This window comes from uncultured Nitrosomonas sp. (assembly GCF_902826915.1).
In the GTDB taxonomy this organism is placed as follows: Bacteria; Pseudomonadota; Gammaproteobacteria; order Burkholderiales; family Nitrosomonadaceae; genus Nitrosomonas.
Genome location: NZ_CADEGP010000003.1, coordinates 1 through 57,671, shown reverse-complemented (window position 1 = coordinate 57,671; position 57,671 = coordinate 1). Strand labels below are relative to the sequence as shown.

Annotated in this window: 47 protein-coding genes, 2 pseudogenes and 1 riboswitch (1 of these 50 running past the window's edge); of the genes and pseudogenes, 32 read left to right on the top strand and 17 right to left on the bottom strand. The window is 47.2% G+C overall.

Annotation, left to right across the window (positions count from 1 at the left end; translation table 11 throughout):
- The 4 genes in view from uca to QZV86_RS01020 are tightly spaced (at most 4 nt apart) and all read right to left on the bottom strand, a layout consistent with a single transcriptional unit that may run on beyond the window.
- Positions 1-1,378, bottom strand: the 5' portion of a protein-coding gene (uca, locus tag QZV86_RS01035; RefSeq protein ID WP_295623426.1) for an urea carboxylase. The gene continues 2,246 nt to the left of window position 1, outside the view; only the first 1,378 of its 3,624 coding nucleotides appear in the window; its start codon is at positions 1,376-1,378; its stop codon lies off the left edge, out of view.
- A 4-nt stretch (positions 1,379-1,382) separates the two neighbouring features.
- Positions 1,383-2,042: an urea amidolyase associated protein UAAP2 gene (locus QZV86_RS01030; protein ID WP_295623425.1), complete on the bottom strand. Its 660-nt coding sequence runs from the start codon at positions 2,040-2,042 to the stop codon at positions 1,383-1,385.
- Positions 2,039-2,761, bottom strand: coding sequence for an urea amidolyase associated protein UAAP1 (locus QZV86_RS01025; protein ID WP_295623424.1), 723 nt, complete (start codon positions 2,759-2,761; stop codon positions 2,039-2,041). Before QZV86_RS01025 ends, QZV86_RS01030 begins: the two co-directional genes overlap by 4 nt.
- Positions 2,758-4,191: an APC family permease gene (locus tag QZV86_RS01020; protein ID WP_295623423.1), complete on the bottom strand. Its 1,434-nt coding sequence runs from the start codon at positions 4,189-4,191 to the stop codon at positions 2,758-2,760. Before QZV86_RS01020 ends, QZV86_RS01025 begins: the two co-directional genes overlap by 4 nt.
- A gap of 62 nt (positions 4,192-4,253) precedes the next feature.
- A riboswitch (guanidine-I (ykkC/yxkD leader) is annotated at positions 4,254-4,358 on the bottom strand.
- Between the two features lie 494 nt (positions 4,359-4,852).
- Between QZV86_RS01020 and QZV86_RS01015 the strand changes: the two genes are divergently transcribed.
- Genes QZV86_RS01015 through QZV86_RS01000 form a run of 4 tightly spaced genes read left to right on the top strand, consistent with a single transcriptional unit; the run spans position 4,853 to position 9,607 of the window.
- Positions 4,853-5,719, top strand: a complete 867-nt coding sequence (locus QZV86_RS01015) for a hypothetical protein (protein WP_295623422.1) — start codon at positions 4,853-4,855, stop codon at positions 5,717-5,719.
- A gap of 28 nt (positions 5,720-5,747) precedes the next feature.
- On the top strand, positions 5,748-6,803 hold the full coding sequence (locus QZV86_RS01010; RefSeq protein ID WP_295623421.1) for a DUF1611 domain-containing protein: 1,056 nt from the start codon (positions 5,748-5,750) through the stop codon (positions 6,801-6,803).
- The gene (locus QZV86_RS01005) at positions 6,800-8,350 is read left to right on the top strand and encodes an ABC transporter ATP-binding protein (protein ID WP_295623420.1); all 1,551 of its coding nucleotides are present in this window, start codon (positions 6,800-6,802) and stop codon (positions 8,348-8,350) included. Before QZV86_RS01010 ends, QZV86_RS01005 begins: the two co-directional genes overlap by 4 nt.
- A 39-nt stretch (positions 8,351-8,389) precedes the next feature.
- Positions 8,390-9,607 (top strand): porin, encoded by a 1,218-nt coding sequence (locus QZV86_RS01000; protein ID WP_295623419.1) that lies wholly within the window; start codon positions 8,390-8,392, stop codon positions 9,605-9,607.
- 23 nt (positions 9,608-9,630) lie between these two features.
- Here the strand turns inward: QZV86_RS01000 and QZV86_RS00995 are convergent, their stop codons facing one another.
- Positions 9,631-9,939: a hypothetical protein gene (locus QZV86_RS00995; protein WP_295623418.1), complete on the bottom strand. Its 309-nt coding sequence runs from the start codon at positions 9,937-9,939 to the stop codon at positions 9,631-9,633.
- 66 nt (positions 9,940-10,005) lie between these two features.
- The gene (locus tag QZV86_RS00990; RefSeq protein WP_295623417.1) at positions 10,006-10,641 is read right to left on the bottom strand and encodes an exopolysaccharide biosynthesis protein; all 636 of its coding nucleotides are present in this window, start codon (positions 10,639-10,641) and stop codon (positions 10,006-10,008) included.
- A 462-nt stretch (positions 10,642-11,103) separates the two neighbouring features.
- On the opposite strand from QZV86_RS00990, the gene QZV86_RS00985 reads away from it, so the two are divergent.
- Positions 11,104-11,925, top strand: coding sequence for a class I SAM-dependent methyltransferase (locus tag QZV86_RS00985; protein WP_295623416.1), 822 nt, complete (start codon positions 11,104-11,106; stop codon positions 11,923-11,925).
- A 55-nt stretch (positions 11,926-11,980) separates the two neighbouring features.
- On the opposite strand, the gene QZV86_RS00980 is transcribed toward QZV86_RS00985, so the two are convergent.
- Both QZV86_RS00980 and QZV86_RS00975 read right to left on the bottom strand, forming a co-directional pair.
- The gene (locus tag QZV86_RS00980; RefSeq protein ID WP_295623444.1) at positions 11,981-12,901 is read right to left on the bottom strand and encodes an alpha-E domain-containing protein; all 921 of its coding nucleotides are present in this window, start codon (positions 12,899-12,901) and stop codon (positions 11,981-11,983) included.
- A gap of 2 nt (positions 12,902-12,903) precedes the next feature.
- Complete coding sequence (locus QZV86_RS00975) at positions 12,904-14,358, bottom strand: circularly permuted type 2 ATP-grasp protein (protein WP_295623415.1); 1,455 nt, start codon at positions 14,356-14,358, stop codon at positions 12,904-12,906.
- A 762-nt stretch (positions 14,359-15,120) separates the two neighbouring features.
- On the opposite strand from QZV86_RS00975, the pseudogene QZV86_RS13750 reads away from it, so the two are divergent.
- The 3 genes and pseudogenes from QZV86_RS13750 to QZV86_RS00965 form a co-directional block, all read left to right on the top strand.
- Positions 15,121-15,351 (top strand): annotated as a pseudogene (locus tag QZV86_RS13750) (transglutaminase N-terminal domain-containing protein); the annotation flags it as partial.
- Positions 15,352-15,417: 66 nt separating this feature from the next.
- Positions 15,418-15,942: a transglutaminase family protein gene (locus QZV86_RS00970; RefSeq protein WP_295623414.1), complete on the top strand. Its 525-nt coding sequence runs from the start codon at positions 15,418-15,420 to the stop codon at positions 15,940-15,942.
- A 207-nt stretch (positions 15,943-16,149) separates the two neighbouring features.
- Entirely contained in the window at positions 16,150-16,905 is a 756-nt protein-coding gene (locus tag QZV86_RS00965) for a peptidase (protein ID WP_295623413.1), read from the top strand.
- Here the strand turns inward: QZV86_RS00965 and QZV86_RS00960 are convergent.
- The gene (locus QZV86_RS00960; RefSeq protein WP_295623412.1) at positions 16,902-17,993 is read right to left on the bottom strand and encodes a putative zinc-binding metallopeptidase; all 1,092 of its coding nucleotides are present in this window, start codon (positions 17,991-17,993) and stop codon (positions 16,902-16,904) included. The genes QZV86_RS00965 and QZV86_RS00960 overlap by 4 nt on opposite strands.
- Before the next feature lie 204 nt (positions 17,994-18,197).
- Here QZV86_RS00960 and QZV86_RS00955 point away from each other — a divergent pair, with 204 nt between their 5' ends.
- From QZV86_RS00955 to QZV86_RS00930, 6 genes are all read left to right on the top strand, one after another.
- Positions 18,198-19,796, top strand: coding sequence for a hypothetical protein (locus QZV86_RS00955; RefSeq protein WP_295623411.1), 1,599 nt, complete (start codon positions 18,198-18,200; stop codon positions 19,794-19,796).
- Between the two features lie 62 nt (positions 19,797-19,858).
- Positions 19,859-20,239: a hypothetical protein gene (locus QZV86_RS00950; protein WP_295623410.1), complete on the top strand. Its 381-nt coding sequence runs from the start codon at positions 19,859-19,861 to the stop codon at positions 20,237-20,239.
- A 208-nt stretch (positions 20,240-20,447) separates the two neighbouring features.
- The gene (locus QZV86_RS00945; RefSeq protein ID WP_295623409.1) at positions 20,448-21,794 is read left to right on the top strand and encodes a TolC family protein; all 1,347 of its coding nucleotides are present in this window, start codon (positions 20,448-20,450) and stop codon (positions 21,792-21,794) included.
- A gap of 20 nt (positions 21,795-21,814) precedes the next feature.
- Positions 21,815-23,389 (top strand): efflux RND transporter periplasmic adaptor subunit, encoded by a 1,575-nt coding sequence (locus tag QZV86_RS00940; protein ID WP_295623408.1) that lies wholly within the window; start codon positions 21,815-21,817, stop codon positions 23,387-23,389.
- 12 nt (positions 23,390-23,401) lie between these two features.
- Positions 23,402-26,533, top strand: coding sequence for a CusA/CzcA family heavy metal efflux RND transporter (locus tag QZV86_RS00935; RefSeq protein ID WP_295623407.1), 3,132 nt, complete (start codon positions 23,402-23,404; stop codon positions 26,531-26,533).
- Between the two features lie 701 nt (positions 26,534-27,234).
- Entirely contained in the window at positions 27,235-29,775 is a 2,541-nt protein-coding gene (locus QZV86_RS00930) for a S8 family serine peptidase (RefSeq protein ID WP_295623406.1), read from the top strand.
- A gap of 56 nt (positions 29,776-29,831) precedes the next feature.
- Here the strand turns inward: QZV86_RS00930 and QZV86_RS00925 are convergent, their stop codons facing one another.
- The 5 genes and pseudogenes from QZV86_RS00925 to hsdR form a co-directional block, all read right to left on the bottom strand.
- Positions 29,832-30,686, bottom strand: a complete 855-nt coding sequence (locus tag QZV86_RS00925) for a hypothetical protein (protein WP_295623405.1) — start codon at positions 30,684-30,686, stop codon at positions 29,832-29,834.
- An 8-nt stretch (positions 30,687-30,694) separates the two neighbouring features.
- A complete protein-coding gene (locus QZV86_RS00920; RefSeq protein WP_295623404.1) occupies positions 30,695-30,844 on the bottom strand; it encodes a hypothetical protein in 150 nt (49 codons plus the stop codon).
- 8 nt (positions 30,845-30,852) lie between these two features.
- Positions 30,853-32,721 (bottom strand): restriction endonuclease subunit S, encoded by a 1,869-nt coding sequence (locus QZV86_RS00915; protein ID WP_295623403.1) that lies wholly within the window; start codon positions 32,719-32,721, stop codon positions 30,853-30,855.
- Positions 32,722-32,739: 18 nt separating this feature from the next.
- Entirely contained in the window at positions 32,740-33,135 is a 396-nt protein-coding gene (locus QZV86_RS00910; RefSeq protein ID WP_295623402.1) for a DUF559 domain-containing protein, read from the bottom strand.
- 17 nt (positions 33,136-33,152) lie between these two features.
- A pseudogene (hsdR, locus tag QZV86_RS00905) lies at positions 33,153-34,940 on the bottom strand (EcoAI/FtnUII family type I restriction enzme subunit R); the annotation flags it as partial.
- 230 nt (positions 34,941-35,170) lie between these two features.
- Between hsdR and QZV86_RS00900 the strand changes: the two are divergent.
- A complete protein-coding gene (locus tag QZV86_RS00900) occupies positions 35,171-35,821 on the top strand; it encodes a class I SAM-dependent methyltransferase (protein WP_295623400.1) in 651 nt (216 codons plus the stop codon).
- A gap of 192 nt (positions 35,822-36,013) precedes the next feature.
- Positions 36,014-36,217 carry a hypothetical protein gene (locus QZV86_RS00895; RefSeq protein ID WP_295623399.1) on the top strand — a complete coding sequence of 68 codons (204 nt, stop codon included), beginning with the start codon at positions 36,014-36,016 and terminating at the stop codon, positions 36,215-36,217.
- Positions 36,218-36,352: 135 nt separating this feature from the next.
- On the opposite strand, the gene QZV86_RS00890 is transcribed toward QZV86_RS00895, so the two are convergent.
- Positions 36,353-36,970 (bottom strand): DNA-3-methyladenine glycosylase, encoded by a 618-nt coding sequence (locus QZV86_RS00890; protein WP_295623398.1) that lies wholly within the window; start codon positions 36,968-36,970, stop codon positions 36,353-36,355.
- Positions 36,971-37,294: 324 nt separating this feature from the next.
- Between QZV86_RS00890 and mraZ the strand changes: the two genes are divergently transcribed.
- The 16 genes from mraZ to ftsZ all read left to right on the top strand — a co-directional run bounded on the left by mraZ (position 37,295) and on the right by ftsZ (position 54,988).
- A complete protein-coding gene (gene mraZ / locus QZV86_RS00885) occupies positions 37,295-37,741 on the top strand; it encodes a division/cell wall cluster transcriptional repressor MraZ (protein ID WP_295623397.1) in 447 nt (148 codons plus the stop codon).
- Between the two features lie 21 nt (positions 37,742-37,762).
- The gene (gene rsmH / locus QZV86_RS00880; RefSeq protein ID WP_295623396.1) at positions 37,763-38,704 is read left to right on the top strand and encodes a 16S rRNA (cytosine(1402)-N(4))-methyltransferase RsmH; all 942 of its coding nucleotides are present in this window, start codon (positions 37,763-37,765) and stop codon (positions 38,702-38,704) included.
- Between the two features lie 5 nt (positions 38,705-38,709).
- Positions 38,710-39,012: a cell division protein FtsL gene (ftsL, locus tag QZV86_RS00875; RefSeq protein WP_295623395.1), complete on the top strand. Its 303-nt coding sequence runs from the start codon at positions 38,710-38,712 to the stop codon at positions 39,010-39,012.
- Positions 39,009-40,736, top strand: a complete 1,728-nt coding sequence (locus tag QZV86_RS00870; RefSeq protein WP_295623394.1) for a penicillin-binding protein 2 — start codon at positions 39,009-39,011, stop codon at positions 40,734-40,736. The genes ftsL and QZV86_RS00870 overlap by 4 nt, the downstream gene beginning before the upstream one ends.
- Before the next feature lie 5 nt (positions 40,737-40,741).
- Complete coding sequence (locus tag QZV86_RS00865; RefSeq protein ID WP_295623393.1) at positions 40,742-42,268, top strand: UDP-N-acetylmuramoyl-L-alanyl-D-glutamate--2,6-diaminopimelate ligase; 1,527 nt, start codon at positions 40,742-40,744, stop codon at positions 42,266-42,268.
- Entirely contained in the window at positions 42,265-43,665 is a 1,401-nt protein-coding gene (murF, locus tag QZV86_RS00860) for a UDP-N-acetylmuramoyl-tripeptide--D-alanyl-D-alanine ligase (protein WP_295623392.1), read from the top strand. The genes QZV86_RS00865 and murF overlap by 4 nt, the downstream gene beginning before the upstream one ends.
- Positions 43,656-44,741, top strand: a complete 1,086-nt coding sequence (gene mraY / locus QZV86_RS00855) for a phospho-N-acetylmuramoyl-pentapeptide-transferase (protein WP_295623391.1) — start codon at positions 43,656-43,658, stop codon at positions 44,739-44,741. The genes murF and mraY overlap by 10 nt, the downstream gene beginning before the upstream one ends.
- On the top strand, positions 44,738-46,153 hold the full coding sequence (gene murD, locus QZV86_RS00850; RefSeq protein WP_295623390.1) for a UDP-N-acetylmuramoyl-L-alanine--D-glutamate ligase: 1,416 nt from the start codon (positions 44,738-44,740) through the stop codon (positions 46,151-46,153). The genes mraY and murD overlap by 4 nt, the downstream gene beginning before the upstream one ends.
- Positions 46,154-46,159: 6 nt before the next feature.
- Entirely contained in the window at positions 46,160-47,320 is a 1,161-nt protein-coding gene (gene ftsW, locus QZV86_RS00845) for a putative lipid II flippase FtsW (protein WP_295623443.1), read from the top strand.
- Positions 47,317-48,408 (top strand): undecaprenyldiphospho-muramoylpentapeptide beta-N-acetylglucosaminyltransferase, encoded by a 1,092-nt coding sequence (gene murG / locus QZV86_RS00840; RefSeq protein ID WP_295623389.1) that lies wholly within the window; start codon positions 47,317-47,319, stop codon positions 48,406-48,408. Before ftsW ends, murG begins: the two co-directional genes overlap by 4 nt.
- Positions 48,398-49,825 carry a UDP-N-acetylmuramate--L-alanine ligase gene (murC, locus tag QZV86_RS00835; protein ID WP_295623388.1) on the top strand — a complete coding sequence of 476 codons (1,428 nt, stop codon included), beginning with the start codon at positions 48,398-48,400 and terminating at the stop codon, positions 49,823-49,825. Before murG ends, murC begins: the two co-directional genes overlap by 11 nt.
- A 13-nt stretch (positions 49,826-49,838) precedes the next feature.
- Entirely contained in the window at positions 49,839-50,831 is a 993-nt protein-coding gene (gene murB, locus QZV86_RS00830; protein WP_295623387.1) for a UDP-N-acetylmuramate dehydrogenase, read from the top strand.
- On the top strand, positions 50,831-51,748 hold the full coding sequence (locus QZV86_RS00825; protein WP_295623386.1) for a D-alanine--D-alanine ligase: 918 nt from the start codon (positions 50,831-50,833) through the stop codon (positions 51,746-51,748). The genes murB and QZV86_RS00825 overlap by 1 nt, the downstream gene beginning before the upstream one ends.
- Positions 51,738-52,517 carry a cell division protein FtsQ/DivIB gene (locus tag QZV86_RS00820; protein ID WP_295623385.1) on the top strand — a complete coding sequence of 260 codons (780 nt, stop codon included), beginning with the start codon at positions 51,738-51,740 and terminating at the stop codon, positions 52,515-52,517. Before QZV86_RS00825 ends, QZV86_RS00820 begins: the two co-directional genes overlap by 11 nt.
- A 12-nt stretch (positions 52,518-52,529) precedes the next feature.
- Entirely contained in the window at positions 52,530-53,768 is a 1,239-nt protein-coding gene (ftsA, locus tag QZV86_RS00815) for a cell division protein FtsA (RefSeq protein WP_295623384.1), read from the top strand.
- Between the two features lie 68 nt (positions 53,769-53,836).
- Positions 53,837-54,988 carry a cell division protein FtsZ gene (gene ftsZ / locus QZV86_RS00810; protein WP_295623383.1) on the top strand — a complete coding sequence of 384 codons (1,152 nt, stop codon included), beginning with the start codon at positions 53,837-53,839 and terminating at the stop codon, positions 54,986-54,988.
- Between the two features lie 265 nt (positions 54,989-55,253).
- Here the strand turns inward: ftsZ and QZV86_RS00805 are convergent, their stop codons facing one another.
- Positions 55,254-56,969: a PAS domain-containing methyl-accepting chemotaxis protein gene (locus QZV86_RS00805; RefSeq protein ID WP_295623382.1), complete on the bottom strand. Its 1,716-nt coding sequence runs from the start codon at positions 56,967-56,969 to the stop codon at positions 55,254-55,256.
- 447 nt (positions 56,970-57,416) lie between these two features.
- On the bottom strand, positions 57,417-57,590 hold the full coding sequence (locus QZV86_RS00800; protein WP_295623381.1) for a class II fructose-bisphosphate aldolase: 174 nt from the start codon (positions 57,588-57,590) through the stop codon (positions 57,417-57,419).
- Positions 57,591-57,671: the final 81 nt, after the last annotated feature.

Genomic DNA, 57,671 nt, shown 5'->3' with positions numbered 1-57,671 from the left:
TCATAGTCTGTACACCGGGACTCAAAACATCGATACTGTGCGGCAGATAATGAAATCCGTTGAGAAATTGCGTGTTCGACTGCCCATTACGGAACACCGCACTACGCAGTATTTGTTCAAGATATGCGAGATTGGTTTCAATCCCATATAGTGATGTGCTCTCCAGTGCATCCAATAGTTTGGCTATAGCCTCTCCTCTTTCCGGTGCATGGACGATGATTTTCGCCAGCATCGGATCGTAAAACGCGGAAACTTCTATGCCGCGCTCGACCCAGGTTTCAACACGCGCAGCAGCAGAAAATTCCACTGCAGTCAGTGTGCCGCTGGAAGGTTGGAACTCTTTCGCAGGATTCTCGGCATACACTCTTGTTTGAATAGAAACTCCGCGAGGCTGGATGGTGAAGGAGTCAAGCGGCGGCATATCACCGGCGGCTTGTCGCACCATCCATTCCACCAGATCAAAACCGGTGACTTCTTCGGTCACGCCATGTTCAACCTGTAGGCGCGTGTTAACCTCGAGAAAATAAAATTGGCCCGTAGTATCATCAAAAATATATTCCACTGTACCAGCGGATTGATAATTGACGGCCTTGCCGAGGCGTACCGCTGTATCCAACAATGCTTGCCGCAGATGTGACTCAAGATTGGGCGCGGGTGTTTCCTCGATGACTTTTTGGTTGCGCCGCTGCATGGAGCAGTCGCGTTCACCCAACGCGACAACTTGGCCCCTGCCGTCGCCGAAAATCTGTACTTCGATATGACGCGCTTGGTCGACATATTTCTCCAAAAATAAACCAGCATCCTTGAAATTGTTTTGTGCAAGGGTTTTGACGGACTCGTAGGCACCAATCAATTCATCCTGATTCCAACACAAGCGCATGCCGATACCGCCACCTCCAGCAGTACTTTTTAGCATAACGGGATAACCAATATGGTTGGCCTGATGGCAAGCGACTTCCAGATTTTCCAGCAAGCCGGTTCCGGGCAGCAGCGGCACCTGATTTTCCATCGCCAAAGCCCGTGCCGTGTGCTTCAGACCAAAAGCACGCATTTGCTGCGGTGTGGGACCAATAAAGCTAATGTTCTGCGTAGCGCATTGCGCAGCAAATTCAGCATTCTCGCTTAAAAACCCGTAGCCTGGATGAATCGCTTGAGCACCAGATTGCTTGGCAACCCTAAGGATCTTATCCGGACGCAAATAGCTTTCCGCCGCAGCGCCATCACCAATACAGTACGCTTCATCTGCTTCGGTAACATGACGTGACAACGCATCAGCTTCAGTATAAACGGCCACGCTGGTTATTTGCATGCGGCGCAGTGTGCGGATAATACGGCACGCAATTGCACCACGGTTGGCGATAAGTATTTTGCTAAACATAATATTAATCCCAAATCAACAGCCGGATTGGCGTCGGGTTATATGCGTTACACGGATTGTTAAGCTGAGGACAGTTGGAGATCAGTACGACGATATCCATTTCCGCGCACATTTCGACGTATTTTCCTGGTGCAGAGACGCCATCCGCAAACTCCAGGCCGCCAACTTCCGTCACTGGAACGTTCATGAAAAAATTGATGTTGCTGGGCAAATCGCGCTTGCTCATATCTAATTGCTGGCACAACGGATCGTGCGCCAATGCGTGCAAAAAATTGTCGCGGCAACTGTGCATCGGAAGTTTCTCCAGCGCATAGCGCACGGTATTACTCTCCGCCGAGCAGGCACCGCCTAGCGTATCATGCTGCCCACAAGTATCCGCGATGATGCTGAGCATGACATGGCCAAGATTGGAATAAAGTTTGCTGCCAGTCGACAGGTACACTTTATTTTGCCGGTTAATGGTGTCGGTTGCGCTATAACGTTCTTGTGCGTTATGGGCGTTGTAGAACAGAGTGTCGACCGCTTGGTTGCCTTCCAGATCCACAATGCGAAAAGTTTGTCCCTGTTTAACTTGTTTTACCCAGGGTTCTCCGGCGGCACAAATTTCATCGATCACGGCATGTTTGGGATCGAGCAGACTGGTATGCAGATAAGAAGTATTCATTTCGCACCTTCACAATAAAAGTTTTGCACGTTCTGTAACGCACGGATATTTTCACTGATATGTAGGCATTCCTTGATGGCCTGCGGTGGTGTATTAAACAGTTCCAAATTGACTGTGCCAGGTTGATATGGTTTCTTGGGATCCAGCGGGTGTGGCGCCGTGGATAGCGCAACAAGAGTATCCATTACAAAACTCAAATCTACGTAATCGCCCGCCTTACTATGATTGGCTTGATAAGCTAATTCGCCCGAAGCAACAGCTGTGACTTTACTGAAGAAATTGATGTTGGCTACGATGTCACGCATACCCAAACCCCATTTACCTAGCTCGATCAATAGGCCATCCAGACCACTGCGAAACATTTGATTACGATGCTCCTGAAAGCGCGCAGTACCATATTTTTGTTGGATCAAATTAGCATCACTTAAGCCGCACACAGTATCATGCCAGCCGCAGGTATCCGCTGTGATGCAACAGAAAATGCGCCCCATGTCTGAATGACAGGCATGACCCTTGGTTAAGCGAAAGGTGTGCTGCGATTTCAGGGTGTCCGCCATGTTGTAGCGCTCAAGTTTTTCTTCCTGATTAAAAAACAATACTGCTGCATTCGCGCCTCCGTCGACATCGATTAAACGCAATGTAGCTCCCCGACGAATAATGCCTGACCAATGGCATCCGCCTGGTATAACTTGTTTCCAGATGATTGTTGGCTGATTCATGACCGTCTCCTCAATAATTTACCCAAAAGCAGATAGATTGTAGTAACACCCAGAATGCTGCCCAGCACCAGCGGCGTGGCCCATAACTGCCACCACGGTGCGTCGGCTGCAATGGCATAAGGACGTGGCCAGGCAATATTGATCAGCTCGAATAACGCCCAGGTAAATGCTAAGCTATTAATGACTAACCCCCATTTTCCCAGCTTTAGTTGCCCCAAATCTGGATTCCATCGACCAGTCAATCTAGCAAACAACGCGATTCCGGTGGTGAATGCGAACATGGCGTAAAGACCGCCCGTACCAAACGCGATAATGGTAGCTACCGCGTCGTCGTTAAGTCCAAATATTAATCCGCAACTTGCCATCAGGACAGTGAAGAGAATGGCATTACGCGGTGTATCGGCAGGTGTGACTCGATTGAGTATGCTGGGTAAATTACCTTCACGTGCCATTGAGAAAACAATACGTGACGTGTATTTGACTACCGATGCGCCGCAAGCAAGAAATGCGATCATGACAATCGCCAGAAACGGTTTTTCAATCCATGTTCCGAAATGGCTGGCGATTAACGGTGTAATCGGATCGGCAGTCACACTGCTGTTAATCAAAATATCATGATCAAAAGCTAATACCAATGAGGCTGAATTGAAAATCACCACCGTACCGACCGCACATAGCGAAAAAAATATTGCCCGTGGTACCGCGTGCTCTGGTTGATGCGTTTCTTCCGCAGTAGTCGAGCAAGCATCAAAACCAATGAATGCCCAACCGGCGATAGCAAGTGCCGCGAGAAAAGCAGCGATACTACTGGGCGCAGTACCGGTACCTAAATGCTGAAACAATTCCATGAAAGAGTGCTGGCGGAAAAACAAGAATAACAGCACCGTAATACCCAGTGATCCGACCACCTCGGCATACACTCCGAGTTTGATAACGAGCTTAAAAACACTGACATGCGCCAGATTCAGCAGAGTACATAAGGCCAGAAAAATTATTGCCCATAGAACTTTCTCACCACCACTTTCGCCTTCTGATCCGAAAAAACCGGCAAACCAAATGCCGCCTGCATATGCTGTAGTGGTCAGCATAGCAATAGTGGAACTGACATAAATGACCCCGGCATAATGACCCGCAGTGGCGCCATAAAGCTGCCTTGCCCATTTGTACGCACCGCCGGCAATCGGAAATTGCGATGACAATTCCGCATAAACGGTTGCCACCAGCAATTGCATCAACAAACAAATCACCAGTGCAGCAAACCAACCTCCACCTGTCACAGTAGTTTGTACGCCGATGATGGCATAGAGTCCCACGATTGGGGACACCACCGCAAAGCCCAGCGTAAAGCTGTGCCAGATGTTCATGCTGGGACGCATCGAATGTACCGCCGACGTTGCTAACTCACGAGTTGGTTTTGGAGTTCTGAACATAATAAGTCTCCTTGATTGAGAATTAATACCGAAAAACCCATGTATCAGTGATACATGACCAGATCTCCCGGGCTTTTATCCCTCCGTGGAGCCTCATTATCATGAGACCGGAAACTCTTGGACCAGTCACCTTGCTTACATTGGCCGGAACCCTAGTTTCCATATTGACGTACTGTGCTTTTTAAAGGCTACACCAGCAATCGCTGATGCTGATATGCAAATGACATAAAAACACGTAACGAGTGTCAATTCTAAGTTCGAATTCAAGAGAAAGCAATAGTGGTGATATAGCCTTGTGGTAATACAGCCTGATCTTGGATCAGGTTAAAGTGGGCATAAATCCAATGAAATTACGCAATTCCCACGTAGTGACAAATGCTGGCGAAAGCGTTGAATCAATTAGATGAAAAATTACTCACTGACAAAATAATAACGAGAATTTTGAATTCTAATAATCCCTAGTGTGCGTGGGAAATATTCCCTCATAATATTGACATGGGATATTTTCCCACGTATTATGCGCCTTATGTGATTAAATTTTCACACAGAATAAGTGCTTTTAGGTGGCCAGCTGTGTTAATACCGGAACCATTCATAAAGGAAATTGAATTCTGGAGCTAACTCGGCTAGCGCAATAAAAATCAATTTTACAAAGGCAAACATGCTTACCATCCACTCTTCAGACAAGAAAGTGCATCTGATCCCAGAGTTTACGTACCTTAGCCCGACGGGCGCGGAGCGCGAGGAAAAACTGTGGTTGACTACTACATCTGGCGCCAAGATTATGGCACGAGTGCTGGTGCCGAGTTTCGTTAATCCGGCCTTGCCGCCTTTGATTGCGCTGCATGGCATTTCACGTAATGCTGATGCTATTTACGCGGCATTTGCCGCATCTGCAATTGATACCGGGCGTGTATTGATCGTGCCACGTTTTTCTCGTGCACAATGGCCGATTTTTCAGCGCATTGGCCGTGTCAGACCTGACAAGGCGATTTTGACGCTGATCACTATGCTACGCAGCAATGGCACGATCGAAGCAGAATCCTTTGAATTATTCGGATTCTCCGGAGGCGCACAGCTCGCCCACAGGTTTGCATTACTTTATCCAAATCTGGTGTCATGCTTACATTTAGCGTCCTCTGGCTGGTACTGTCTACCGGACATGACACTTTCCTATCCGGCGGGTCTGGGTCAACCAGCAAGATCGCTGCAAAGTAGTGAAAACGATTTGCTAGCAAGAATGAGAGCACAGCTGACTGATTATCTGCGCCTGCCATTGAGCGTTTATGTTGGCACCGCTGATACGATTCAGAATTCGACATTACGCAGCAAGCCCCGCCTCAATGCTGTGCAGGGGCCACATCGTCTAGCGCGTGCCAAAAGCTATGTGGCACATTTTACCGAGGCTGCCAAGACACATGGTATTAAGCCCAATGCGCGATTGATCCTGCTTGACGGTTGCGGTCATGAGTTTTCGCAGTGCGCAGTACTGGGTGGACTCACTCAACAAATTTTTTATAACACCTAATTCTTTCAGTAAAAATGGAGACATCATCATGCCTACTCAGCTTCAGGATATGTTCAAAAAAGCAAAATGGTCTTTTTCCACGCGGCGAGTGGATCATGCGCAAGCGCAAGCGCTGGATGCCGATTTTTCCGTAACGCACCCCGGTGATCTGATTCTCGGCCGAGTCCTGTCGATTGGCCAGCATCAACGGATTCAATTATTAGCTGGCAGACCTTCAACGTTATATCCAGGTGATCTTGTTGTGCTGCCTTGTGGTGCGCGCTATGCATCGGATCAATTCGAAGGAATTGCCAAGATAGATCCCGAGGGTTGCGATATGCTGGCAGGTGGCGGGTGTCTCGGTCGGATGCTGAGACGTAATGCACGTATCAAGGCTCCGACGCGTATAAAACCGCTGGGGAGAATCATGAATGTGGATGGACAGGCACTGAATGTTGCCGATTTTGCCTTGCCGCGCGCGGCAGGTCGATCCACACTTCCAGTCATCGCTGTGCTTGGTACCGCCATGAATTCTGGCAAAACCACGGCAACAGTTGCCTTGTCACATGGTTTGACGCGAGCAGGATATCGGGTGGCTACGATTAAGGCGACAGGTACGGGCGCTTTTGGTGACTATAACAACTATGTTGATGCCGGTGCCCATGTCGTAGCTGATTTTACCGATGCTGGAATGGTTACGACCTATCTGGAGCCGTTAGAGCGAATCAAACGGGGAATTAACGATCTGTTATGGCACGGACAGCAGAGCGGAGCCGGAATTGCCGTAATGGAAATTGCCGATGGGCTTTTCCAGAAAGAAACTGCTGCCTTGATCGCCGATGAGGTGTTCCACAAGCGCGTTACAGGAGTGATGTTTGCATGTGGTGATGCATTGGCAGCCGCAGGAGGGGTGGCGGAACTGGCGCGGCTGGGTCTGAAACCCGTTGCCCTGACGGGGATGCTGAGTTGCTCACCCATGGCTAGCGCTGAGGCGCAGGCTGCAACAGGGATCGAAGTAGTTACCCGAAATCAGCTTCTGGATCCAGTCAAGGCGAGTCAGCTAGCAGCAATGCTTGGTGCAATATATGAGGTGTCGGCGGCGTGACCCCTCCTCGTATCATGGCGCAGGGCCGCCGTTATCTGATCGCAATCCTGATCGGGTTGGCGCTAATCCAGGCGCTGTCAACGGCCGCCGCTGTATTTTCCACCCGTTGGCTGTTTATGGCGATACACGACACTTGGCAAGCTGGCGTCACATCAGATAGTTACGCAACAGAATCACTCCCGCTGATAGCGCTTCTGTTACTTGGCGGATCGGGACTGGTGATCGCGGTGGTGCGGGTGTTGTTCCGTCGCTATGGGGAAACCCTTGGTCAAAACTATGTCAGAGATGTACGTATAGCGTTGTTTGACCATGCTAGCCAAATGTGGCCGCGTGACTTGGCTGCACGGCGTGCGGGCTACGTTTCTCTGCGCTTTGTTGGTGATTTGACCGCTCTCAAGGATTGGCTGGCGCGCGGGCTTCCGTTGCTGGTCGAAGGTGTTGTGATGCTGCCAGCAGCAGTTATCATTCTGTTAGTGATCGATCCCGGATTTGGTGTCATCGGCCTTTGCCTGGCATGCCTGGCATTGCTCTCACTGGCAACGATGGCGAGAGGATTGTTGCAGGCACATCAGCGGCTACGGGCGCAGCGTGGCTTGCTGGCAGCTGACCTTGCCGAGCGCTTGCCAATCGCACCTGAATTAGCGGCGCTTGGTCGACGTCATACTGAAACGAATCTAATCGCCCGACGTTCAGCGGAATTGACACAGGCAGCTGTCACGCGGATAACCCGTAGCGAGGCATTGCATGCGTTCCCCGATGCACTGACCGGTGTAGCTGCCGCATTACTGATCTGGTGGGGAGCGGCTTCCGGCTTAACGATTGGAAGCATTGCTGCGGGATTGGCGGTGTTGGGCTTGACCGCCCGCCCGCTACGAGACCTGATGGGTGTGACAGACCGAGCCAGCGCCTTTCGTGCTGCGCATGACAAATTGCGCACCGCACTCGCTCGTCCGGTAGCGCCTGCTCGCAGGAAGAGCTCTGTCAAATTGCCCGTCGGGCCGGTCACGCTCGATTTGGTGCAAGCATGTGTGGCAAAGGAAGAACCGCTAACGCTGTCGCTAGAACCCGGGGAATGCGGTATGTTACCTCCCAGTGCAGATACCGAAGCCTTTTTTCGCGCGATTGCCGGGCTTGAATCCGTTGTGTCAGGAAAAATTTATTTGAATGGTCGTCCAGTCGAACGCCTGGCATCTAGCAGTTTGCGCCGAAGTGTCATGCGTATTTCGGAAGCACCGTGCATCCTGAAAGGAACGATGAGCAGAGTGCTGACACTGGGGTTGCCGGAGCGGCCAACTGATGCTGCGATTCTTTCCAGGCTGGAAGAGGCCGGTTTAGCAGAATTGCTGGCAAAGCTGGGTGGGCTTGATCAACGTTTGCCCGAAGGCGGTCGCACCCTGTCACGTGCTGACCGGATAGCGCTATCACTATTGCGTGCAGCGCTCGGCAACCCTGGATTGCTGCTGATTACGGGCAGTTTTCGCGATCTTGGCGAAGCCGGCGCGCGATGGGTCAATGCTCATGAGGCAACCAAGCTTCTTGCTTCATGAGATTGCCAACTTAATTTACCTGCTTATTCTATTAAATTCATGAAATTTATTTTTAGTTTCTTCATCGCCGTCGCTCTCTTTATCGGTTCTGGAGAAAAATCATTTGCCATTGATTTCAATGAAGGTCAGTTTCGCGCTCGGATGGGTAAGGGGTTAACTTATAGAACGCAGGATAGGGATTTTAAAGCCAGTCTAAAGGGTGTGTCGCAAGTGGATGGCATCTGGCTCAACACCAATGAGACATTGAGCTCCACTGATTCCGGTATTCGCCGTGGGCGACTGACATTCGGCATGCAGCTTTATCGTGACTGGGATGTGCGTGCCACCTATGATTTTACAGCGAATCCGTTGGATGAACGTGGTTTTCAGGATCTTTACCTGAGATATTCTGGCATTCGCCGCACCCGGATTTATCTGGGCAATATGCGGGAACCGATCGGACTGGATTGGCTGACCAGCTCCAGGAATACCCTGTTCATGGAACGTGCACAGATGACAGCATTGATTCCACCACTGCATCTGGGAATGGCTGCAAACACCTACGGCCGCAAATGGGCGGTCTTCACCGGCATTTTTGGCGAGCGACTGCAGGACGGCATCAATGAGGGAAATGGTTGGGGTGTCAGTGGTCGTGTGGTGTATACACCTTTCCAGACCCGACAGAATATTTTGCATGTCGGTTTGTCTGGATCGCACCGTGAACCCGCAGAAAATATCAGGGCATTTACCAACGACCATCAGGTATTCGACGCCGAAATTACACGCTTCAGCTCAATTGGCCGTGTGCGTAATTTCAGTCAGATTTTTGTGACTGAATTGGCGGCAAGTCATGGTTCCGCGTCGATGCAATTTGAATATCTACGAACGTTTACCGACAGGCAACAATTGCTAAAGCCGCCGGAATTCGATTCCTGGTATATCCAAGCTGGCTGGATTATGACCGGAGAAAAGCGCCATTACAGTAGAATCAGCCGTACTTTCGATGGTATCAAACCAAACAGCAAGTTCAATCTGAACAGCGGTATAGGGGCTTGGGAAGTGGGAGTGCGCTACGGTGAACTTAGTTCTGTCGGGCAAAAACACTTTGGCGATAAAGAAAACAATCTGACGTTGGGTGTTAACTGGTACCCGACCGACTATATGCGCGTCATGGCAAATTACATCCGGGTGCAGTCCGATCTGGACTTTTCCCGAATACCTTCACCCCGGAACAAGCACGCCAATATTTTCGCTATGCGCGTGCAGATCGAGTTTTAGAGGCGCTATTCAGCAAATGCGATTTATTGCAGTGATTTACTATTCGAGACCCTTGCAAAATTCAAGAATCCCAAACCGCGCAGTTGTTTGATAGTCAATGGATAAAACTGGCTCCGCCGGCCTCTTGGAATCTTAATTTCAAAGCGCCCTTGCAGGTGATTGATAAAGCGACTGTAAAACCCATTGCCTTTATTATCCAGCGATTCAGTCAGAAATACTGCTCGCTCAGATTCCATCAGACTTTCAAATGCTTGACAGAGTATTGTTTGCACATCCAGTCTTTGTCCTTGATGCAAATTCCTTATCGTTTCATCTCCTTTGTTTGCCGTCAATTTCACGGCTTGGGTTGAGCAAGATTACCACTTAACGGACTGTCCGAATTTGCGACGCCACTTCTCTTAATAAAATGTTGGCAGAGACATACCCATCCAAAGCAGCGCGAGGATTATCATGGTAATACCAACCCCTATCGTACCGACGATCATGCCAATGAGTATGGTGATGCCATCCTTGCTGAGCAAACCCAATGACATAATCAGAATTCCCCAGCCAGGCGGAAAATTGGTCAGAGGAATAGGGAGCGCTATGGATAAAGCAAAAACGAATGTAAAAATGCCAATAATTCTTTCCCAGGTGTGCACGCTGATATACGTCAGCCGCGGTTGCAAGCGTTTTTCAATTTTTTTGAGCCAGGGGTTAGCCTTGACGATCAATTTTTCCATAGTGGAACGTTTGATCTCTTTATTTTCGATCCAGACCGGCAGCCAAGGTGCCCGCATGCCAAGCATCATTTGTACCGAAAATATGAATAGCGGAATGGAAAAAAATGTTGTGTAACCCGGGGGCACAGGTACGGGAAGACAAAGCGGCAGTGCGGCGATAGCCAGCAGAACGCCAAAACCGCGTTCATGCAGGGTGTTCTTGATCTCCCCTACTTTCAGAGTGTCGCTGCGATACACAACGACCACGTTTTCCAGCAATTCAGATGTCGAGCGTCCGCCAATGTTATTGCTGTTATGGTTGTTATCGCTCATAGATGGTTTCCTTGAGTTTCCATATCTTGTCACATAATTGCATCAGTTATATTAACAATAAGTGGCGCACAAAACATTTTTCTAAAATTTTCTGGAGATCTGTAGTACGAATTCAATGACTAAGTGCACCAGCCTACGGAGAGTATATCGATTATTAATCGATAAACACGAGGGCACAATGCTTCTTGGTTAGTTTCTTTGCGCTATTGTACATATCTCCGACCCTCGAACCAGATCCAATGTCATGCTGCCGACTGGTTTAGGGTGTAACACAACAAATAGTCCATAGTGCATTAAGATGGATAACTTCTGCGCTGGATTCAGGCGGAACCCGAGGTTGATTTTTGGGAATAACCGTAAGGATGTTATGATTTGCCTTGTTGTTTGGTTTTGTAAACGGTAAAATGCCGTCCACACTAGCGCTGACTCCATCAGTGCTTATATCGTTGAATTAGCTGAGCTATGCTTACCAACAAATTGACCATTGATTATCCGGTAGGAAGGCCTCCAAGATATCCCCTGTTGGACAAGCCTCACCCCTTATTGGCAGCCAAGCTAAATAGAAATCGCCATACCTACGAAACCACACTCCAGGTATGTCTGGAATATGTCAATGATTTAAAAACAATCGCATGCAGTGATGACCCCGAAGGGATGAATCCTTATTGGGTCAACGGCTTCATCCCAGGGATGGACGGTGTAACTCTCTATAGCATGACTGCGAACCTTAAACCAAAGACATTTCTGGAAATTGGGTCAGGCAATTCTACGCGCTTTATCGCGAAAGCCATGCGGGAACATAGCCCAGCAACAAGATTGATTTCAATCGATCCAGCTCCACGAGCCATGTGTGACAACCTATGTAATGAAATACACCGCAAACCACTGGAGGAAGTGGATCTATCCCTATTTGATCAGATCAAAGCGGGTGACATCATCTTTATGGATGGCTCACATCGTTGTTTTATGCATACTGACACAACTGTATTTTTTCTCGACATATTACCGCAGCTGCCACACGACGTGTGGGTAGGTATTCATGATATCTGCTTGCCTTTTGATTACCCGGAAAGTACTGTGAACTGGTTTTGGTCAGAGCAATATTTGCTCGCTTGTTATCTGCTGGGAGATTGTTCTTGGCTGGAGGTCATTCTACCAAGCGTTTTTGCTTCTGTGGATCCTGAGTTATCAGGCATTCTCAAGCCCCTTTGGTCAAACTGGCCTCCAGGAGCAATCGAACAGCATGGCAGTATTTTCTGGATGCGTATTTGCCGAAACCACTAAGTTAAGCAAACACTTGCCTTGAACTTGTCACCAATTGGACGATACATCTAATCTATCAGAAATAGGTTTTATCAATACTGTCGTGTATCTTAATCACGCCAAGCTGGAGCTCATCAATAAATTCATGCAGTTTCTCCTGATCAAATGTTCCCAGTTTGGAATGCTGCACTTTTTGTTGCAATTTGGTGATTAACAGTAACGTTTTCTCGTTGCGCGGCAAACTCTCCAAACAATTATGCACTTGGCATATAGCGTGATAAAAAGCACGTGGGAAGCGCTCCTCTTGCAATAAGAATTTTAGAACATCCGAACGACTTATGCGCAAACGCATTTCACGACGGTACATCTGGTAAGCGCTGAGTGATTTGAGCACACTGACCCATTGCAAATTCTCAAATGGAGATAAGGCTTCCGACATATCCGGCAGTAGTGTAGCGGAGCGGACATCAATAATACGTGTTGTCATATCAGCACGCTCTAGGTTACGCCCCATACGCAAGAAATCATACCCTGCATCATGCGTCATAGTGCCGGCTAGCATTCCGCTAATGGTTTGTACACCCAGAATGATAGAACGCAAGTAATCATAGCGGTGCCGCTGTGTCTGCACACTCCTTGCATTTGTTTTTGCAGTCAAATGAAGTGTATTCATTTGCTCCCAAACCTCTCGTGGAATAATGTCACGAATGTTACGAGTATTCTCACGCGCCATGTTAAGCGCACAGAGAATGGAGCCTGGATTGCGAAGATCGGTGACCATGAAGCGTATCACGCTGCGCTCATCCGCTTCTTCATATAGGCTGTAAAAATAGTCTTTACGGCTTGTAATATCGACAATGGGCTCCCATCCCAATCTCACTCGTTTCGGCAAATCAAGCAACAGGTGTGTATTGACGTTAATCAAACGCGCAGTGTTTTCTGTACGCTCTAGGTAGCGTGCCATCCAGTAGATTTTGTTAGCAACGCGAGAAAGCATAGTCAAACTACCTCCATATCAACGATCCAGGTATCTTTACTACCCCCACCTTGCGAGGAATTAACAATGGTCGAACCCTTGCGCAATGCCACACGTGTCAGGCCGCCGGTTGTGACTATGGTTTGCTTTCCACTCAAAATAAAAGGACGCAAATCCAGATGACGTGGCTCCACGCGATTGCCTATCAAGGTGGGTGCGGTAGAAAGTGTTAGCATCGGTTGTGCAACATAATTGCGCGGATCTCGACGGATCAGATTTACAAATTTCTCACGCTCTTCCTTGCTTGCTTGCGGTCCGATGAGCATGCCATAACCACCCGATTCATTGGCTGGCTTAACAACCATTTCATGAATATGCTCAACAACATGTTCGCGTTCCTGTTTATCGATGCATTTATAAGTTGGCACATTCGGCAAAATGGCGTCTTGATCCAGATAATATTTAATCATATCTGGCACAAAAGCGTAGACCACCTTATCGTCGGCCACCCCGGCTCCGGGTGCATTGGCTAAAGCAACTTTACCCGCTTTCCAGGCGCGCATGATTCCGGGCACGCCCAACACGGAATCGGGCTGAAACGCTTCCGGATCAAGGAACAAGTCATCAATGCGACGATAGATCACATCGACCCGCGTAAGTCCTTCGATGGTACGCATGTACACAACGTCATTCTTGTCCACAATCAGATCACTGCCCTCGACCAATTCTGCCCCCATTTGCTGCGCTAAATAGGCGTGTTCAAAATAAGCAGAGTTGAAAATACCTGGTGTCAGTACAGCAATTTCAGGCTGATCTCCGGGCCGTGGTGATAAAGCGGCTAATGTGTCATATAACTGCGAGGGATAATCATCGACAGGCAGGATATTGCATTGGTCAAACATTTCAGGAAACAATCGCTTCATTACCAGGCGATTTTCCAACATGTACGAAACGCCTGAAGGGACACGCAGATTGTCCTCCAGCACATAAAATGTGCCGTCTTTGTCACGCACCAAATCTGAACCGCAAATATGCGCCCAGATATTCAAGGGTGGATTTACGCCCACACATTCCGGGCGAAAGTTTTTAGAATCTTTAAGCAATTCAGCAGGAAAAATATTATCCTTAACAATGTCTTGTTTATGGTACAAATCATCAATAAAAAGATTCAAAGCCTGGACACGTTGTTTAAGGCCAGCTTCCACTTGCTGCCATTCTTTTTTATCGATAATGCGTGGAATGATATCAAACGGCCAAGCACGATCTATAGAGCCTTCCTCTTCCGTATAAACCGTGAATGTGACGCCCATGACATGGATGGCGGATTCTGCTGCTAATTTATGTTCTTCAATATCTTCGTCTTTTAAAGCACGTAAATAACTACATAAAGTCTGCGCAGCAGGGCGCGGTCTTCCACTGGCCCGCAGCATTTCGTCATACAGATTTTTTACCTTGTAACTTCCCCAACGAATGGTCATTATGTTCTCATCATGTAAAATCGAAAAAATAAAAAATATTTCTTCGTATATATAGTTTTAAAGTAACATGCATCTAAAGCAAAATACAAATGCGCGCATTATCTATTTTTCTTTCTTCCATATATTTTGACATTCAGAATAGAGTGTAACTCTCTAATAATTAAACATTCTCCGGCACTCGATAAGCGCTGAGAGTTTATCAATCCCGATTCATTCATAGCATCTTTTAATGAAAATTATAGTTTCTTACTTTCTCATCAATATGCTGTTGTTTAGTTCTGATTCAAAGGTCAATGTTGTTAAACACCATGCGACAATCAGCAGCTGAGTACAGCTTATTCAGAAAAATGGAATTAGTAAAAACAATCAACGATTACTTCTTCAGCATTCAATTACTGGTATGACCTTCCGGTTTTCTCCAACACCTTAACCTCTATCAGTGGCTACGGTTGACTATTAAGCCCGGCCTCTTTTAAGTTTGCTCTTATAATCAGCTTTCCTTTTGGTGCTACACCATCCTTGCTAAGGATGTAAACTATCAAGTACACACGGCAATACCGAGATACACTAATTTAAGGTACTGAAAAAATAGATTTTCAAGCAATGCACTATTCGTTGCAAAAACATGTAACGATAAGATGGAAGATTTTAGTCAATGTGGATTAATCGGTAGTTTCCACCACCAACAGATCAAATGTCATATCCACGAAGTCTTGAACAAAGCCTTCGCAATTTCCAGAACTCTGGGTTAAAGGTTACTTCATGCGGTTACATATACACCACATAACTCGATACTACTATGATGATTCGGTTTTTCTTGAACCGCATTATCTTAATTTTTACCCTCAACATCGATCTTACTTGCAAGTTGAAGCCTTCGATCTCAAGGTAGATCCCATCTCAGACGGACTCTTCCCCTTATTGAATATTGAGAATTCATTACAATATCAATGTTGGTTTAATAAAACTGTGAAGCATCTTGAGATTAACGCATCCATAAAGGTGCACTCTACTCAATTTAACCCTTTTGGTTTCTTCATCGATATGAATGCCCTCGAAATGAACAGCCAAGAACACTTTGGATATTTGAGTATCAATCAATCTATTTCATCTGAAATGCAAGCCATGTTGTTACCCTATAGGTCGTTGCCGCCTAATCAATTACTGATACCGGTAAATGAAATTTTGCAATTGATCAATCAACATTGGGATCATACGGTAAGATATGCTGAAGACATACACGACCCCTCCGATTGCTTTCAAAGAAAAAATGGATCGTGTCGTGACCTATCATGGATGATGATTACCATGCTTAGATATTTGGGGATACCCGCGCGCTTTGTGAGCGGATACGCCTTCAATCCTGAATTGGGGGAGGGACATGAGCTACATGCCTGGGTGGAATTCATAGCGCCAGGAGCGGGATGGGTCGGCGTAGACCCAAGCGCTGGTATTTTTACTAATGAAGCGTATATACCCGTTGCTGCCAGTAAAGATCCAAAGAAAACTTTACCCGTGTATGGTTCCTATCGGGGTAGTGTAAGTTCAAGATTGGAAACGGAAGTAAAGATAATAGAACTCTAGAAAATTAAATTATTTTCCCTTCGATCTCAGTAACAAACAAATTATCTAGAATAATGTTCGGCCTCAGGCCAAGCAATTGTAACTTAGCCCGCAGATTTGCTACTTTTCAAGCTGTTATCAAAGCAGGTGGAAATTTTCTAGTAAACAACGCGGAACTTAGTCGTAGAGAGTTTTTTATTAACCGTAATTTCTTTTTATATAAAAAATATGACTTATTGCCTCGCAATCAGTGTTAATAAAGGACTGGTGTTTGCCTCTGATTCAAGAACTAACGCTGGCGTTGATTATGTAACGACTTATAGCAAAATGAGTACGTTTGTCTGGCCTGACGAGCGCATCTGTGTTGTGTTGACGGCTGGTAACCTAGCTACATCACAAGCGGTGCTCAACAACATTCGAACTGATTTGGAAAAACCAAATTCCAAAATGAATTTACGTAAAGGCCCTCATTTATATGAAGTGGCACATTATATTGGCCAGCTCAGCCAAAAAGAGCAACGCCAACATGCTGATGCAATGAAAAAAAGCGCTAATGGCGGCGCTGAGGCCAGTTTTATTTTAGGTGGGCAAATTGCTGGGCAACCATCAGAGATTTTCTTGATTTATCCGCAGGGGAATTATATCAGTGCCTCACCGGAAACCCCTTATCTGCAAATCGGTGAGAATAAATACGGCAAACCGATTCTGGATCGTATCATTACGCCTACCACTTCAATCGAAGATGCTGCACGTTGTGCGTTGGTATCTGTGGAATCCACTATCCGCAGCAATATCTCTGTAGGCCCGCCCATCGAACTGGCAATGCACACCAGTGATACTATTCAAGAACCCAATCGTTTAAAGTTAACACTCAACTCCCCAATGTACAAATCAATGCAGAAACAATGGAATGAAGGGATGCGCAGGGCTTGCGCCCGCTTACCCCGCTTTGAGTGGGAAAACGCACAAGTAAAAAGTGATTAATGACTGATCTCGGTTACGACTTGGTGAATGTATCGAAGTTTATTCAACGAAGTATTGGAAATCACGAAGGGATAGGCATCGTCCATGCCCATACTGCGGTTAAGCGCATTCAATGCAACCGATAAACGACACCAATCATCGAACAGCTCATCAAACGAAGCAGGGGTACAATAACCGCTGCTCATTTGAGTGTTATCGATTATCACAGGTGGAGAAACATCATGTCCATGGATTCTAAATCCAAAATCATGTGCGGTTTCGACCGTATCCACCATATGCAAATAATGCGCCCATGTCTCCGCCCAGTCTTCCCAAGCATGCGTACTGGCATAGGCACTAATCCAAATATCCCGCCAAAATGTTGGCGGGCCTTGGTCATAGTAAGATTTTAACGATTGTTGATAATCTAATCGTTCATCACCGAATAATTCACGAAAACTGTTGATCCTGTCTGTTCCTTTTATCAGGAAATCCCAATAGTAGTGCCCGGATTCATGCCTGAAATGGCCCAACAAAGTACGATAGCGCTCATTCATTTTGTCCCGCATCTCTATGCGGGAACCATGTTCGGCTTCAAGCAGGTTAATCGTGATCATGCCTGAATTATGGCCTGTTGCAATACTATGACCGACCGTCAATTCATTGCTGAATTCTCCTCCTACAGCTTCATCCTGCAGGAATTCAAAACCCATTCCTCTAGATGGATCTTGCTCTCGACTTACTACCGGCAATTTCAGGCTATACAAGGTATACAGTAAGCGCCGCTTCGCAAGTTCAACGCGATACCATAAGGTAAGATTTTGCGCCTCACTGAGATTTGGAATAATATGGTTAAGACGGCATGAAACGCATAAGGGATGTTGATTATCAACTGACACCATCCAATTACAAACATTATAATCCACATTATTCTTACACAAGCGGTAGGTTTGGTTATTAAGTAAAGCCAACCAATTACCATCAGCAGATGGCTCCAAAGCGCTGAGTTGGCTTTCATCGGGTAAATAACCCACCATCCGACTGCAGGAGAAACACTGATTATTCTCAAAATGCAGATTATTTCCACAATGACACTGGAAAGTTTTCAAACGAAAATCCTATATCGAGCTAAATTCCAAGACTATAGATTACAGCAAAACTCTGATGGTGGTATTTTTTGTACCGCGGATTCAAATATGGAATGCAACGATTGGTTCGTGATTTGGTGCAAAACGCCCACATATTCGATCAAACCTTCCATTGACAGAATGCTATTTTCCTAAATACATTGAGACCTCACAAAGAGGTGTTACATGAAAACATTCATAACCATGATTACCATCACAGTCACTTTATTTGCTGGTTCGCTACAAGCGGACGAGGGTCATCATCATTCAGGCGCTTTCGATCAGGAGAAATTGGGCCAGGTAAATTTCCCGGTTTCATGTACATCGTTGGCGCAAGCACAATTTAATCAGGCCGTGGCAATGTTGCATTCATTCTGGTATGAGGAGGCGGAAAAGGCATTTCGTCAAGTGACCACAACTGATCCGGACTGCGTCATGGGTTACTGGGGCGTTGCGATGAGTCTTTATCATCAGTTATGGGCAACGCCTCCGGTTGCAGCAGAATTGCAAAAAGGGCAAGAGGCATTACAACAAATAAGAAAGCAAGCGATTAAAACGAAAAGGGAAGCTGCTTATCTTGAAGCCGTTGAGCTTTTGTATCAAGTCGACGAAAAAGCAAATTACGGTGCCAGGAAACTGGCATATCAAAACGCAATGAAGCGGGTTATGACGCAAAATCCGGATGATTGCGAAGCGACCGTGTTTTATGCCTTGGCGTTGATTTCTACGGCTGCTCCCAGTGACAAGACTTTTGTCAATCAGAAAAAAGCATTGAATCTACTGCAAAAGGTACTAGAGCATGAACCGAATCATCCGGGTGTGATTCATTACATTATCCACAGTAGCGACTATCCCGAACTGGCCGAGCTTGGACTGAATGCAGCGCGGGCGTATGCGCGTATTGCACCAGCAGTGCCGCATGCGTTGCACATGCCATCGCACATCTTCATTCGATTAGGCCACTGGCAGGATGCAATACAATCCAACCTGGCAGCTCATCATGCAGCAAAAGAATATGCACGAGAAAACGCATTGACCGCAACCTGGGATCAGCAATTTCACTTCATGGATTACACGATCTACGCTTATCTCCAGACCGGAGAGACGGAAAAGGCTCAAAAAATCTTGCAAGAGTTGCAATCGATTAAAAAAGTGCAGCCGGAAAATACCACAACTGCTTATGCCTACGCAGCCATTCCAGCGCGCTATGCGATAGAACGTGCCCAATGGCACGAGGCCGCTGAACTCAACGTCGACCCAAGCGATTTCCCGTGGCAACAATTTGGCTGGTGCGAAGCCATCACGCACTTTGCTCGTGGCTTGGGAGCGGCAAGAGCTGGAAAAATGGCTGTCGCCCAAATCAGTCTGCAGCGATTGGAAACATTACGTGATGCCGATCGAACTGCGAATAAAGACTATAACGCTGATCAAATCGAAATCCAGCGTCTGACAGTTGCAGCATGGGTAGCACACGCGAAAGGCGAAACAGAAGATGCTGTTAAACTTATGCGTGCTGCGGCTGAATTGGAAGACTCAACCGAAAAAGACAATGTCACGCCAGGTGCAATCGTTCCCACCAGAGAGTTACTGGGAGAAATGCTGCTTGAACTGAAGCGGCCCAGTGAAGCACTGCAGGAACTCGAAGCTTCTTTAATACGCACACCCAATCGCCGCAATGGAATTTATCGTGCAGCACAGGCAGCAAAGCTTGCGGGGGATCAGCTGAAAGCCGATCGGTATCAGCAGCAGTATCAGCAATTGGCGGCATCCAATCAACAGCTTTGATAGGGACAGGAATGCACTGAAGATTTTCTTTGCCAAACTCGGAAACTGTTTATAATAAAAACATGAAAGCATACGACTGCAAATGGTTATTGGTTTTTTTTATGCTGTGGCTGCCTCTGCAAGGTGCTGCAGCAGCTGTTTTGTCCGTGTGCGTGCAGGAGAAAAATATTCACAATCAAGCCGACAAGTCAGCGATAACCATCGACAGCCATCATCATGACGGCTGTCATAAGCAAACGGCTGATGGCACCACTCATCACGTGTTATCCAGTCTGCCATGCGACGACACTTCTTGTAATGTTTATAGCAGCACGCCGATTCTGTCGGGTTATGCAGTGCCGATGCTGATCGGAATCACCTCTACTGTTATTTCTTTGAATTCCGGATTCACGTCGTTTGATCCGGAACAACCACAACGCCCTCCACTACTCAATCTCCTGTAATCCCGCCGGTTGCTCCGGCAAACGAGCGATTTTTGCATAGCTTCTGTGCATTGATACGTATTGCGTAGCAAGTGCAATATCGCAAGCTATTTGCAGTGTCTGCTCATTTTCAATCGAACAGACGAAATTACCTGCCAGGAGGTTAAATGTTAATTTTATTCGATATTCATACGCACCAACAGTATCAAAACTTCATCTGGAGGCTACCATGAATCGCGCTGGGATGATTGTTATTGCGTTGACAGTGACTGCAGCAATAACTCACGCACAGGCAGAGGGAAAAGCAAACGACAACGGATCAACCGTGTTTACTCACTCCGTCGCGCAAAAAACCGCAACCACATCGCACTTGAGCAATAGCACATTATTACCCGGACTGATTCGGGAAACACTGGAAAACAATCCAGAAATCCGAGCGGCACAACAGGAACGCACAGCAGCACAGCAAAGAATTGTGCCGGCTGAGGCACTGGATGATCCCATACTCGAAGCAGGCGTGATCAATGCGCCGTTGGCGTCGTCGCCATTTAACCGTGAAGATATGACGATGAAAATGATCGGCCTGTCTCAGCGTCTGCCTTTTCCGGGAAAACGCGGTTTGCGCAAGGAAGTTGCCAGCAAGGATGCACAGGCGATTGAATATGGCTATCAAGAAACAATTAACCGCGTGGTGCACGACCTGAAGACGGCTTATTTTGGTCTGGGCCTTACGTTCGAGATGATTCAATTGGTTGAAAAAAACCGGCAAACGCTGGAATATTTTTTGCGCATTGCTGAAGAACGTTATCAAGTAGGACAAGGCAGTCAGGCGGATGTACTGAAGGCGCAGACACAAGTTTCAAGAATGCTGGACCGATTGCTGGGACTGGAGCGTGAGCAGCCTGTATTTGAAGCGGAACTGATTCGCGCATTGGGACGCAGCACTCAGATCGAAGCGCTGGTTCCAACACTGCTGCACCTTCAGGAAACGCCCTTGATTATAGAGGTGCTGCAGCAAGAGGCCATGACACAGCGCCCGCAACTGCTAGCACTGCAAAGCCTGATTGCGCGCAATGAAAAATCCGTTGATTTGGCGCGCCGAGCTTATTACCCGGATCTCGATGTGCGTTTTTCGTATGGCCAGCGCGACAGTATGCTGGATGGCAGCCGACGTGACGATATGGTCAGCATGACGGTGGCTGTCAATCTGCCGGTATGGCGCGGCAATAAAATCGAGCCGCGTATCCTGGAAGCGCAAGCGCTACGTGACCAGATAGCTAGTCTGTATCAGGCGCAAAGCAACGAGGTGACAGCAAGACTGCGGCAACAAATTGCCATGGCCGAACAAAGCCTGAAATCAGTCAAACTTTATCACACTACCATTCTGCCGCAAGCACGGTTGACGGTTGAATCCGCTTTGGCTGCCTATCAGGTAGGCCGGGTTGATTTTCTGACGCTGCTGGATAATCAGATGACGGTATTTGATTATGAAACCAATCACATCACCGCAATTGCCAATTACAACAAAGCACTGGCGGAGATTGATTGGTTGGTGGGTAAGAAACATGCGCACTGATAACTATCCAGGAGCTTCCCATGCCATCCATGATTAAGCAGGTCTTATCCGTAATCGCGCTATTAGCCATGCTGGCCGCAGGCTATTGGTGGGGTTATACCCAATCACAAACTGCCGAAACAACAACTGCAGCTGTAGCAACTAAAGGAGATCGTAAGATTCTGTATTACCGCAACCCAATGGGATTACCCGATACCTCTCCAGTACCCAAAAAAGATCCGATGGGAATGGATTATCTGCCGGTTTACGATGGCGAAGAAAAGCCATCGGATCAGAACATTGTGGCCATTAGTACTGAAAAAGTACAAAAACTCGGTGTGCGCACCGAAAAGGCGGAGTTGCGCGAACTGATACGCACTGTGCGCGCGGTGGCTACAGTGCAGACCGATGAACGCAAGCAATACACCGTAGTGACCAAGTTCGAGGGCTGGATACAACGGTTATACGTTAATACCACGGGACAAGCGGTCAGAAAAGGCGATGCGCTGATGGATGTCTACAGTCCTGATTTGATTGCCGCGCAGCAGGAATATTTGATTGCCGCGCGCGGCTTGCAATCGGTCGCTGACGGTGACCCGGACGTGCGCGCCGCAATGCAACGGCTGGTTACCAGCGCCTTACAAAAACTGCGCAACTGGGATGTCGCGGAAACTGAATTACAACGTTTGCAGCAGACCGGCGAAGTCCGCCAGTACTTAACATTGCGTGCGCAAGCCGATGGCGTGGTGCTGGAAAAGAAAGCCATAGAAGGGCAACGTTTCATGCCGGGAGAAACGCTGTACCAAATCGCCGATTTGTCGAGCGTGTGGATGCTGGCCGATGTATTCGAACAGGATCTGAGCATGATTCATCCTGACCAGCGCGTGACCATCCGCGTGGATGCTTATCCCGACAAGGTTTTTAACGGCGAAGTGGCGTTTATTTATCCGGCGGTAACGCCAGAGACACGCACCGCCATCGTACGCATCGTGCTGCCCAATCCTGATGGCCTACTGAAGCCTGCCATGTATGCACGCGCCGAATTTGCATCGTTTCATAGTAAAAATAAAGTGCTGACCGTACCGGATTCGGCCGTGCTGGATACTGGAACCCGTCGCGTGGTCTTGGTAGATTTGGGAGCCGGCCGCTATGAACCGCGCACGGTAAAGCTGGGCATGCATGCCGATGGCTATGCCGAAGTGCTGGGTGGGCTTCGAGCTGGCGAGGCCGTGGTGGTCAAGGCGAATTTTCTGATTGACGCGGAAAGCAACTTTAAAAGCGCGCTCAACAGTTTTGGCCATACTTCGTATTATCCAGTGTCCGGTGAACAGGAAATTGCATCCAGCTCAGCGGTTTTGTCTGCTTCACAAGTGCGATATCGTGGTGAAGGCAGCATTGAGGCGATTGATTTTGCGCATACGACGGTCACACTTGCGCACGGCCCGATAGCAAGCCTCCAGTGGCCCGCTATGGTAATGGATTTTCGCGTTCAAGAACCGGCGCTATTACAAGCGTTCAAGCCAGGGCAGAAAGTCATTTTTGAAATCGCCGAGGAATCCGCTGGTGAATTTGTGATTGTGCGCATTCAACCAGCCGATACTTTTCACGATCACTAGGAGGGTATCGACATGCTCAAGCACGTGATTGAATGGTCGATCCGTAATGTTTTCCTGGTATTGCTCAGTACCGTGTTCATCATCGGTTGGGGTATCTACTCACTATGGAAAATGCCGATTGACGCGATTCCCGATTTGTCCGATGTGCAAGTCATCATCTATACCGAATACCCTGGACAGGCGCCACAGGTGGTCGAGGATCAGGTCACTTATCCGCTCACCACCGCCATGCTGGCTGTGCCACGCGCAAAGGTCGTGCGTGGTCAATCGGCTTTTGGGGTTTCGTTCATTTACGTCATTTTTGAAGATGGCACCGATATTTACTGGGCGCGATCGCGCGTGCTGGAGTATTTGAGTTTTGCAGCCAATCAACTGCCGCAGGATGTGCGCCCTGCGCTGGGTCCGGACGCCACCGGCGTCGGTTGGATTTATCAGTATATCGTAACTGCCAAAGACCGTACGCTGGACGAATTGCGCACCATTCAGGACTGGTTTCTGCGCTATCAACTCACCACCACGCATGGCATATCCGAAATTGCCAGTGTCGGCGGCTTTGTCAAAACCTATCAGATCACGGTCGATCCGCGCCGCCTGCAAGCGTATGATATCCCATTGAAACGCATCACTGAAGTGATCGCCGCCAGCAACCGCGATGTCGGCGGGCGCGTGATCGAATTGGCGGAAACCGAATACATGGTGCGTGGCCGGGGCTATCTGCAAAGTATCAGCGATCTGGAGAATCTGGTGGTGCGGGCGCATGTCGGCATGCCTGTGTTGTTGCGGGATATTGCCCGCGTGGAACTGGTACCCAGCGAACGGCGCGGCATCACCGAGCTGAACGGTGAAGGGGAGGCGGTTTCCGGCATCGCGGTGGCACGTTATGGCGAGAATGCACTGGATGTCATTCACGATCTCGAAGCAAAAATTGACCAGATCAAATCCGGTTTGCCGCAGGATGTTTCGGTCGAATCGGTATACAACCGTTCGGAACTGATCCACCGCGCCATTGCGACACTGCAGGAAGTATTCATCGAGCAGATCATCATCGTGGCATTGGTGTGCGCGGTATTTCTGATGCACGTGCGCAGCGCGCTGGTGGCGATCATCATGTTGCCCATCGGCGTGCTGATTGCGTTTATTGCCATGGCGCAACTAGGCATTAACTCCAATATCATGAGCCTGGCCGGAATAGCCTTAGCGATTGCGGAAATGACGGACGCCGCCATTGTCATGGTGGAAAATGCGCATAAGCATCTGGCGCGGCTTAAACCGGGAGAATCGCGCACCGATGCGGTTATCGCCGCGTGCAAGGAAGTCGGGCCGTCATTGTTTTTCAGCTTGTTAATCATCACGGTGTCGTTTCTGCCGGTGTTCGCGCTGGAAGCGCAGGAAGGGCGCATGTTCCAGCCGCTCGCGTATACCAAAACCTTTGCCATGGCCGGTGCAGCCGTTCTATCGATTACGCTGGTTCCGGTGCTGATACTGCTGTTGATCCGTGGCCGCATTCCGCGTGAGCAAGACAATCTACTGGGCCGCTTGATGATTCGCGGCTATCAACCGGTTGTCGCTGGCGTGATGCGCTGGAAAAAATCCATCCTGGTGATTGCATTGGGCGTGCTGGCTGTGACGGTTTATCCGGCCATGCGGCTGGGCACCGAATTCATGCCGACATTAAACGAGGGTACGTTGCTGTACATGCCCGTCACGTTGCCGGGCATTTCAGTGACCAAGGCGGCGGAAACGATGCAGACACAAAACAAAATCATCATGAATTTTCCGGAAGTGGCCTCGGTATTCGGCAAAGCGGGACGCGCTGATACAGCGACCGATCCGGCGCCACTGGAAATGACTGAAACCATCATCAATCTGAAACCGGAGCGTGAATGGCGTCCCGGCATGACCATCGACCAACTAATTGCTGAACTCGATCAAGCGCTGCAAATCCCTGGTGTCGCGAATGCCTGGACCATGCCGATCAAAAATCGCATCGACATGCTCGCCACCGGCATCCGCACCCCGGTCGGGATCAAGGTATTCGGCAATGATTTAACTGAAATCGAAGCCATCGCACGGCAAATCGAAGCCGTGGTGAAAACCGTACCCGGCACTACCAGCGCTTACGCCGAGCGCATCACCGGCGGTTATTATCTGGATATCGAGCCGGACCGGCTGGCATTGGCGCGCTACGGCCTGGCGGTGGGTGATCTGCTCGAAGTGATTTCCGTGGCATTGGGCGGGGAAGTGATTACCACCACGGTGGAAGGCCGCGAGCGCTTTGACGTGGCGATCCGCTATCCGCGCGAACTGCGCAGCGACCCGCAAGCCATTGCCACGCAAGTGCTGGTGCCCGCGATGGGCGGCACCATGATTCCATTGGGTCAATTGGCGCAAGTCAAGCTGGTGCAAGGGCCGCCCAGTATCCGTACCGAAAACGCGCTGCTCTCGGCTTACATCTTCATCGACATCCGCGACCGTGACATCGGCGGTTATATCGCCGATGCGCAACAAGCCGTGCAACAGCAGGTACAATTCCCGCCGGGATACTATGCAACCTGGAGCGGTCAGTTTGAATACATGCAGCGTGCCACCGAAAAATTGAAACTAGTGATTCCGCTGACCCTATCGCTGGTGTTTCTGCTGGTTTACCTGAATTTCGGCCGCTTGACCGAAACGCTGATCGTGATGCTGTCGATACCGTTCTCGTTGGTCGGTGGCATCTGGCTGATGTACTGGCTCGATTACAACCTGAGCATTGCCGCCGCGGTCGGTTTCATCGGCCTGATCGGCATCGCCGCGGAATCCGGCATGGTGATGCTGACCTTCATCGATCAAGCGTTCGCCACCATTGTCCGGCAACGTAAAGCGATTGCTGAACAGATAACCCTCAACGATTTGTACGACGCCGTGGTGCAAGGTGCTGTTTACCGCATCCGTCCGGTGATGATGACCATCGCCGGCAGCGTGGTCGGCCTGCTGCCGGTCATGCTCAGCACCGGCACCGGCTCCGAAGTGATGCGCCGCATCGCGGCGCCGATGGTCGGGGGCATGGTTTCCGCGATGATCCTGACATTGATCATTTTTCCGGCAGTGTATGCGGTGGTCAAGGAAGTTCCATTGCGGCGTGCGGAGTGTAAAAGCAGATAGAAGGTTATTAAGCGTAGCGCAATGCACCGAATGATATATGCGCAGATGCCAATTAACGGATTACGCTACGTTTTGAGTACGCTGTATATTTCAGTCAGTGTTCTTCATGTGGTTAAACCGATTACCAAATTAGGTCTAGTTCAAGCTGAATAAGCAACTTTTTTGCAACAGTATTCACGTTTTTGTTTAAAAGATCTTCGTTAAAAATTGATAAATAGAACTATTTGATCAACCATGTGAGAAAAATCACAGTTCAACTACACGAAAAGATGTTTTCATATCCACTATAGGCAAACAAGAATAATTTTTGCGAATTCTCTATGAATTGCCAACCTTTAGTTATCATCAATAATGAGAATATTTAGTTAATGCGTTAATTATTAAATAGAATATCTTGTTTACCCAAAATTATATAAAGTCTTACGAAGTTCTGCGAGTATGTTCCATTGAGACTCAGCAGTGTGAGTTCATTGTCAAATCATTTTATTCTACAAAGATGGTTTTTACATTTCTAACTCCAAAAATTAACGGCAACGAAATGCGTTCAGCTTAATTTCATCAACTGCATAAAGGGAGAAAGGATCGAGACATCAACTACTTGTTGGCTGTAAAAAAGCTTTTGTATCTTTTGTTAATTTTATTGCAAGTAATTCAAGTTGAATGGCTTATTTGCACCGATGCTATCTTTCGAAGGGAGTTTTATGAATCTGATAAAAATGCTGGCTTTTATTACGCTGGTCGGTAGTATTCATGCTTTGACTTATGCTCAAAGTATATCTTTGCCATCGCAAAACAGTGTACCTAATTTCACGGCTCAGGCCATAGATCAGTCATCAGGTGCTCCTACAAAAAGCAAGATCGAGTTTGCTGAGCACAGAATTCTTGTTAAATTCAAGAGCCAGACGACTGTCAATGCCAATGCCTCTCAAGTATCGACCGATGCTGTAGAGAGTCTGAGTCAAGGTGAATTATCGGCACTCAATAGTGTTCAGGGCAAAGTTATAAAAAGCTTTGCCAATATGGGTGTGCATGTTGTTCAAACACCGCTGGCGGTTGGCAAAGCAATTGAAATGCTATATCGCAATAATAATGTGCAATATGCCGAACCGGATTACAAGGTGCGTGCGATTGCGACACCCAATGATCCCAATTTCTCCGATTTGTGGGGATTAAACAATACCGGCCAGGCATTCGGTATACCGGATGCTGACATTGATGCGCCGGAAGCTTGGAATACCCGGACAGATGCCAGTAAAGTCATTATAGGGGTAGTCGATACCGGGGTAGATTATACGCATGCGGATTTAATTCCCAATATGTGGAAAAACCCAAAGGAAATTCCCGGAAATGGCATTGACGATGACGGAAACGGCTGGATCGATGATGTTCACGGAATAGATACTTGCAATGGCGATGCTGACCCTATGGACGATCATTTTCACGGTACCCATGTCAGTGGAACCATCGGCGCTAAGGGCAATAATGGAATCGGTGTAGCAGGAGTAGCCTGGAAAACCAATATTATGGCCCTCAAGTTTCTTTGTTCGGGCGGTTTTGGTTTCGTATCAGGTGCAATCGAAGTTATTAACTATGCATTGGTTACCAAAATAAATAATAACTATCCTCGCATGATTCTGAGCAATAGCTGGGGTGGCGGTGAATATTCGCAAGCGCTTTTCGATACCATTACACTGGCTAAAGGTTTAGGAGTGCTATTTATTGCGGCGGCGGGCAATGAAGGAATGGATACCGACAATATTACTGTCTATCCTGCCGGTTATAAAGTGGATAATGTTATTTCGGTGGGAGCTTCCAATTCGAACGACGATCCGTCTTTCTTTTCCAATTACGGCTGTAGTAGTGTTGACGTGTTTGCGCCGGGTGAAGATATTCTAAGCACGATGCCCGATAACAATTATAATTACCTCTCGGGAACGTCAATGGCAACGCCGCATATTAGCGGCATGGCTGCTATGATCTGGTCCCAGAATCCTGGTAAAAATTGGCGATCGGTTAAAAGTGCGTTGATGAATAGCGTCGATCAACCTGCTGCAATGAGCAGACGCAGCGTAAGCCAGGGCCGGGCCAACTTGTTTAAAGCCCTAAAACCAGAAGCCATGAACGAACCCACAATCTGGAGTACTTCGCCTCCTTCAGCTGCGCCGGGTGATACCATTACCATAACGGGTCATAATTTTGGCGCAACTTCCGGTAGTGTTGATTTTAATGGCACATCCCTGACAGTCTTGAGCTGGTCGAATACAACCATCAGGGCTAAGTTAGGCCTAAACAGCTTGGGTATAGGAAAGCTGAAAGTAATCAGAGCAGATAGCAACATTAGCGATAGTGGCGCATGCTTTAGTGTGTCGTTCAAACCGAGTCTGGTTGGGCAAACAATAATACCGCGTGCTTGGGCAAGTGGTGCCCGCGTGGGCAGTAAGTATTGGATTGTTGGTGGAGAGGCGCCTTGGGGCATTACCGGTATTGTTGAATCGGTGAATCTGCCTACGTTTACTTCAACGATAAATTCTCAATGGTCGATGCCAATACCTCTGAGCAACACAGGTTCTGCAGCTATTGCTTCCAAAGTTTATGTTGTCGGGGGATATAATCCGTCTTTGGGGATTATTTCCAATAGCCTGCAAATATTCGATACAGTCAGCAAAACCTGGCAAGCGGGCGCTTCGCTGCCTGAACCATTGATGCAGTCTGCAGTTGTAGCCGTAAATGGCAAACTGTATGTTTTTGGCGGTCTTAATGGTTTTTTTGGAACGACAAATACAACTTATATCTATGATCCTGCAAACAATCAATGGTCATCCGGCGCGGGAAAAGGAACGCCTACTGCTTATGCCGCTGCAACCTCGGCACCGGGTAGTAGTACAGTAACGGTTGCTGGTGGTTTTGCCTGTTCATTTTTTGGTTGTGAGCAGAGCATTGTCGAGGTTTACGATACGGTATCCGATACTTGGCAGCTCGTATCTAATCTGAACCGTTCTCGCGCAGGCTCTGCGCATGCTTTTTTCAAAGGTAAGGATCACGTTTTATTTGGTTCAAACCAGAATACAACGGGTGAATACTTTAACGGCAGTACCTGGAAAGAAGCTATTAACGGACCTATGTTGTATACGGCTACAGGAACAGTTTGTAATGTATGCAAAGCGATGGTCATTATGAGTGGTTTTGATCAATCATTCTTTTTTGGCTCCTTTAACCAGAATATCTGGCTTTTGAAGGAATAGTCTAGGAAGCCGGTTTTTTTCAGTCCGGTAGTGAGAATAGGTGCTACCGGACTGTATTAACTGGTCATGAGCCGATTCACTTCGGTGAACCAGCTGCAATCACGATAGGGCTGATTCTGCAGCAGCGTTTTATAACGCTCGGGCAAATTGCGCGCAATTGCCTGGAATTCCTGTTTATCCTGCTGCGTGACGAGGGTCGGGCCGATAAACGGGGTTTGGTTGCGGCGCAGGTTCATTTTAAAGGTCGGTTGATGCGGCAAATCAAAAAATCGGATCATATCTTTTAACACCGCTTCCCGCTTCAAATCCACATCGACATCGATAAAAAACACCCGGTCTTGCCAGTGATGGTCTTGAATCAATTGCATCGCCCGATGCTCGATCTCCAGCCACTGTAATGCATAAAACTGCAAGCGGGTGAGCGATGGCGGATAGTGCCGGAACACCTCTTCTTGCCCGGTCAATGCCCAGCGGAACAAGCGTTCGCCGGTATCGTCCGTATAATCGGCAAACGGAACACGCAGCTGGCGTATCATCCGCTCGCGCACATATTCGCTTTTCGCCACCCGCAATGGATCGCGCACCAGATGGATAAAACCCGGATTGTTCAGCAGCGTTCCGGCATGGCGGTTAAACGTTTTCAGGAAAGCATGATTGGATTCAAAATAAAACGGTTCTTTGCGGCTGGCGATAAAACGGCATTTGCGCTCCAGCACCGGCAATAGGGCGCCGTCGTTATGCTGCGTATTCCACGCGATGGGCTGGCCAAACAGCGTCGGATTGCCGAACGTGAAATAAGGCTCGTGGGTGCTGTAGCAGTGCGTGATGTTCTTGGTGAAGAAATCAGCCAGATAACTCGTGCCGGATCGACCGCTGGCGAGTGTGAACAGGGCAAGTTGAGTGCTGCGCATACATTGGCTCAGGATGAAACTGCCTGTTCGACAATCACATCGGCCAGTTTTTGCTTCAACCCACGGGCTTGTGTGATGGTGGATTTGAGTTGATCGCACAGGGTCATGAGTTCGTCGACTTTGGCGACGATGCGGTGTTGTTCGGGGAGAGGGGGCAAAGCAATTATCAAATTAAAATCTGCTCTCTTGTAACATTTTTCATTGAGCTACTTGTTCCACCTGCAAATCGTGAATAGTAGTTGCGAGCAAATGATGCTGAATTTGCGATATTGATAAATCGACTATCACAAAACAATGAAAGCCGTAGCCTAACAATCTTATCTGATAGCATTAAATTCGGAGGACAATCTTCTACTACAACACTTCTTGCCACTAGCTCAGCGGTATTGGCGCGAGACACAAGAAAATCGCCAGTTTCAACTACGCAATCCAATCGAGCATCTAGTAATTTTGGAAGTGCCTTATTCTCATCCGGCAGAAACTTTCCCCAAGACACTGCACTAACTTTTAATACTCCCCAGTCATTCTCGTAACGAGGGTGATCTTCACAGTTTGGACTCCAACCTGCTCCACTTTTTTTAACCAATTCACCAAGTCTGATTATCTCCCATCCAATCGGCAATTCAAACGGCTTTTCTTCCTCGGAAATTCCTCGTTGAATCCCCCCCGGCCCCCCTTTTTCAAAGGGGGGATTAGGATTAGGATTAGGATTAGGATTAGGATTAGGATTAGGGATAGGGTTAAGGGTGGAATTAGAAAGAGGGGGGTTAGAAAGTGTAGTCGTAGTGGGATTGATTGATGTTGCTGCAACTGAGCCTGTTTCCCCCCTTGGTAAAAGGGGGGGTAGGGGGGATTTGCCTTTCTTGATCTTCCTCTCAGCGATCAACCTGGCTTTTTCCGCTTGGATGCGCTTGAGCAATTCGCTGGCGGGTTCATCGTTCGGATCTTGCGGAACGAGTTTGCCCATTACCGCCAGTTGCAGCAGGGTTTGTTTGAGCGCGTCGATGCTGGTTTCGGTGATGAACAGCGACTCGAAATGCACAGCAATGCGTTGCCAGTTGGCGCTGAAGTCATCTGCGCTGTGCGATTGGGTCAATGTGCCGAGCAGGTGATTCACCAGTTTCTTGTGGGCTTCGGCAGCGTTGTTGTGCTGCGTTCCCAGTTGATCACATAACGCCATCAGCTCATCGACTTTGGCGACGATGCGGTGTTGTTCGGAGAGAGGTGGCATTGGTACAAAATAACCCAACAATTCATCTTGCCTGATACCGGAAACTGTCATTCCACTACCAATAATATTTAGCGTATTGTAAAAATTGATGAAATAGTCAACATTAAGAAACGAAGTAATTTTTAGTGCTTTCAGGTCTTGATTTATTGCTACATCAATTGCGGCAATTGCTATCTTGCCCAAACCCATTCGGGTACAAATTAACAAATCCCCTTTATTTGCAAGTTTACTACCAGACTCAAGGCCTTCTGGTGTTATGTGATCTTGCGTTTTTTTAAGAAACTTCTCGACATTCAAATCCTTTACACTCGCCCAGGGAATATCACCATTCCAGAATTCAAGTTTATTTTTACTTGGCGTTCCACCACTCAGGATGCTTAAAACAAGATCACCAAACTGCACCCACTCCCACCCCTGCGGCAATTCAAACAGCTTTTCCTCATTGCTTATCGGCGGCAATGGCTTATCTTTTTTGATTTTCCCCTCAGCGATCAACCTAGTCTTTTCCGCGTGTATGCGCTTGAGCAATTCACCAGCCGGTTCATCATTTGGATCTTGCGGCACCAATTGGCCGCGAACGGCTAGTTCCAGAATCAGCTCGCGCAATTTCCGGATGCCGTACACGCTGATGCCATTTCCGCCGCTGCGGCCACGGCCAGATTTCTTTTCTGTTTCGGCGCTGGCCCAGATGTCGAGGTGGTGAATCCCCCTAATCCCCCCTAGCCCCCCTTTTTCTAAGGGGGGGGATGGTGGTTGAGGGGCGCGTGGGGGGTGTTTTAGTGTCCCGATTTTTGTCAGAAGCAATTCCCGGAGTTTCAGCGCTCATACTCCACCCCCCTTTGAGAAAGGGGGGCTAGGGGGGATTTTCTTCTCCATCGCCTCAAAAATCACCTGCATCACCGCATCCAATTCCTGCATAACTTGCCGGTTATCAAAGCGCAATACTATCAAACCGATGGATTCCAGCGCACGATCTCGCTCCGCATCGCTGGCTTGGTGGTCCGGTTCAAAATGCTGCGAGCCGTCCAGTTCGATAACGAGATTAGCTGCTGCGCAATAGAAATCGACGATGTAGTTGGCCAGGGGCTTCTGGCGATAGAATTGCACGCCCAGAATTTGCTTGCGGCGTAATTTTGACCAGAGCAATTGTTCGGCGTCGGTCATGTTGTTGCGGAGGTTGCGCGCGAAAGGTTTTAGGGTTGATTTGTAGGGTTGCATAATCCTTAATCTTCCATTTTGAATCCCCCCTTCCCCCCTTTTTCTAAGGGGGGAAGGGGTGTGCCTGATTCATCAAATGGCATGCCGTATTCCTGATCGGGTGGCACGGGGGATTCATTGATTCCCGGTTGATAAATCATCACCGGTTCACCGTCAAAATCCTTGTCGGCAAATAGCTCGGTTGCTTTCTTGAAGTCCATGATGGTGAACCAGAACTTGCCATAATCTTCGTTAATGCGGGTGCCGCGCCCGATGATTTGCTTGAATTCGGTCATCGATTTGATGTGCTGATCCAGCACCACCAGTTTGCAGGTTTGCGCGTCGACGCCGGTGGTCATCAGCTTGGAAGTGGTGGCGATCACCGGATAACGCTCTTCCGGGTTGATAAAATTGTCCAATTCGGCCTTGCCTTCGATATCATCGCCGGTAATGCGCATGACGTATTTGCGGTTTTTCCTGACCTGCTCGGGATTGAGATTCACCAGAGCCTGGCGCATGCGCTCGGCGTGGTCGATGTCGTCACAGAATACAATGGTCTTGGCGTAAGGATCGATTGCCGTCAGAAATTCGGTGATTTTCCACGCTACCAGTTCGGTGCGCTGTTCCAGCACCAGTGTGCGATCCATGTCGTTCAGGTTGTAGATGCGGTCTCCAATCGTCTCGCCATGCTTGTCGGTTTGGCCTTTGCTGGGGCGCCAGCCTTGCAGGTCTTTGTCGATATCAATGCGCACGACTTTGTAGGGCGCCAGAAAACCATCCTCAATGCCTTGTTTCAGCGTGTAGCTATAGACCGGATCGCCAAAGTAATGAATGCTGGAAACCTCGCGGGTTTCTTTCGGCGTAGCGGTTAAACCGATATGCGCCGCGGAGGAAAAGTAATCCAGAATCTCGCGCCAGGCGGGATCTTCCGCGGCGCTGCCGCGATGGCACTCGTCAATCACAATCAGGTCGAAGAAATCCGGCGAGAATTGCTTGTAGATGTTTTGTTCTTCTTCGCTGCCGGTCACAGCTTGATAAAGCGACAGGTAAATTTCATAGCTTTTGTCGATCTGGCGTCTGCTGATCTTGGTCATCGCTGCGCCAAATGGTTTGAAATCGTTATTCTTGGTTTGATCGACCAGAATATTGCGGTCGGCGAGAAACAGGATGCGTTTTTTCGTGCCGGATTTCCACAGCCGCCAGATGATCTGAAATGCCGTGTACGTTTTGCCCGTGCCGGTGGCCATGACCAATAAAATGCGTTGCTGGCCTTTTGCCACTGCTTCCACGGCGTGGTTGATGGCATTGGCCTGGTAATAACGTGGGGCACGGACGGTGCCATCATCAAAATAAGACATTTCGACCGTATGGCGCGCCTCGGCTGTTCCCAGTCCTTTCCACTGGCAATAGCGCTGCCACAGTTGTGCCGGGGATGGAAACTCATCCAGCGTCAGCACTTGCTCGATCTGAGTGGCTAGTCCGGTGCGATCATGCAGCAGGAAACCATCGCCATTGGAGCTGAATACAAGAGGTACGCCCAGCGTGTCAGCATAATTTAACGCTTGCTGCATACCGGCCCCTACGCTGCAACTGTTTTCCTTGGCCTCAATCACAGCCAGTGGAATACTGGGTTTATAGTACAGAATATAGTCGGCGCGTTTCTGCTCTCCCCGCGCATGCAACTTGCCGCGCACGATGATACGTCCTTTGGTGAAACTGACTTCCTCCCGGATCTGGCTGTGCAAATCCCAGCCGGCCCTGATAATGGCGGGCGTGATGTATTGGGTGCAGATATCGCGTTCTGAAAGGCTTTTTTTGTCGCTCATGCTTGTCGGATGGTTGTTTTATTTTTGTTCAATGATATTTATTGCTAAGCTAGCAAGACTAGGAATCTGAAATAGTAGGCTGAGGATTAAAGCATATCAGTTTTAAATTGGCTATCACTATGGATTTCCGATCAGATGTTGGTAGCGTGGACAGTGCATGCTCGGGATGGAAGCTGATTCCCTTTATGCAATTTTTAGGATAAAAAAGTAAAGATGAAAAATTTATCATCATGAAAAAGCACTCTGGTTACATCCCGGCCTTGCATTATCACTGGCTGACGCGCTGGTACGATCCCATGATGCGATGGTTTTTCCCGGAATCGGGAATTCATGCAAACTTGATTGCACAGGCCCATATCCAGTCTGAACAAACCGTGCTGGATGTCGGTTGCGGTACGGGAACGCTCACATTATTGATTAAACAGGCTCACCCGAGCGTTGCTATTCATGGATTGGATATTGATGTTGGAATCTTGCAGATTGCACAACGAAAAGCCAAAAGGGCCGGGCAAAACATTCTGTGGCAGCAGGGCGCAGCCACCAGTTTGCCTTACCCGGACCAAAGCTTTGACCATGTGTGCGCCAGCCTGTTGCTGCACCATTTGACGCGGCAAGACAAGCAACTTATGCTGCGGGAGGCATTGCGCGTACTAAAACCCGGCGGCATGCTGCATGTGGTGGATTTTGGCGAGCCGCATGATTTCGGCATGGGGTTGATTTCCTGGCTAATGCGCTGGTTCGAAGAGATACACGATAACGTTCGGGGGCTATTGCCAGTTTTTATGGCAAATGCCGGATTTCATCCGGTTGCAGCAATTACGCATCATCGCACCGTTGCGGGCACGATTGCGCTATACCGTGCCGTTAGACCAGCCGCCTAAGATCCGTGGCGCGTTTTTCAAACAAATGATCCTGGCAGAAAGAATTTGTTAATCTAGCGGCTTTTCAAATAAGAAGCCGATATGCCATTTAGCAACAGCAGTCAATTCAGCGCCATTATTGTCTGCTGAGCAACAAAATCCTCAGTCCATTCTTGATGTGGGCGTTAGTATGGGTCAGTATGGTTTTTTGTTGTGCACGAATATGCCTATGACAATTTGATGATCGGCAATGCCTTAACCTTGCTTCCAACTTTGGCGGATGATGCTTACGATCTTGTGCTTGCCAACCCTTTGGAAAATCATCGATCACATCGGGCTGAAGAAGACCTGAGGTCTTGTGGTTTTGTGAATTTCTTGCCCGGTTCATTAAACTGGATTGCAATCGCTAGAAAATGATCGGGAAATAATTGTTGCGTATCATAAAAAGTTCATGGTCTTGCTAAAGAGACCGCATAAGGAATTCCTTGGAAGCAGCAGGATAGATTTCTCACCACGCTCGAAATGTCAGTTGGATGGTTGTTCACATGTGCCTTAATATTCGACCGGCAACGGATCCAAACTGCGCCACAAGTACCAGGTTGCGACCGAGCGCCAAGGTTGCCAGGGCTGGGCGAGTTTGATCATGGTTTTTTTGTCGACGCTTTGTTTATCTAAGTAATGCAAACTGATCGCGCGTTGCAGACCAATGTCATCGAGCGGCAGCACATCCGGGCGCTGCAAGTGAAAAATCAGGAACATTTCCGCAGTCCAACGTCCAATGCCTTTTACTTGGCTCAATTGCGTGATGATGGTTTCATCGTCCATGTTGCTCCAACCGGTTTCGTTCAAATTTCCTTCCATAAAATTCCGTGATAAATCCTGCAGATAAGTTATTTTCCTTGCGGAAAGTCCGCAGGCTCGTAATAAATCCGGTTCTTTTGCAGCGACCGTGTGCGGCTCGATGTCAGGAATTGCACGGATGACTTTTTGCCAGACACTTTCGGCGGCTTTGACGGAAATCTGCTGTCCGACGATAGAGCGCGCCAGTGTGGTGAAAGCACAGCCGCGCGAAGTCAGCGTGCTGCCCTCAAACTGCTGAATCAATTGCAGCATGACTCGATCGCAGGCGGCTAATTCCTGTGTTGCTTGTGTCCAGTACTCGGGTGTCATATTTGTAATAAGGTGGGGAAATTAATTGAAACGAATACGTATTTTTACGTGCTAATACAACTTCATTGAGATCATTATCGCAGTAAAATTGATAATGTACTTCTGGTTTTTCTTCTATCTATCTTATTTATTTGAATAATTTACTACCTATTCTGCTGTAACTGGCGTCACATTTAAGTCTTTGTCATATAACTATAAAAACCCAATTTCTTACTTGACTATCTAGAATTTATTGATTAAAGTGGGAAGTGGTGGGGAAATATGGGGAAATGTGGGAAATTTGATGCACCTCGATAAATTTTCCCCGTTATATGAGGAGACAGCATGTTTCGTGGCGTCACGCAGCTCAGTCTGGATGCAAAAGGTAGGCTTGCAATACCCGCAAGATACCGTGACGAACTGACGTCTACCTGCTCAGGACACTTGATTGTAACTGTTGATCCTTCAAAGTGTTTATTAATTTATCCTTATCCAGCCTGGGAACCAATAGAACAAAAACTCAATAGTCTTTCCAGTTTTAGTCCTGCGTCTCGTAATTTGCAGAGATTGATGGTGGGTAGCGCCAGCGATGTCGAGATGGATGCTGCCGGCCGCATTTTGCTATCTCCGTCGCTACGTCAGTTTGCCGATCTGTCCAAAGATGTGGTTTTGGTTGGACAAGGCACGAAGTTTGAACTGTGGAACGAAATACAATGGAATTTACAAATCGAAATTGCGTTGGCATTTAAGGATGGCGATATGCCGCCTGAACTGGAAGGATTCTCGCTGTAATTGATGGGATAAAGGGAATAAATGCATATCCCGGTGTTGTTGCACGCAGCCGTTGATGCATTGGCGTTAGAACCGGATGGGATCTATGTGGATGCAACGTTCGGGCGCGGTGGGCATAGTCGATTGATCTTGTCGAAATTGGGCGAACGTGGTCGGCTCATTGCTCTAGATAGAGATCCCTCCGCAGTATTGTCAGGTGAAGCAATTGCGGACAAACGATTTTGTATTCGCCATAGTAGTTTCTCCAGAATGCAGGAGATTCTGCAGACTATGGAGATTTCGCAGATCGATGGCGTGTTGCTGGATTTAGGTGTGTCGTCACCGCAGCTGGAAGAAATTTCGCGCGGATTCAGCTTCCGGTCAGCGGGACCGCTCGATATGCGCATGGATACTAGCAGTGGACAGACTGCAGCAGAGTGGTTGGCAACCGTAGCGGAAAATCAATTGGAATGGGTGATTAAAGAGTATGGAGAAGAACGGTTTGCTAGACAGATTGCACGAGCGATTATTGCGGCAAGAACGCAGCAGCCTATTATTACCACGTTACAACTTGCTGAGATTGTCGCAGCAGTCGTTCGTGCGCGGCAGCGAGAAAAAAAACGCCATCCGGCGACACGTACTTTCCAGGCGATACGGATTTATCTCAATCAGGAGCTTGAGGAATTGGCGCTAGTCTTGCCGCAATGCGTGGATTTATTGAGGCCGGGTGGACGATTGGTAGTGATTAGTTTTCATTCCCTGGAGGATCGGATGGTGAAGCAATTTATCCGGGCAGCAGCCAACACTGACGAGTTGCCACGCGGAGTGCCGATGCGGGAAAAAGAATTGCAACGATTCAGTAAGCAAACATTGCGGTTGGTAGGTCGGGCAATTCGTTCAGATGAGCTTGAGGTGGCCGAGAATGTCCGATCAAGGAGCGCAGTGATGCGTGTGGGTGAAAGAATACAATTAAACAACAGGTAAATAGAGTGTTCAAATTGAATATCTTCATTGTTCTGGTAATAATTGTAAGCGCATTGGGCGTGGTGACCTCGCAGCATACAGTGCGGAAACTTTTCATGGCATTGGAGAAAGAAAAAAGCATAGAACAGAAATTGGAAGTGGAATGGGGAAGACTGCAATTGGAGCAGAGCACTTTGATTATGCATGGACGCATAGAGCGGATTGCAATGGAACACTTGAACATGATGGTGCCAGCCGCTTCTAGCATACAAATTGTATCCATCAATACAGCAGAGAATGAAATGAATGCGGAGAGCGCAAAACCATGATTAAGCCGGTGCTACCGCAACTCAAGCTATCGGCATGGCGTTCCATGCTGCTATTTGGCATGTTGGCGCTGGGTTTAATCAGTTTAGCGGTGCGTGCCGCCTATCTCCAAGGAATGCACAACGACTTCTTGCAAAAGAAAGGGGAATCCCGCTACAGCCGAGTATTGGAAATGAATGCAGATCGGGGGATGATCACCGATCGGAATGGCCATATCATGGCGATCAGTTCACCGGTCGCATCCATATTTGCTGATCCGAAAGTGGTGGACATTAAACCTGAAAAGCTGCAGCAATTGGCTAACTTGCTGGAGATGAATAGTACCGATATCAATGCGCTTCTTACCAAGGAAAATAGGCGCTTTGTTTATCTAAAGCGACAGATCGTGCCGGATATCGCTGAAAAGATCATGGATCTAAAGATCAAGGGTATCTATTTAACCAGTGAATCCAAGCGATATTACCCAGAAGGCGAGTTTGCTGCGCATGTGTTAGGTTTCACCGATATCAATGACGAAGGCCAGGAAGGTGTTGAGCGTGGTTGGGATGAAACACTTGCCGGGGAACTGGGTCGCCGCCGGGTGACCAAGGACAACAAAGGCCAGATTATTGATGAAGATGTCGCAAGCATTCTTTCTCCTAGGCCGGGACAGGATTTGGTTTTGTCGATTGATAGAAGAATTCAGTATCGTGCGCATGCGGAATTGAAGCAAGCGGTACTGGCTAATAGAGCAAAAGCAGGCAGTATCGTAGTTCTGGATGCGCAAACAGGAGAAATATTGGCACTTACCAATTGGCCTGCCTATAACCCAAACAGAAGATCTACCATTAATAATGAAAGACTTCGCAATCGGGCATTGATTGACACTTTCGAACCCGGCTCGACGTTGAAACCATTTACAGTGGCCATTGCGCTGGAAGTCGGAAAAGTGAATTCAAACACAATCCTGCAGACTGCGCCTGGATCGTGGCAAGTGGGAAGAAAAACCATACGAGACGTTAGCAACAAAGGAGAATTGACCGTTGCCGAGGTCATTCAACAATCGAGTAATGTAGGTACGGCAAAAATTGCGCTAGCAATGGAACCACAAACGATGTGGGAAATGTTTAATCGTTCAGGATTCGGCGCGCTGACCAATTCAGGTTTTCCCGGCGAAGCCAGCGGAATACTGCGACCTTATAATAGATGGCGGCCTATCGAGCAAGCAACCATGTCCTATGGGCACGGTATATCCACCAGTTTAATCCAGTTGGCGCGTGCTTATACGATCTTTACCAGCGGCGGTGAATTAAAACCTATTTCTTTGCTGAAACAAAATATGCCCGTCATGGGGCAGCGTGTAATTTCACACAATACTGCGCGGGCAATGAGTCGCATGTTGGAGATGGCGACCCAACCCGGAGGGACGGCGCCACTGGCGCAAATTAGTGGTTACCGTGTTGCTGGGAAAACAGGGACGGCGCATAAACTGATCGACGGACAGTATGCTAGCAAAAGCTATATCTCAACATTCGTGGGATATGCGCCGACATCGAATCCGCGCTTTATCATTGCTGTGATGATTGATGAACCATCAGCAGGAAAATATTTCGGCGGTGCAGTCGCCGCTCCTGTCTTCAGCAAAGTCATGTCTGGCGCTTTGCACATTTTGAATATTCCACCCGATGCCCCGGCCAATAATGTCATTACCTTTACCGCAACACCAGAAATGGGGGATGAAGGGTGAGCCTGATGACCGCAAAAAAGAAAAGATCAAAAGGATTTGATCTGCATCTGCTAGAGGATTTAGGCGTTGCAATTGAGAATCTGGTGGCGGATAGTCGACTGATAAAACCAGGCGATACTTTTCTGGCTTATCCAGGGGATACGACTGATGGACGCAAGTTTATTCCACAAGCAATCGCTGCGGGTGCCAACACGATTCTGTGGGATCCACAGAATTTTGCATGGAAATCTGAATGGCATATCCCTGCATTAGCGGTAGATGATCTCAAAATGAAAGCGGGGTTGATTGCCAGTTATGTTTATGATCACCCTTCACAAAAATTATGGGTGGTAGGAATTACCGGTACCAACGGCAAGACATCCTGTAGTCACTGGTACGCCCAAGCCATGGCAAATTTGGGTTATAAAACGGCTGTGCAGGGAACACTAGGAAGCGGTTTTATCAGAGATCTACAAGTTTCAGAAAACACAACGCCTGATGCCACGGTATTGCAGCGTTCATTGAAGAAATTCGTCGATGAAGGCGCTAAGAGCGTTGTCATGGAAGTGTCTTCACATGGTTTGGCGCAAGGAAGAGCCATCGGCACAACCTTTTCTGTGGCCGTGCTTACCAACTTGTCCCGAGATCATTTGGATTATCACCAAAATATGGATGCGTATGCGGCAGCCAAATCAAGCCTGTTTTTTTGGCCGGGATTAAAATACGCCGTGGTTAATATGGATGACGTGCTCGGCGTCGAGTTGTCGCGACAACTTATCAATAAATCCACCCGAATAATTGGTTATGGATTTCGTCACCCTGAAGAACACGATTCAAAGCACTTTAAAATGGTTCACGGCTCAAATCTAAAATTTGATATTCATGGTATGGAGTTTGATATTGAATTTGAGGATAGCCACGAACATTTAAGAGTCGCTTTACTGGGTAAATTCAATGCATCCAACTTGCTGGCAGTCGCTGCAGCTCTGTTAGCCAGTGGCATTCGGTTGCCGGACGCGGTTCGTTCACTGCAAAGTGTGCAATCCATTCCCGGAAGGATGGAAAAATACCACGAACATGATCAACCAACTATTATCGTTGATTACGCACATACTCCGGATGCCTTGGAGAAGGTACTGTGTACGTTGCGTGAGCTTCTCCGTATCGAGGGTCGAGATGCGCGATTATTTTGTGTTGTTGGTTGCGGTGGCGATCGGGACAAAGGAAAGCGCGCGATGGTTGGAGAAGTTGCGACACGTTTGGCCGATGAGGTTATTTTCACCAGTGACAATCCACGTTCAGAAGACTCTTTGCACATTATTAAAGATATTGTCGCAGGCACAGTTGAAGAAAATTACCAAATAGAAGTTGATCGAGCGCTGGCAATTTACCAAGCAATCGCTAATGCGCAGTGTGGCGATATTGTGTTGATTGCAGGTAAGGGCCATGAAAAATTTCAGGAAGTGAAAGGACAAAAAATTTCTTTTAGCGATGCTGAGATTGTACAGCAGGTTTTGAAGGAATTGCCTTTGAAAGTAAGGGTGCAGCAATGATGATGGTGCAGGAAGCCGCACAAATACTACATGCTGATTGGAGCGGACCGGATGTGTATTTTAACGGGGTCAGCACTGATAGCCGGACGCTTAAGCAAGGTGAGCTATTTGTGGCTTTAATTGGCGACAGATTTGATGGCGGTAAATTTATATCCAATGCCAAGGAAAAAGGCGCGGTGGCAACAATGCTTCAACAAAATGCTGAGCGTGTTGATTTATCGGATAATTTCCCCGTGATTCGAGTTAAGGATACGCGATTGGGCTTAGGAGAGCTGGCGGCGTACTGGCGCAATCGTTTTTCGATACCTGTGATTGGTGTTACTGGTAGTAATGGTAAAACAACAACTAAGGAAATGATTGCGGCCATATTACGTGTAGCAGCAAGCAGTGATGCAGCAATCAAAGAACCGGCAGAATGTGTATTGGCTACCGAAGGTAATCTGAATAATGATATCGGCGTACCGCAGATGTTATTGCGCTTACGGCAGCAGCATCAGTATGCGGTGATTGAAATGGGCATGAATCATGTCGGAGAAATTGCTTATCTAACTCAATTAGCCAGGCCAAATATTGCAGTAATCACTAATGCAGGGGCTGCGCATATTGAAGGATTGGGTTCGGTCGAAGCTGTAGCGCGTGCTAAAGCAGAAATTTTCATCGGTTTAGATCAGTCCGGAACGGCGATTTTCAATGCAGATGACCCGTATGCGTCATTATGGCGTGAATGTGTCGGTGCAAGAGAAATTATAGATTTTGGTTTAACAGAAAATGCACGGATAAATGCTGTGTTCCAGCTGGATCGATTGGCCAATAAGATTCAATTGAAATTGCCTGATGGTACCGTTGAAGTGAAGCTACAGGCACCAGGAGTGCACAACATTTATAACGCCTTGGCTGCGGCGGCTGTCGCCTGGACTCTTGGCATCAGAAAAGAATGGATTGCAGCTGGCCTCGAGTGCTTCCAATGCATACAAGGACGGTTACAAAAAAAATGCGGGTTACATCATGCGCTGCTCATCGATGATACTTACAACGCAAATCCAGAATCGGTTCGAGCTGCTTTAGCCGTGTTGGCTGCGGTTGAAGGGAAGAAAATACTGGTATTGGGAGACATGGGCGAATTAGGTAAATTAGCGATTGATTTACATCGCACAATCGGTAGAGATGCGCGTAAAGCGGGACTGGATCAATTATTTACTTTGGGCGAATTAAGTGCTTACGCTGCAGAAGAATTTGGCCAAGGCGCGCAACACTTCAATTCCATCGATGAGTTGCTGAATGTCACGAAAAGCTTGCTTGCCGATGATGTCACTTTGCTGGTGAAAGGATCGCGCTTCATGCAAATGGAACGTGTAGTGAAGCGGCTGGAACAACCCGAGGAATTCTCATGTTGCTAACGCTCTCTCAATGGTTGGCACAAGATATACGCGCTTTTAATGTATTCAGCTATATCACTTTGCGTGCCGTTATGGCGACGCTTACCGCATTGGTAATTTCTTTCATTATTGGCCCCCTAATGATACGAAAATTGACTGCCTATAAAATCGGGCAATCGGTTCGAGAGGATGGTCCACAAACTCATTTGGTAAAAATGGGTACGCCGACAATGGGTGGCGCCTTAATCCTGATGTCAATCATACTGACTACTCTGCTGTGGGCCGATTTGGGCAATCGCTATATCTGGGTGGTGCTGCTGACGACGCTAGGATTTGGGGTAATTGGCTGGATCGATGATTATCGTAAAGTGGTTCATCGTAATCCTAAAGGGCTTTCAGCAAAAGCCAAATTCTTTTGGCAATCGGTCATTGCTTTTGTTGTTGCAATCTATTTGGCATCAACCGCGGAAGTTTCAGCACAAACCGACATGATTGTGCCATTCTTTAAGGAAGTTGCGATTCCATTGGGGTTTGTGGGTTTTGTAGTTTTGACCTACTTTGTCGTCGTCGGTACCAGCAATGCGGTGAACCTAACCGATGGCTTGGATGGCCTGGCGATCATGCCTACAGTGATGATCAGTAGTGCGCTCGCAATTTTTGCTTATGCGGCAGGGCATATCGTTTTTGCAAAATATCTTGGAATTCCCTATATCCCCAATGCAGGAGAGTTGGCTGTTTTTTGTGGTGCTATGTCGGGCGCAGGCTTGGCCTTCCTGTGGTTTAACGCATATCCCGCTGAAGTATTTATGGGTGATGTAGGCGCACTGGCATTGGGTGCAGCGTTGGGAGTCGTTACTGTGATTGTGCGTCAGGAAATTGTGCTGATCATAATGGGCGGCATTTTTGTGATGGAGGCCTTATCCGTTATGCTGCAAGTAGCCTCTTTCAAGTTACTGGGAAAGCGAGTTTTTCGCATGGCACCGTTGCATCATCACTATGAATTAAAAGGCTGGAAAGAAAATCAGGTGGTCGTCAGATTCTGGATTATTACCTTTATCCTGGTTTTAATTGGATTATCAACATTAAAGTTAAGATGAATTTGCAAGATAAAGCAGTGCTGGTATTGGGAATGGGTGAGACAGGCTTATCCATGGTGAAATGGCTTGTTCGCCAAGGCGCAAAAGTTCGCGCTGCCGACAGTCGACAGGAGCCGCCAGCTTGGAAAGAGATGATGGAAAAATTTTCTGAAGTACAAGCTTACATGGGGAAATTTGAAGCCAAAATTTTAGATGGCATAGAAATGATTGCGATAAGTCCGGGCGTTCCAGTAGCAGATCCTTGCGTGCAGCAGGCTATTCGACTGGGTATACCCGTCATTGGAGATCTGGTACTTTTTTCTTGGGCGCTTGAGCAGCATCATTTACCAAAACCTAAGGTTTTTGCGATCACTGGATCGAATGGAAAGACAACCGTAACGTCAATGGTCGGAGCTATGTTGAGAAAGTGCGGTTGGAATGTAGCAGTAGCCGGCAACATCGGTCCCGCAGCTCTGAATGCGCTAATGGAGCAAATGGATGCCGGAAATTGGCCGCAGGCATGGGTATTGGAAACTTCCAGCTTTCAATTGGAAACAACTCACAATTTGAACGCCGATGTAGCGACAGTACTGAATCTGAGTGAGGATCATTTGGATCGCTATACTTGCATGCAAGATTATGTCACTGCAAAAACAAAAATTTTTCAGCATGAGCAAGGCAGTGTATGTAAACAAATTTTGAATCGAAATGATTCCAGAATCAGTGAAATGGCCTTGGCTGATAGAAAACAAATTACATTTGGCTGGGATGCGCCCTCCACTCTTGCCGATTTCGGTATTTTGCATGAGGGTGACGATCGATGGTTAGTGGAAGGCGATAACCGCTTAATGAAAACCTCTGAACTTGTAGTTAATGGACTGCACAATGCTGTTAATGCACTGGCAGCGTTAGCTATGTGCCGTGCATTGGGTATCGCCATCGATCCTCTGTTATCGGCATTACGGGAATTTCGCGGCTTACCGCACCGGATGGAAAAGGTGGCAGCTTTTAACGGCGTTACCTTCTTCGACGACTCCAAGAGTACTAATGTAGGCGCAACGATCGCAGCATTAAATGGGATGAAACAGAATGTTATTTTGATTGCAGGGGGTGATGGAAAGGGGCAGGATTTTTCACATCTAAGGCGGGCAGTTGCTGAGAATGCCCGTGCGGTGGTGTTAATTGGACGCGATGCAGGAATCATTGCCAACGAATTGAAAGATTGCAGTATTCCTTTGCATTATGCAGCCACCATGGAAGAAGCCATGCAGAAAAGCTTTCTGTTAGCACAAATGGGTGACGTGGTGTTGCTTTCACCAGCGTGTGCCAGTTTTGACATGTTTAGAAATTATATTCATCGTGCCGAGATATTCGTGGCTGCTGTTAAGGATATTGAGAATAAGTTTTTTAATTTTGGACAGAAGAAACATTAAGTCATGATGATTTATCAGGCAATCAATCAAAAACCGAGAGTCATGGCCGATTTTGATCGGACTTTAGTGTGGTCTGCCCTGCTACTGCTGAGTATTGGCTTAGTCATGGTTTATTCTGCTTCGATTGCAATTGCAGAGGCTCAGTTTGGCCCTGATCGCGCTGGTTACTATTTGTGGCGACACAGTGCTTATCTGGGTCTGGGATTGATCATGGGACTAATTGCTTTTCAAGTGCCTATGCAGGTATGGCAGAAATATGTTGCATACCTGTTCATGATCGGCGTTTTATTGCTGATACTGGTTCTGGTGCCCGGTATTGGCCATGAAGTCAATGGCAGCCAGCGCTGGATATCACTCTACGTGGTAAATATTCAACCCTCTGAATACATAAAATTCTTCATGGTATTGTATGCCGCTGATTATGTGAATCGTAAAGCAGCTGATTTGAATTCTCTGCTAAAAGGATTTTTCCCTATAACCATTGTATTATCCATAGTAGGGGTTCTATTGTTATTGGAACCGGATTTTGGAGCATTTTTTGTAGTATCTGCTTTAGTCATGTCAATCCTGTTTCTGGGAGGGGCTAGTTTAAAAATTTTTATCGGACTCATTGGTATCCTGGCAATTGGGTTATACCAGTTAGTTATTAGATCAGAATATCGATTAGGCCGAATTGTTGCATTTATGGATCCTTGGGCTGATCCATATGACAAAGGGTATCAGTTAAGCCATGCATTGATCGCATTCGGACGCGGTGAGTGGCTTGGTGTCGGCTTAGGCGGCAGTGTAGAAAAGCTGTTCTATTTACCCGAAGCACATACAGATTTTTTGCTTTCCGTGCTGGCAGAAGAGCTTGGGTTTGCTGGCGTTGCTGTAGTGATCATTTTATTTATGTGGCTTATCACACGCGCATTTGTTATTGGTCGACTGGCAGCAAAACTGGAAAATCCCTTTTCAGCCCTGGTGGCACAGGGGATCGGTGTCTGGATTGGCGTTCAGGTACTGATCAATATGGGCGTGAATATGGGTGTTTTACCTACAAAAGGATTAACGCTGCCCCTGCTGAGTTATGGCGGCAGTAGCATCACCGCGAGTTGCCTTGCTTTGGCAGTCTTATTGCGGATTGATTGGGAGAATCGTCGGCGCCTGCGAGGACTTACCGCATGAGTAAGCAGACCATCCTAATCATGGCGGGCGGCACGGGGGGGCATGTTTTCCCGGGACTGGCCGTCGCTGATTATCTTAAGCAACTGGGATGGCGCGTGGTATGGCTTGGAACCGAATCGGGCATGGAATTAAAGCTGGTGCCACAGCACGGCTATGAAACTGAGGTGATCAGCTTTTCAGGGCTGCGTGGTAAACGCTTAGTTACTTGGTTAATGCTGCCGCTGCGTTTAGTAAAGGCATTTCTGCAAAGTATCAGAATTATTAGAAGCGTGAAGCCTAATGTGATTCTAGGGATGGGAGGGTATCCCGCTTTTCCGGGTGGCATGATGGCATCGCTACTGAATAAACCGTTAATCATTCATGAGCAAAATTCGATACCCGGGCTGACTAATAGAATCCTGGCAAAACTGGCGGATAGGGTTTTTCTGGGATTTCCGGATGCAATTCTAAATAACAAAGAAAAATCTATTTATTCAGGTAATCCAGTGCGTTCTGAAATTATGCTGATAGAAGCTCCTGAAAAAAGATTCCCAGGTCGTAAAGGAAAATTTAATTTGTTGGTTGTGGGCGGTAGCTTGGGTGCACAAACATTAAACATCATTGTGCCAGAAGCACTGAAATTAATACCTGAAAATCTTCGCCCGCGGGTAGTGCATCAAGCTGGCATAACGCAGTTGAATTCGGTTAAGCAAGTGTATGACGATCTACAGATGGATGCTGAAGTAATTGCGTTTATTGATGACATCGCTAATCGTTATGCGACGTGTGATTTAGTATTGTGTCGTGCTGGTGCATTGACCGTTGCAGAATTAAGTATAGCAGGCGTGGCCAGCATTTTAGTGCCATATCCTCACGCAGTAGATGATCATCAAACCCATAACGCTCGATTCCTTTCTGATCACGGGGCTGCCGTATTAATTCATCAGCACGACTTGAGCGCGAAGAAATTAGCAGATTTGTTGGTGGGTTTATCACGCGAGAAATTGCTCGAGATGGCAATAGCAGCGCGCAGCCGAGCAAAACCGGAGGCAACTAAAGTAGTAGCTGAAGCATGTATTGAATTAAGCGAGGCATTGAATGAGGCATAAAGTCAAACATATTCATTTTGTCGGTATTGGCGGTGCGGGCATGAGCGGGATTGCCGAAGTATTCGTCAATATGAAATATCAAGTCAGCGGTTCCGATTTGATGGATAATTTAGTTACTCAGCGCTTGGCCAATCTCGGCATAAAGATTTATGTAGGCCATGCGAGTGAACAAATTAAAGGTGCAAATGTTGTCGTTACTTCAACTGCAGTCAAATCCGACAATCCTGAAGTGATCGCAGCCAAAAACAAAAATATCCCAGTGGTTCCACGTGCCTTAATGCTGGCAGAGTTACTGAGATTACGCACCGGTATCGCGATTGCAGGCGCCCATGGGAAAACTACCGCGACCAGCTTAATCGCAAGTATTCTTGCCGCGGCTGATATGGATCCCACATTTGTTATCGGCGGAAAACTCGAAGCGGCAGGTTGTCATGCCAAATTGGGCAGCGGCGAATTCATTGTTGTCGAAGCGGATGAATCCGATGCTTCATTTTTGTATCTACAACCGGTGCTTGCGGTCGTGACAAATATCGATGCAGACCATATGGAAACTTATGGATATGATTTTAATAGACTAAAACAAACATTTGTAGAATTCCTGCAGCACTTGCCTTTTTATGGGATGGCCGTGGTTTGCATCGATGATGCCAATATACGCGAGGTAATGCCTTTGATCACAAAGCCTATTACCACCTACGGTTTGTCCGAAGATGCACAAGTTTGTGCTACCAATATTCAGCATAGCAATCATCAAATGAAATTTACTGCGGTAATCGGCGTAAATGGCTCGGCCCGCAGACTGGATATCACGTTGAATCTACCCGGATTGCACAATATACAAAACGCTTTGGCAGCAATTGCGGTCGCCAATGAAATTTGTGTGCCCGATGCTGCCATAGTCAAAGCACTAGCGGAATTCAAAGGTGTGGAAAGACGCTTTCAACAGTTTGGAGAAATCAGGTTATCAATGCAAAAGAGTTTTACATTGATTGATGATTATGGTCATCATCCAGCTGAAATAGAAGCAACTATGAAAGCAGCGCGAGGTGCTTTTCCAAACAGACGTTTAGTCATTGCGTTTCAACCGCATCGCTACACGCGGACTCGAGATGTATTTGAGGATTTTACTAGAGTTTTGTCACAGGCTGATGTACTGCTATTAACAGAAGTGTATCCCGCGGGTGAGGATCCTATTGTTGCTGCGGACAGTAAATCATTGGCTCGTTCAATCCGGGTACTGGGAAAAGTGGAACCCATTTATATTGAAGAAGTTGATGATTTATCAATCGCCATACTCGATGTTGTGCAAAATGACGACATTGTCTTGGTCATGGGAGCAGGTTCAGTGGCAAAAGTTGCTCCACATATTGCACAAATGAAAAGCAAATTAATAGTAGTCAATGGTAATGATTATTGAGGACCGATGAGTAATGATCGGCTTGACAGAAAACGCAAGAATAAGCGCGTCGGCAACCGGCCTTGTACCTGTTGAAATGGATATTTTTGTGACAGGTCGTGGAGAAATGCGTGTCGATGAGCCCATGAGCCGACATACTTCGTGGCGCACAGGCGGCAATGCACAACGTTACTATGTGCCTGTAGACTTGGAGGATTTTGCGAATTGCCTACGACAATTTCCACATGAGCCTATTTATGTGACTGGATTGGGCAGCAACTTGCTGGTGAGAGATGGTGGAATACAAGGTATCGTCATAGCACTACATGCTCAATTAAATGATTTACAGTTGATTGAGCACAATCAATCCGATGGACTCATTTACGCAGGTGCTGGTGTGGCCTGCGCAAAAGTGGCGCGGTTTGCTGCTAAGCATCATTTAGCCGGCGCGGAGTTTCTGGCCGGGATACCAGGCACGATGGGTGGAGCGTTGGCCATGAATGCCGGGTGCTATGGATCAGAGACCTGGGAATTCATTGAGCGAGTACAAGTTGTCACTCGTAAAGGACAGATTCTTTTCCGCACGCCCGATGAGTACGTAATTGGTTATCGCAGTGTAAAACTACAACCTCAATCGTTTGAGGTGAAAGAAATGGAATGGTTTGCGGGTGGATACATTCGATTACCGCAGGGAGAACAGACAGAATCGCAACAACGAATCAAGCAACTGCTGGCACAACGCGCTGCAAGTCAACCGCTCAACCAACCCAATGCAGGCTCGGTATTTCGCAATCCGCCGGGAGACCATGCGGCGCATCTAATCGAAGCGAATGGATTGAAAGGATGTTGTATTGGTGGTGCGATGGTATCACCTCAACATGCTAATTTTATCGTTAACTTGGGCAATGCAACCGCAGCGGATATTGAAGCCTTGATCTTAATGGTGCAAAGCAGAATTAAAAAAGCAACGGGCATCACGTTGATCCAGGAAGTCCGGATCATTGGCGATGTCAGGAGACTTACATAGTGATAACGCACAACTTTGGCAAAGTAGCTGTTCTGCTTGGCGGCCGATCCGCAGAGCGTGAGATTTCTTTGCAAAGTGGGCAAGCCGTTCTAGATGCGCTAATTCGAAGCGGCGTGACTGCATATTCATTTGATCCGGCGAAGCAAGTACTTGAAGATCTGTTACGGCAAGGCTTTAATCGTGCATTTATCGCGCTGCACGGACGTTTTGGCGAGGATGGGACTATTCAAGGTGTGCTGGAGTGGATGAGATTACCTTATACTGGCAGTGGGGTCATGAGCAGTGCCCTGGCAATGGACAAATGGCGTACTAAATTATTATGGCAGGCGGTCGGCATCCAGTCACCGCGGTACGTACTATTACAAGCCGACAGTAATTTTGACCAAGTTTCCGAGTCACTGGGATTGCCGCTCATCGTGAAGCCAGTGCGAGAGGGCTCGACAATTGGTTTGAGTAAGGTGAATCACAAGAATGATCTGCTGCCTGCTTACCAATTAGCAGCACGGTATGATGATTTAGTGCTTGCCGAAGAATTCATCGTAGGAAAGGAATTAACCGTTGCCATTCTGGGCGAAACGCCCCTGCCAATAGTGAGAATAGAAATAACGGGCGAGCTTTATGATTATCAGGCAAAGTACGTATCAAACGACACCCAATATTACTGTCCCAGTGGTTTGCCGGCTGAGTTGGAAACCGAAATTCAGACACAAGCCTTGCGGGCTTATAAGGTACTGGGCTGCCAAGGTTGGGGTAGAGTTGATTTAATCTTGACGCAAACCGGGCAGTTTTATTTTCTCGAAGCAAATACGTCTCCAGGTATGACCAGCCATAGTCTGGTTCCTATGGCAGCTAGAACCGCGGGAATTTCGTTTGAAGACCTCGTGATAAGAATATTGGATTTAACCCATGTGGAATAATCATCATGCGCTAGATTTATTAGCCAAGCTATTGTTGGCTTTGGTAGCAATGGTATTTTTGTATGGAATTAGTTTGCAGTTAATCAGGCCACCGCTGTTCCCGATAAAAGAAATTAATGTACAGGTTGCTCAGGAAGCAGAAAGAAACAATAGGCAATTACAATATATTACTCACGCACAGATAGAAAATCTCGTGAAAAATGAAATTGAAGGAAATTTTATTTCAGTTAATTTAACTGCAGTGCGCGAAGCTTTTGTAAAATTGCCATGGGTACGGGATGCACGAGTAAATCGGGGATGGCCTCACGGATTAAATGTAACGCTAGAAGAGCACCAAGCATTAGCCTATTGGGGAAGTCATGCACTGGTGAACACACATGGCGAGGTATTTCGGGTTACCACTGATGTTGATTTGCCAGTTTTTATTGGCCCAAATGAAGCCAGTGCTCATGAGGTAACGCAGCAATATAGACGTTTTAATCAGATATTAGCGCCGCTGCGACAACACATTGCACAAGTCATGTTGACGCAGCGTTACGCGTGGCGCATTCAGTTGAATACGGGGACGGTGTTGGAATTGGGGCGAAATGAGATAGAAGAGAGGTTGACTCGTTATGTTTCAGTGTACAACCACAGCATTGCTCGGCTAAATCAACAGGAACCACTGGCATATGTTGATTTGCGCTACCCCAATGGTTTTGCTATCCGTATGCCCGAAACGATGCAACGAGGGGAACCTCATAAATCCGCTGCTAAGAGAGAAACGTGAGATGGAACTTAGATGAATAAAACGAGAGACAATAGAAATCTGATCGTCGGACTTGATATTGGCACATCAAAAATTGTGGCTATTGTCGCAGAAGTAACTCCTGAGGGAGGAGTCGAGATTATTGGATTAGGCAGCCATCCCTCACGTGGGTTAAAGAAAGGCGTTGTCGCCAATATAGAGACAACCGTCAATGCAATTCAGCGCGCGCTGGAAGAAGCAGAATTAATGGCGGACTGTAAAATTCATGAAGTATATACCGGGATAGCCGGTAGCCACATTAAGGGTTTTAATTCAAATGGCATGGTGCCTATCAAGGACAAGGAAGTCACTGAAAAAGACGTAGAGCGGGTGATGGAGGCGGCAAAAGCTGTCAATATACCCGCCGACCAGCAAATCCTACATGTCCTGAATCAGGAATTCATTATCGATGGTCAGGAGGATGTGCGCGAACCGGTAGGTATGAGCGGCATACGCCTGGAAGTGAAAGTACATATCGTGACAGGCGCGGTTTCGGCTGCTCAGAATATCGTCAAATGTGTACATCGGTGCGGTTTAGAGGTACGCGATCTGATATTGCAACCATTGGCATCAGCAATGGCCGTGTTATCTGAGGATGAAAAAGATCTGGGTGTATGCTTGGTCGACATTGGCGGTGGAACAACGGACATTGCGGTATTTACGCATGGAGCGATTAGACATACTGCGGTTATTCCAATTGCAGGCGATCAAATAACGAATGATATAGCGATGGCATTACGCACGCCGACCAAGAGTGCGGAGGATATCAAATGTCGCTACGGCTGCGCATTGAGGAGTCTTGCAGATACCAAAGAAATGGTTGAAGTTCCAGATGTGGGTAATCGTGGTTCGCGCCAGCTCTCCAAACAAACTTTAGCAGAAGTGATAGAGCCTCGCGCCGAGGAGCTTTATTCCTTAGTACAAGCTGAACTACGCCGGAGCGGGTTTGAAGAACTGCTTTCATCGGGCATCGTAATAACCGGAGGATCCGCTTCGTTGCGCGGGATGGTGGAGTTGGGTGAAGAAATATTCCATATGCCCGTGCGGCAAGGCTTGCCCAATTATCATGGCAATTTAAGAGAAGTTATCCATACACCTCGATATTCGACAGGGATCGGTTTAATTCTGGCGGGTATGCAGCAGATGCAGCATCAACATAGTTCAAGATTACAAGGAGGTTCTGCCAAGCAGATTTTCTCCCGAATGAAGGGGTGGTTCCAAAGAAACTTTTAGTTAGAAAATGTAAGAGTTGTATTAGCAGTCAAGTAGCTTTAATTTCAATGTACTATAGGAGAAACAATATGTTCGAAATCATGAATAACGATACTCAAGAGGCGATCATTAAAGTCGTTGGTGTTGGCGGCTGCGGCAGCAATGCTGTGGATCATATGATCCAAAATGGCATGCAAGGCGTTGAGTTTATCAGTATGAATACTGATGCACAGGCATTGAAAACTAATAAAGCACCAACGATATTACAATTAGGCACAGGAATTACCAAAGGACTGGGTGCAGGCGCGAATCCTGAAATAGGACGCGAAGCAGCACTTGAAGATCGTGATCGTATTGCTGAGCTGATACAAGGCGCAGATATGCTGTTTATTACTGCAGGCATGGGCGGCGGCACGGGTACGGGTGCCGCGCCGGTTGTGGCACAAGTTGCTAAAGAAATGGGTATTTTAACTGTAGCGGTTGTCAGTAAACCCTTTTCATTTGAAGGAAAACGTCTGGTTGCAGCTAAGGCGGGCATGGATGAGCTGTCACAGCATGTTGATTCATTAATTGTAATTCCAAACGACAAACTCATGATGGTGCTGGGCAATGACATCTCCATGCTGGATGCATTCAAGGCAGCCAACGATGTGCTTCACGGCGCCGTAGCCGGAATCGCTGAAGTCATTAATTGTCCGGGCTTAGTAAACGTTGACTTTGCCGACGTCAGAACAGTCATGTCTGAAATGGGTATGGCCATGATGGGCTCGGCAATAGCAACGGGTGTTGATCGCGCACGAGTCGCTGCAGAGCGTGCCGTTTCCAGTCCATTACTTGAAGATATTTCCTTGTCAGGGGCGCGCGGTATTTTGGTAAACATAACAGCCAGTCAGTCACTGAAAATGCGCGAAGTGCATGAAGTGATGAATACAATTAAAGATTTAACCGCTGAAGACGCGACAATTATTGTAGGAACAGTCATCGATGAAAATATGACTGATAATTTGCGTGTGACGATGGTTGCTACCGGATTGGGTAGTCTTGTTAGCCAGAACCAAAACTCTCCTTTAACCGTTATCCATTCTCGCACTGGAACCGATGACAGAGACTCAATTTTTTCTACTGAAGAACCCGCAGTGATGCGCACAGGCAGAAGAAGCAATGCTACAGTGGCAGCCATGCGCCAATCCGGCGTAGATCCGATGGATATCCCTGCTTTTTTAAGAAGACAAGCAGATTAAATGGACTTTATACTCCTGATCTTGAAGCATGCAAATTGACTCAAAAGCAGTACATTGAAAAAATAATTGATCCCCCGCTCCTTACGGCGAGGGATCTTTATGATAGAACTTTGTGAAGAGCACGTTGGGAAAAGAGTGATTAAATAAGCCACTGCTGAAAACAGCCACGTGGTAGTGCTTTGAACAAAGCAACGAAATAGACTACTCTGCTATATTTTGTAGTAGGAATAGCGTGACTATTTGTGCTGAAGCATTATTATTTTCCTTAAAACGCATTCCAACTCTCCCTATCACTATTAACAACCTTTTTGGTTTTTCTCACTACTGAAATAACCTTGTTTTTTCGTAAATTTGATTTATTGGCAGTGAGTTTTTGAATTGTCGCCGTATTGCCTGCAATCTGGCCCACTTTAAATATAGAAATTGCTCCAGCCAGATCTTTAGCTTGATTTTCCAGAGATTCCGCAGATGCTGCAGCCTCTTCTACCAGCGCAGCATTTTGTTGCGTAACTTCGTCCATTTGTGCAACTGCTTGATTGACCTGTGCGATACCTGAGCTTTGCTCTTGTGAAGCCGCCGTGATTTCCGACATAATTTCAGCAACATGTTTAATAGAGGTAACAATCTCTTCCATAGTCTTGCCTGCTTCACTTACCAATTTGGTTCCATTTTCTACTTTTTCTACCGAGTGATCTATCAGGTTTTTTATTTCTTTAGCAGCTGCCGCGCTTCGTTGAGCAAGATTTCGAACTTCTGTGGCAACCACAGCAAATCCTCGGCCTTGTTCTCCAGCACGAGCGGCTTCTACAGCAGCATTTAAAGCAAGGATATTGGTCTGAAAAGCAATCGCATCAATTACGCTTATAATGCTTGCGATTTTATTGGAACTATCACTGATCAAAGACATGGTGCTAACCACGTCATTCATTAACTCTCCTCCCCGAAGCGCAATATTACTTGCATTTGTTGAGAGATTATCGGCTTGCTTGGCATTATCAGCATTTTGTATTACGGTAGAAGTAAGCTCCTCCATACTAGAGGCTGTTTCTTCAAGCGATGAAGCTTGTTCTTCTGTGCGTTGTGATAAATTCAGGTTACCACTGGCTATTTCACTGGATGCCTGACGTACTGATTCAGCGCTGCTACGGACATCTGAAACTGTTGCTCTGAGATTAATTCCCATTTGAGTAAGCGATTTAATCAAGGCACCAAACTCATCGGAATACTCATTTGTAATCTTGGTTTGTAAATCCCCAGCAGCAAGAGTATTGGCTATTTCAACAGCCTTGTTCAGAGGTTTTAGCGTATTCTGCCTTATGAGGAATCCAGCCAAAAACATTAGCAGAGCACCGCTGATAGCAGCTACTGGAATAAAACTAACTAACGGCAAGGTTGATTCCATTTGCGTTAATTCCCACCAGCTGGCGCCTACAGCACTCAACAATAATAGTGTTGGTATAGACAAATAAAGTGCGATACGTTTTCCCAATGTCATCTTAAGAAATGCGCTGACCTTGCCAATAAAATCGGTACGAACGACACTGCCATTCTCTATTGTAAGATTTCTAGCTGTTCCATTAATAAATTGATGATATATCGGTGCTACTGTTTCAATTACCTGATGTGATGGCTTTGTTCTTACAGACAAATAACCAATAATAGATCCATTCTCGATGAGTGGTGTAGCATTACCCAGAACCCAGTAGAAATCTCCATTCTTGCGACGATTTTTAACTAAACCAGTCCATGGTTTGCCAGCTTGAAGTGTTTTCCATAAATCTTCAAATGCCTGTGGTGGCATATCAGGGTGACGTACTATATTATGTGCCTTACCTATCAGTTCATCTTCGGTAAATCCACTAACTTCAATGAAAGTCTGGTTTACATACGTAATACGTCCCTTCGTATCTGTCGTAGACAAGATGAGTGTATCCTCACCAATAGGATATTCTGTATTTGAAACGGGTAAATTTACTCTCATAACTAGCGATTATCCTTCCTGAATTTATAAAATTTTGCGATCAATAGAACGACCAATATTTCATAAACTGGAGTTCTAATAACGAGAGTATTGATCCAGGTCAAATATGTTGGAGATAAAATTTTGCTAGCAATATTGGGCTAGGCATTTCCGCATTAAACTCGGGTGGCAACTCTAAAATTTACTAATATTATGAAATGTCGAGAAAATTTAATGCCTGATACATTATTTGTAACGTGACACGAATAGAGTGCAGTATGTTGACGCCGGTTGAAAATTGACCAGGTAATTCACGTATCCTGCCTAAATTTTAGGCAGGAGAATTTAAGAGATAATTGACATGTTTGGACGATGGATTCGTGCTGTTTTGCGTGATTAAAGTGGATTGCAACCGGAACTTTAGCCTGATGTGCTGCACGTTCAATTGTCGGTAGGATTAATCTGAAGTCATGTTGGCCGAGAAGCGGATCGGAAAAGATTGAGAGTGATAGGTGAGCGGCACAACTCGGCTGCCGCGATAATGGCTTCCAAGAAATCCAGGTTTGCCAATCCAAAACCACCAATTGCGTAGTTATTCTGATAAGCATGATGCAACATATCGCGCATATCTAGGAGTGGCATTTATATCCTCTGTTTAAGGGGTATGCATGTTGATACCGGCTTAAAATTGACCACCCATTACGGTTGAAAATTGACCAGGGG

Bases quoted from the DNA above. Each gene is read 5' to 3' on its own strand.
- QZV86_RS00935 (WP_295623407.1), top strand. From the start codon at position 23,402: ATGCTCAAGCACGTGATTGAATGGTCGATCCGTAATGTTTTCCTGGTA.
- QZV86_RS00800 (WP_295623381.1), bottom strand. From the start codon at position 57,590: ATGCCACTCCTAGATATGCGCGATATGTTGCATCATGCTTATCAGAAT.
- QZV86_RS00950 (WP_295623410.1), top strand. From the start codon at position 19,859: ATGAAAGCATACGACTGCAAATGGTTATTGGTTTTTTTTATGCTGTGG.
- QZV86_RS00930 (WP_295623406.1), top strand. From the start codon at position 27,235: ATGAATCTGATAAAAATGCTGGCTTTTATTACGCTGGTCGGTAGTATT.
- QZV86_RS01000 (WP_295623419.1), top strand. From the start codon at position 8,390: ATGAAATTTATTTTTAGTTTCTTCATCGCCGTCGCTCTCTTTATCGGT.
- murD (WP_295623390.1), top strand. From the start codon at position 44,738: ATGAATTTGCAAGATAAAGCAGTGCTGGTATTGGGAATGGGTGAGACA.
- murF (WP_295623392.1), top strand. From the start codon at position 42,265: ATGATGATGGTGCAGGAAGCCGCACAAATACTACATGCTGATTGGAGC.
- QZV86_RS01015 (WP_295623422.1), top strand. From the start codon at position 4,853: ATGCTTACCATCCACTCTTCAGACAAGAAAGTGCATCTGATCCCAGAG.
- QZV86_RS00970 (WP_295623414.1), top strand. From the start codon at position 15,418: ATGAACAGCCAAGAACACTTTGGATATTTGAGTATCAATCAATCTATT.
- QZV86_RS00940 (WP_295623408.1), top strand. From the start codon at position 21,815: ATGCCATCCATGATTAAGCAGGTCTTATCCGTAATCGCGCTATTAGCC.
- QZV86_RS00890 (WP_295623398.1), bottom strand. From the start codon at position 36,970: ATGACACCCGAGTACTGGACACAAGCAACACAGGAATTAGCCGCCTGC.
- QZV86_RS00805 (WP_295623382.1), bottom strand. From the start codon at position 56,969: ATGAGAGTAAATTTACCCGTTTCAAATACAGAATATCCTATTGGTGAG.
- QZV86_RS00990 (WP_295623417.1), bottom strand. From the start codon at position 10,641: ATGAGCGATAACAACCATAACAGCAATAACATTGGCGGACGCTCGACA.
- QZV86_RS01025 (WP_295623424.1), bottom strand. From the start codon at position 2,761: ATGAATCAGCCAACAATCATCTGGAAACAAGTTATACCAGGCGGATGC.
- QZV86_RS00985 (WP_295623416.1), top strand. From the start codon at position 11,104: ATGCTTACCAACAAATTGACCATTGATTATCCGGTAGGAAGGCCTCCA.
- ftsA (WP_295623384.1), top strand. From the start codon at position 52,530: ATGAATAAAACGAGAGACAATAGAAATCTGATCGTCGGACTTGATATT.
- QZV86_RS01030 (WP_295623425.1), bottom strand. From the start codon at position 2,042: ATGAATACTTCTTATCTGCATACCAGTCTGCTCGATCCCAAACATGCC.
- QZV86_RS00820 (WP_295623385.1), top strand. From the start codon at position 51,738: ATGTGGAATAATCATCATGCGCTAGATTTATTAGCCAAGCTATTGTTG.
- QZV86_RS00945 (WP_295623409.1), top strand. From the start codon at position 20,448: ATGAATCGCGCTGGGATGATTGTTATTGCGTTGACAGTGACTGCAGCA.
- ftsW (WP_295623443.1), top strand. From the start codon at position 46,160: ATGATTTATCAGGCAATCAATCAAAAACCGAGAGTCATGGCCGATTTT.
- QZV86_RS00910 (WP_295623402.1), bottom strand. From the start codon at position 33,135: ATGCAACCCTACAAATCAACCCTAAAACCTTTCGCGCGCAACCTCCGC.
- murC (WP_295623388.1), top strand. From the start codon at position 48,398: ATGAGGCATAAAGTCAAACATATTCATTTTGTCGGTATTGGCGGTGCG.
- QZV86_RS00865 (WP_295623393.1), top strand. From the start codon at position 40,742: ATGACCGCAAAAAAGAAAAGATCAAAAGGATTTGATCTGCATCTGCTA.
- rsmH (WP_295623396.1), top strand. From the start codon at position 37,763: ATGCATATCCCGGTGTTGTTGCACGCAGCCGTTGATGCATTGGCGTTA.
- QZV86_RS00975 (WP_295623415.1), bottom strand. From the start codon at position 14,358: ATGACCATTCGTTGGGGAAGTTACAAGGTAAAAAATCTGTATGACGAA.
- QZV86_RS00870 (WP_295623394.1), top strand. From the start codon at position 39,009: ATGATTAAGCCGGTGCTACCGCAACTCAAGCTATCGGCATGGCGTTCC.
- QZV86_RS00900 (WP_295623400.1), top strand. From the start codon at position 35,171: ATGAAAAAGCACTCTGGTTACATCCCGGCCTTGCATTATCACTGGCTG.
- QZV86_RS00965 (WP_295623413.1), top strand. From the start codon at position 16,150: ATGACTTATTGCCTCGCAATCAGTGTTAATAAAGGACTGGTGTTTGCC.
- murB (WP_295623387.1), top strand. From the start codon at position 49,839: ATGATCGGCTTGACAGAAAACGCAAGAATAAGCGCGTCGGCAACCGGC.
- QZV86_RS00925 (WP_295623405.1), bottom strand. From the start codon at position 30,686: ATGCGCAGCACTCAACTTGCCCTGTTCACACTCGCCAGCGGTCGATCC.
- ftsZ (WP_295623383.1), top strand. From the start codon at position 53,837: ATGTTCGAAATCATGAATAACGATACTCAAGAGGCGATCATTAAAGTC.
- QZV86_RS00980 (WP_295623444.1), bottom strand. From the start codon at position 12,901: ATGCTTTCTCGCGTTGCTAACAAAATCTACTGGATGGCACGCTACCTA.
- mraZ (WP_295623397.1), top strand. From the start codon at position 37,295: ATGTTTCGTGGCGTCACGCAGCTCAGTCTGGATGCAAAAGGTAGGCTT.
- QZV86_RS01010 (WP_295623421.1), top strand. From the start codon at position 5,748: ATGCCTACTCAGCTTCAGGATATGTTCAAAAAAGCAAAATGGTCTTTT.
- QZV86_RS00955 (WP_295623411.1), top strand. From the start codon at position 18,198: ATGAAAACATTCATAACCATGATTACCATCACAGTCACTTTATTTGCT.
- murG (WP_295623389.1), top strand. From the start codon at position 47,317: ATGAGTAAGCAGACCATCCTAATCATGGCGGGCGGCACGGGGGGGCAT.
- mraY (WP_295623391.1), top strand. From the start codon at position 43,656: ATGTTGCTAACGCTCTCTCAATGGTTGGCACAAGATATACGCGCTTTT.
- QZV86_RS01020 (WP_295623423.1), bottom strand. From the start codon at position 4,191: ATGTTCAGAACTCCAAAACCAACTCGTGAGTTAGCAACGTCGGCGGTA.